The sequence below is a fragment of the Rhizobium sp. 10PS4 genome (assembly GCF_032464805.1).
Taxonomy (GTDB): domain Bacteria; phylum Pseudomonadota; class Alphaproteobacteria; order Rhizobiales; family Rhizobiaceae; genus Rhizobium; species Rhizobium laguerreae.
On record NZ_JAWDIW010000018.1, the window covers coordinates 53,685 to 108,054 of the forward strand.

59 protein-coding genes (1 of these 59 running past the window's edge) are annotated in these 54,370 nt (G+C 62.1%); 34 read left to right on the forward strand and 25 right to left on the reverse strand.

What is annotated here, in order from left to right:
- A protein-coding gene (locus RWJ89_RS29325) for an AraC family transcriptional regulator (protein WP_168285058.1) crosses the window boundary here: on the reverse strand, nt 1-157 show its start. It extends 752 nt beyond the left edge of the window; the window shows 157 of its 909 coding nt (coding positions 1-157); it begins with the start codon at nt 155-157; its stop codon lies off the left edge, out of view.
- Nucleotides 158-333: 176 nt separating this feature from the next.
- Between RWJ89_RS29325 and RWJ89_RS29330 the strand changes: the two genes are divergently transcribed.
- Nucleotides 334-1,104: an SDR family NAD(P)-dependent oxidoreductase gene (locus tag RWJ89_RS29330; protein WP_168285059.1), complete on the forward strand. Its 771-nt coding sequence runs from the start codon at nt 334-336 to the stop codon at nt 1,102-1,104.
- Between the two features lie 22 nt (nt 1,105-1,126).
- On the opposite strand, the gene RWJ89_RS29335 is transcribed toward RWJ89_RS29330, so the two are convergent.
- The gene (locus RWJ89_RS29335) at nt 1,127-1,819 is read right to left on the reverse strand and encodes a helix-turn-helix transcriptional regulator (RefSeq protein ID WP_221983209.1); all 693 of its coding nucleotides are present in this window, start codon (nt 1,817-1,819) and stop codon (nt 1,127-1,129) included.
- Between the two features lie 129 nt (nt 1,820-1,948).
- On the opposite strand from RWJ89_RS29335, the gene RWJ89_RS29340 reads away from it, so the two are divergent.
- The 3 genes from RWJ89_RS29340 to RWJ89_RS29350 all read left to right on the forward strand — a co-directional run bounded on the left by RWJ89_RS29340 (nt 1,949) and on the right by RWJ89_RS29350 (nt 4,264).
- Nucleotides 1,949-2,584 (forward strand): LysE family translocator, encoded by a 636-nt coding sequence (locus tag RWJ89_RS29340; protein ID WP_017959594.1) that lies wholly within the window; start codon nt 1,949-1,951, stop codon nt 2,582-2,584.
- Nucleotides 2,585-2,774: 190 nt separating this feature from the next.
- Nucleotides 2,775-3,215: a c-type cytochrome gene (locus RWJ89_RS29345; RefSeq protein ID WP_017959595.1), complete on the forward strand. Its 441-nt coding sequence runs from the start codon at nt 2,775-2,777 to the stop codon at nt 3,213-3,215.
- A gap of 134 nt (nt 3,216-3,349) precedes the next feature.
- Nucleotides 3,350-4,264, forward strand: a complete 915-nt coding sequence (locus tag RWJ89_RS29350) for a cytochrome c (protein WP_131665886.1) — start codon at nt 3,350-3,352, stop codon at nt 4,262-4,264.
- A 79-nt stretch (nt 4,265-4,343) separates the two neighbouring features.
- Here RWJ89_RS29350 and RWJ89_RS29355 read toward each other — a convergent pair whose 3' ends face one another.
- Together RWJ89_RS29355 and RWJ89_RS29360 are read right to left on the reverse strand one after the other, a co-directional pair.
- Complete coding sequence (locus tag RWJ89_RS29355) at nt 4,344-4,973, reverse strand: glutathione S-transferase family protein (RefSeq protein ID WP_077975986.1); 630 nt, start codon at nt 4,971-4,973, stop codon at nt 4,344-4,346.
- 68 nt (nt 4,974-5,041) lie between these two features.
- On the reverse strand, nt 5,042-5,536 hold the full coding sequence (locus RWJ89_RS29360) for a GNAT family N-acetyltransferase (protein ID WP_131665887.1): 495 nt from the start codon (nt 5,534-5,536) through the stop codon (nt 5,042-5,044).
- Nucleotides 5,537-5,804: 268 nt separating this feature from the next.
- On the opposite strand from RWJ89_RS29360, the gene dmeR reads away from it, so the two are divergent.
- The 3 genes from dmeR (at nt 5,805) to bla (ending at nt 8,257) form a co-directional block, all read left to right on the forward strand.
- Entirely contained in the window at nt 5,805-6,077 is a 273-nt protein-coding gene (dmeR, locus tag RWJ89_RS29365; RefSeq protein ID WP_168285061.1) for a Ni(II)/Co(II)-sensing transcriptional repressor DmeR, read from the forward strand.
- A 148-nt stretch (nt 6,078-6,225) separates the two neighbouring features.
- Nucleotides 6,226-7,209 carry a CDF family Co(II)/Ni(II) efflux transporter DmeF gene (dmeF, locus tag RWJ89_RS29370; RefSeq protein WP_168285062.1) on the forward strand — a complete coding sequence of 328 codons (984 nt, stop codon included), beginning with the start codon at nt 6,226-6,228 and terminating at the stop codon, nt 7,207-7,209.
- A gap of 145 nt (nt 7,210-7,354) precedes the next feature.
- Entirely contained in the window at nt 7,355-8,257 is a 903-nt protein-coding gene (bla, locus tag RWJ89_RS29375) for a class A beta-lactamase (RefSeq protein ID WP_168285063.1), read from the forward strand.
- 243 nt (nt 8,258-8,500) lie between these two features.
- Here the strand turns inward: bla and RWJ89_RS29380 are convergent, their stop codons facing one another.
- From RWJ89_RS29380 to RWJ89_RS29390, 3 genes are all read right to left on the reverse strand, one after another.
- On the reverse strand, nt 8,501-8,965 hold the full coding sequence (locus tag RWJ89_RS29380; protein WP_131665890.1) for an AraC family transcriptional regulator: 465 nt from the start codon (nt 8,963-8,965) through the stop codon (nt 8,501-8,503).
- 71 nt (nt 8,966-9,036) lie between these two features.
- Entirely contained in the window at nt 9,037-11,376 is a 2,340-nt protein-coding gene (locus tag RWJ89_RS29385; protein WP_316031862.1) for a glucose/quinate/shikimate family membrane-bound PQQ-dependent dehydrogenase, read from the reverse strand.
- Nucleotides 11,377-11,574: 198 nt separating this feature from the next.
- Complete coding sequence (locus RWJ89_RS29390) at nt 11,575-13,077, reverse strand: protein adenylyltransferase SelO (RefSeq protein WP_316031863.1); 1,503 nt, start codon at nt 13,075-13,077, stop codon at nt 11,575-11,577.
- A gap of 249 nt (nt 13,078-13,326) precedes the next feature.
- Between RWJ89_RS29390 and RWJ89_RS29395 the strand changes: the two genes are divergently transcribed.
- Entirely contained in the window at nt 13,327-14,781 is a 1,455-nt protein-coding gene (locus RWJ89_RS29395; protein WP_316031864.1) for an MFS transporter, read from the forward strand.
- Nucleotides 14,782-15,083: 302 nt separating this feature from the next.
- Here RWJ89_RS29395 and RWJ89_RS29400 read toward each other — a convergent pair whose 3' ends face one another.
- Nucleotides 15,084-16,031: a homocysteine S-methyltransferase family protein gene (locus RWJ89_RS29400; RefSeq protein WP_168258166.1), complete on the reverse strand. Its 948-nt coding sequence runs from the start codon at nt 16,029-16,031 to the stop codon at nt 15,084-15,086.
- A 218-nt stretch (nt 16,032-16,249) separates the two neighbouring features.
- Between RWJ89_RS29400 and RWJ89_RS29405 the strand changes: the two genes are divergently transcribed.
- The gene (locus RWJ89_RS29405) at nt 16,250-16,879 is read left to right on the forward strand and encodes a TetR/AcrR family transcriptional regulator (protein WP_077976004.1); all 630 of its coding nucleotides are present in this window, start codon (nt 16,250-16,252) and stop codon (nt 16,877-16,879) included.
- A gap of 52 nt (nt 16,880-16,931) precedes the next feature.
- On the opposite strand, the gene RWJ89_RS29410 is transcribed toward RWJ89_RS29405, so the two are convergent.
- Together RWJ89_RS29410 and RWJ89_RS29415 are read right to left on the reverse strand one after the other, a co-directional pair.
- Nucleotides 16,932-17,456 carry a DUF1697 domain-containing protein gene (locus tag RWJ89_RS29410; RefSeq protein ID WP_316031865.1) on the reverse strand — a complete coding sequence of 175 codons (525 nt, stop codon included), beginning with the start codon at nt 17,454-17,456 and terminating at the stop codon, nt 16,932-16,934.
- A 52-nt stretch (nt 17,457-17,508) separates the two neighbouring features.
- A complete protein-coding gene (locus RWJ89_RS29415; RefSeq protein ID WP_168279816.1) occupies nt 17,509-19,617 on the reverse strand; it encodes a S9 family peptidase in 2,109 nt (702 codons plus the stop codon).
- A 251-nt stretch (nt 19,618-19,868) separates the two neighbouring features.
- On the opposite strand from RWJ89_RS29415, the gene RWJ89_RS29420 reads away from it, so the two are divergent.
- Nucleotides 19,869-20,258, forward strand: coding sequence for a DUF930 domain-containing protein (locus RWJ89_RS29420; protein ID WP_168279817.1), 390 nt, complete (start codon nt 19,869-19,871; stop codon nt 20,256-20,258).
- Nucleotides 20,259-20,359: 101 nt separating this feature from the next.
- Nucleotides 20,360-21,199 (forward strand): polysaccharide deacetylase family protein, encoded by an 840-nt coding sequence (locus tag RWJ89_RS29425; protein ID WP_316031866.1) that lies wholly within the window; start codon nt 20,360-20,362, stop codon nt 21,197-21,199.
- 21 nt (nt 21,200-21,220) lie between these two features.
- Here RWJ89_RS29425 and RWJ89_RS29430 read toward each other — a convergent pair whose 3' ends face one another.
- Together RWJ89_RS29430 and RWJ89_RS29435 are read right to left on the reverse strand one after the other, a co-directional pair.
- Nucleotides 21,221-22,513: an NAD(P)/FAD-dependent oxidoreductase gene (locus tag RWJ89_RS29430; RefSeq protein WP_316031867.1), complete on the reverse strand. Its 1,293-nt coding sequence runs from the start codon at nt 22,511-22,513 to the stop codon at nt 21,221-21,223.
- Between the two features lie 18 nt (nt 22,514-22,531).
- Nucleotides 22,532-23,698, reverse strand: coding sequence for an AI-2E family transporter (locus RWJ89_RS29435; protein ID WP_077976010.1), 1,167 nt, complete (start codon nt 23,696-23,698; stop codon nt 22,532-22,534).
- Nucleotides 23,699-23,951: 253 nt separating this feature from the next.
- Between RWJ89_RS29435 and RWJ89_RS29440 the strand changes: the two genes are divergently transcribed.
- Entirely contained in the window at nt 23,952-24,335 is a 384-nt protein-coding gene (locus RWJ89_RS29440) for a hypothetical protein (protein WP_168284833.1), read from the forward strand.
- 10 nt (nt 24,336-24,345) lie between these two features.
- Here RWJ89_RS29440 and RWJ89_RS29445 read toward each other — a convergent pair whose 3' ends face one another.
- Nucleotides 24,346-25,311: a VOC family protein gene (locus RWJ89_RS29445; protein WP_221997384.1), complete on the reverse strand. Its 966-nt coding sequence runs from the start codon at nt 25,309-25,311 to the stop codon at nt 24,346-24,348.
- A gap of 191 nt (nt 25,312-25,502) precedes the next feature.
- Between RWJ89_RS29445 and RWJ89_RS29450 the strand changes: the two genes are divergently transcribed.
- From RWJ89_RS29450 to RWJ89_RS29465, 4 genes are all read left to right on the forward strand, one after another.
- On the forward strand, nt 25,503-25,922 hold the full coding sequence (locus RWJ89_RS29450) for a universal stress protein (protein WP_168284831.1): 420 nt from the start codon (nt 25,503-25,505) through the stop codon (nt 25,920-25,922).
- 188 nt (nt 25,923-26,110) lie between these two features.
- Complete coding sequence (gene trhA / locus RWJ89_RS29455) at nt 26,111-26,779, forward strand: PAQR family membrane homeostasis protein TrhA (RefSeq protein WP_027665105.1); 669 nt, start codon at nt 26,111-26,113, stop codon at nt 26,777-26,779.
- A 66-nt stretch (nt 26,780-26,845) separates the two neighbouring features.
- Nucleotides 26,846-27,397, forward strand: a complete 552-nt coding sequence (locus tag RWJ89_RS29460) for a GNAT family N-acetyltransferase (protein ID WP_168284830.1) — start codon at nt 26,846-26,848, stop codon at nt 27,395-27,397.
- A 151-nt stretch (nt 27,398-27,548) separates the two neighbouring features.
- Complete coding sequence (locus RWJ89_RS29465; protein ID WP_316031868.1) at nt 27,549-28,250, forward strand: pentapeptide repeat-containing protein; 702 nt, start codon at nt 27,549-27,551, stop codon at nt 28,248-28,250.
- Nucleotides 28,251-28,465: 215 nt separating this feature from the next.
- On the opposite strand, the gene RWJ89_RS29470 is transcribed toward RWJ89_RS29465, so the two are convergent.
- Nucleotides 28,466-28,687: a hypothetical protein gene (locus RWJ89_RS29470; RefSeq protein ID WP_168284829.1), complete on the reverse strand. Its 222-nt coding sequence runs from the start codon at nt 28,685-28,687 to the stop codon at nt 28,466-28,468.
- A 209-nt stretch (nt 28,688-28,896) separates the two neighbouring features.
- Here RWJ89_RS29470 and RWJ89_RS29475 point away from each other — a divergent pair, with 209 nt between their 5' ends.
- Nucleotides 28,897-29,373: an Hsp20 family protein gene (locus RWJ89_RS29475; RefSeq protein WP_027665108.1), complete on the forward strand. Its 477-nt coding sequence runs from the start codon at nt 28,897-28,899 to the stop codon at nt 29,371-29,373.
- 41 nt (nt 29,374-29,414) lie between these two features.
- On the forward strand, nt 29,415-29,924 hold the full coding sequence (locus RWJ89_RS29480; protein ID WP_017959621.1) for an Hsp20/alpha crystallin family protein: 510 nt from the start codon (nt 29,415-29,417) through the stop codon (nt 29,922-29,924).
- A gap of 131 nt (nt 29,925-30,055) precedes the next feature.
- Here RWJ89_RS29480 and msrB read toward each other — a convergent pair whose 3' ends face one another.
- The gene (gene msrB, locus RWJ89_RS29485; protein WP_017959622.1) at nt 30,056-30,469 is read right to left on the reverse strand and encodes a peptide-methionine (R)-S-oxide reductase MsrB; all 414 of its coding nucleotides are present in this window, start codon (nt 30,467-30,469) and stop codon (nt 30,056-30,058) included.
- A gap of 189 nt (nt 30,470-30,658) precedes the next feature.
- On the opposite strand from msrB, the gene RWJ89_RS29490 reads away from it, so the two are divergent.
- From RWJ89_RS29490 to RWJ89_RS29530, 9 genes are all read left to right on the forward strand, one after another.
- The gene (locus RWJ89_RS29490; RefSeq protein ID WP_017959623.1) at nt 30,659-30,874 is read left to right on the forward strand and encodes a hypothetical protein; all 216 of its coding nucleotides are present in this window, start codon (nt 30,659-30,661) and stop codon (nt 30,872-30,874) included.
- Nucleotides 30,875-31,106: 232 nt separating this feature from the next.
- Nucleotides 31,107-33,464: a putative monovalent cation/H+ antiporter subunit A gene (locus RWJ89_RS29495; protein ID WP_168258173.1), complete on the forward strand. Its 2,358-nt coding sequence runs from the start codon at nt 31,107-31,109 to the stop codon at nt 33,462-33,464.
- A gap of 4 nt (nt 33,465-33,468) precedes the next feature.
- Nucleotides 33,469-33,888 carry a Na(+)/H(+) antiporter subunit B gene (locus RWJ89_RS29500; protein ID WP_003557795.1) on the forward strand — a complete coding sequence of 140 codons (420 nt, stop codon included), beginning with the start codon at nt 33,469-33,471 and terminating at the stop codon, nt 33,886-33,888.
- Entirely contained in the window at nt 33,888-34,265 is a 378-nt protein-coding gene (locus RWJ89_RS29505; RefSeq protein WP_077976019.1) for a Na+/H+ antiporter subunit C, read from the forward strand. Before RWJ89_RS29500 ends, RWJ89_RS29505 begins: the two co-directional genes overlap by 1 nt.
- 58 nt (nt 34,266-34,323) lie before the next feature.
- Nucleotides 34,324-35,907, forward strand: coding sequence for a Na+/H+ antiporter subunit D (locus RWJ89_RS29510; protein WP_316031869.1), 1,584 nt, complete (start codon nt 34,324-34,326; stop codon nt 35,905-35,907).
- The gene (locus tag RWJ89_RS29515; RefSeq protein ID WP_131641472.1) at nt 35,904-36,377 is read left to right on the forward strand and encodes a Na+/H+ antiporter subunit E; all 474 of its coding nucleotides are present in this window, start codon (nt 35,904-35,906) and stop codon (nt 36,375-36,377) included. Before RWJ89_RS29510 ends, RWJ89_RS29515 begins: the two co-directional genes overlap by 4 nt.
- On the forward strand, nt 36,374-36,727 hold the full coding sequence (locus RWJ89_RS29520; protein WP_131641471.1) for a cation:proton antiporter: 354 nt from the start codon (nt 36,374-36,376) through the stop codon (nt 36,725-36,727). Before RWJ89_RS29515 ends, RWJ89_RS29520 begins: the two co-directional genes overlap by 4 nt.
- Nucleotides 36,724-37,056 (forward strand): monovalent cation/H(+) antiporter subunit G, encoded by a 333-nt coding sequence (gene mnhG / locus RWJ89_RS29525; protein ID WP_020049186.1) that lies wholly within the window; start codon nt 36,724-36,726, stop codon nt 37,054-37,056. The genes RWJ89_RS29520 and mnhG overlap by 4 nt, the downstream gene beginning before the upstream one ends.
- A gap of 440 nt (nt 37,057-37,496) precedes the next feature.
- Nucleotides 37,497-37,928, forward strand: a complete 432-nt coding sequence (locus RWJ89_RS29530) for a MucR family transcriptional regulator (RefSeq protein WP_003557810.1) — start codon at nt 37,497-37,499, stop codon at nt 37,926-37,928.
- Nucleotides 37,929-38,263: 335 nt separating this feature from the next.
- Here RWJ89_RS29530 and RWJ89_RS29535 read toward each other — a convergent pair whose 3' ends face one another.
- Entirely contained in the window at nt 38,264-38,686 is a 423-nt protein-coding gene (locus RWJ89_RS29535) for a SufE family protein (protein WP_017959631.1), read from the reverse strand.
- A gap of 245 nt (nt 38,687-38,931) precedes the next feature.
- The gene (locus RWJ89_RS29540; RefSeq protein WP_077976023.1) at nt 38,932-39,426 is read right to left on the reverse strand and encodes a DUF5330 domain-containing protein; all 495 of its coding nucleotides are present in this window, start codon (nt 39,424-39,426) and stop codon (nt 38,932-38,934) included.
- A gap of 412 nt (nt 39,427-39,838) precedes the next feature.
- Between RWJ89_RS29540 and RWJ89_RS29545 the strand changes: the two genes are divergently transcribed.
- From RWJ89_RS29545 to RWJ89_RS29560, 4 genes are all read left to right on the forward strand, one after another.
- Nucleotides 39,839-41,419: a sensor histidine kinase gene (locus RWJ89_RS29545; protein WP_245500414.1), complete on the forward strand. Its 1,581-nt coding sequence runs from the start codon at nt 39,839-39,841 to the stop codon at nt 41,417-41,419.
- Entirely contained in the window at nt 41,391-42,305 is a 915-nt protein-coding gene (locus tag RWJ89_RS29550) for a peptidoglycan-binding domain-containing protein (RefSeq protein ID WP_077976025.1), read from the forward strand. The genes RWJ89_RS29545 and RWJ89_RS29550 overlap by 29 nt, the downstream gene beginning before the upstream one ends.
- Before the next feature lie 120 nt (nt 42,306-42,425).
- Nucleotides 42,426-43,874 carry a methyl-accepting chemotaxis protein gene (locus RWJ89_RS29555; RefSeq protein WP_168284823.1) on the forward strand — a complete coding sequence of 483 codons (1,449 nt, stop codon included), beginning with the start codon at nt 42,426-42,428 and terminating at the stop codon, nt 43,872-43,874.
- A gap of 62 nt (nt 43,875-43,936) precedes the next feature.
- Nucleotides 43,937-44,281, forward strand: coding sequence for a DUF1491 family protein (locus RWJ89_RS29560; RefSeq protein WP_131665945.1), 345 nt, complete (start codon nt 43,937-43,939; stop codon nt 44,279-44,281).
- A 65-nt stretch (nt 44,282-44,346) separates the two neighbouring features.
- On the opposite strand, the gene RWJ89_RS29565 is transcribed toward RWJ89_RS29560, so the two are convergent.
- Nucleotides 44,347-45,396: a DUF2336 domain-containing protein gene (locus RWJ89_RS29565; RefSeq protein ID WP_168284822.1), complete on the reverse strand. Its 1,050-nt coding sequence runs from the start codon at nt 45,394-45,396 to the stop codon at nt 44,347-44,349.
- Between the two features lie 248 nt (nt 45,397-45,644).
- Nucleotides 45,645-45,851, reverse strand: a complete 207-nt coding sequence (locus RWJ89_RS29570) for a hypothetical protein (protein WP_077976028.1) — start codon at nt 45,849-45,851, stop codon at nt 45,645-45,647.
- Nucleotides 45,852-46,390: 539 nt separating this feature from the next.
- Here RWJ89_RS29570 and RWJ89_RS29575 point away from each other — a divergent pair.
- Nucleotides 46,391-46,558, forward strand: a complete 168-nt coding sequence (locus RWJ89_RS29575; RefSeq protein WP_165503768.1) for a hypothetical protein — start codon at nt 46,391-46,393, stop codon at nt 46,556-46,558.
- Between the two features lie 13 nt (nt 46,559-46,571).
- Here the strand turns inward: RWJ89_RS29575 and RWJ89_RS29580 are convergent, their stop codons facing one another.
- The 3 genes from RWJ89_RS29580 to RWJ89_RS29590 form a co-directional block, all read right to left on the reverse strand.
- A complete protein-coding gene (locus tag RWJ89_RS29580; RefSeq protein ID WP_017963550.1) occupies nt 46,572-47,120 on the reverse strand; it encodes a DUF1254 domain-containing protein in 549 nt (182 codons plus the stop codon).
- Complete coding sequence (locus tag RWJ89_RS29585) at nt 47,113-47,700, reverse strand: DUF1214 domain-containing protein (RefSeq protein WP_316031870.1); 588 nt, start codon at nt 47,698-47,700, stop codon at nt 47,113-47,115. The genes RWJ89_RS29580 and RWJ89_RS29585 overlap by 8 nt, the downstream gene beginning before the upstream one ends.
- A 302-nt stretch (nt 47,701-48,002) precedes the next feature.
- Nucleotides 48,003-50,201: a transglycosylase domain-containing protein gene (locus tag RWJ89_RS29590; RefSeq protein WP_131665911.1), complete on the reverse strand. Its 2,199-nt coding sequence runs from the start codon at nt 50,199-50,201 to the stop codon at nt 48,003-48,005.
- 205 nt (nt 50,202-50,406) lie between these two features.
- Here RWJ89_RS29590 and RWJ89_RS29595 point away from each other — a divergent pair, with 205 nt between their 5' ends.
- Complete coding sequence (locus tag RWJ89_RS29595; RefSeq protein ID WP_131665912.1) at nt 50,407-50,880, forward strand: YcgN family cysteine cluster protein; 474 nt, start codon at nt 50,407-50,409, stop codon at nt 50,878-50,880.
- A 6-nt stretch (nt 50,881-50,886) separates the two neighbouring features.
- On the opposite strand, the gene RWJ89_RS29600 is transcribed toward RWJ89_RS29595, so the two are convergent.
- Nucleotides 50,887-51,447: a TetR family transcriptional regulator gene (locus RWJ89_RS29600; protein WP_168284821.1), complete on the reverse strand. Its 561-nt coding sequence runs from the start codon at nt 51,445-51,447 to the stop codon at nt 50,887-50,889.
- A gap of 118 nt (nt 51,448-51,565) precedes the next feature.
- On the opposite strand from RWJ89_RS29600, the gene RWJ89_RS29605 reads away from it, so the two are divergent.
- Nucleotides 51,566-52,480, forward strand: coding sequence for an SDR family oxidoreductase (locus RWJ89_RS29605; RefSeq protein ID WP_316031871.1), 915 nt, complete (start codon nt 51,566-51,568; stop codon nt 52,478-52,480).
- A 155-nt stretch (nt 52,481-52,635) separates the two neighbouring features.
- On the opposite strand, the gene RWJ89_RS29610 is transcribed toward RWJ89_RS29605, so the two are convergent.
- Together RWJ89_RS29610 and RWJ89_RS29615 are read right to left on the reverse strand one after the other, a co-directional pair.
- A complete protein-coding gene (locus RWJ89_RS29610) occupies nt 52,636-53,673 on the reverse strand; it encodes a fatty acid desaturase (protein ID WP_017959652.1) in 1,038 nt (345 codons plus the stop codon).
- A 302-nt stretch (nt 53,674-53,975) separates the two neighbouring features.
- The gene (locus tag RWJ89_RS29615; protein WP_003546677.1) at nt 53,976-54,119 is read right to left on the reverse strand and encodes a hypothetical protein; all 144 of its coding nucleotides are present in this window, start codon (nt 54,117-54,119) and stop codon (nt 53,976-53,978) included.
- Nucleotides 54,120-54,370: the final 251 nt, after the last annotated feature.

The window sequence follows — 54,370 nt, forward strand, 5'->3', positions numbered from 1 at the left end:
TGATGCAGAGCGCCGGTCGGTAGATCGCCGGTTTCGGCATGGAGAGAGTGCTGGAACGCATCAGGAAAAAACCGTCAATAGCGGTGGCAAAAAGCCCGTCACCTCCGCCATGGGCATCCATGTACCCGTTGAGCGCCTTCTTCAGATCTGCAGACATCCTGGTCTCCAATGAACGCGGGGTCGGTCTGCCGCGCCGGTGAGGGTGATCTTAATCCCTCAGCCCGTCTGGGCAAGGTGTTTGGAGGAATAGGCAAGAAATTGCAGGGTTTCGGCATTCAGCATTCGGGGCTTGCGGCGCATAGATAGGCCATCAAAACATCAGGAGTACCTGACATGCCTAACCAGAATTCAACCTCTAAAGTCGCAATCGTTACCGGCGGAAGCCGCGGCCTGGGCCGCAATACGGTCGTCAATCTGGCAAGGAGCGGCGTCGATGTGATCTTGACCTACAACTCGAACCGCGACGAGGCAGACAAGGTCGTCGCTGAGATCGAGGCGCTGGGCCGCAAGGCCGCCGCACTTCAACTCGATGCCGGCAACGTGGCAGCGTTCGATGCCTTTGTCGAAAGTGTACGCGAAATCCTCAAGGGCTGGGGGCGTGAGCATTTCGACTTTCTCGTCAACAATGCCGGCACCAGCTACCACGCCCCGATTTCGGAGACAACCGAGGCGGAAATGGACAAGCTTTACAACCTGCATTTCAAGGGCGTCTTTTTCCTCACGCAGAAGCTCCTGCCGGTGATCGAGGACGGCGGCCGCATCGTCAACCTCTCCAGCGGTCTTGCCCGCATGGCCATGGTTGGCGCATCGGCCTATGGCTCGATGAAGGGTGCAGTCGAGGTGCTGACGCGCTACATGGGCAAGGAGCTTGGCCCCCGCGGCATTGCCGTCAACACCGTCGCCCCGGGCGCCATCGAGACCGATTTCAGCGGCGGCATGGTGAGGGACAATCCGGAGATCAACCGTGCAGTCGCTTCTATGACCGCACTCGGCCGCGCCGGTGTGCCCGACGATATAGGGCCGATGATCGCCTCCCTGTTGAGCGATGCCAACCGTTGGGTCAATGCCCAGCGCATCGAGGTTTCGGGCGGCATGTCGCTCTGAATAATCGCGATTGGGTGAACAGCTAGACGGCGATCGGTTTCTCCGTCCAACCGCTGGTCCAAAGTTCCCGCAACCGGTCGCCGTCGCCCTTGAAGAAATCCTCAGCTGTTGCGCAGCGCTCCACCCGGTCGCTGCGGAAATTGCGGATCGCCTGGCGCAGTTCGCACCAGGCGACGATATTGGCGGTCTGCGAATAATAGATCAGCGCGACCGGCCGGATCGTCCTCTCGCTCGCGCGGCCGAGTTCGTCGCGGTAACCGAGCATCAGCTTGCGTTCGTCACGGATCGCGCGGCGCACGATCGCAAGGTCGAAGCCTGCCGGCTGCGCAATCGAGCCCCAGGCATAAAGCGCCTTGTTGTCCATCGCCTGGCGCAGCGGCGCCGGCACGGCGCCTGATATCTTCCGGTTGACCCGGCGCGCGGCCTGTTTCAGCTCCTCGTCGGCCGTCCGTTCGAGCAGCGCCAGCGACAGCACGATCGCCTCCATCTCCTCGATCGAGAACATCAGCGGCGGCAGGTCGAAACCCGGCCGCATGATGTAGCCGATACCGCGCCCGCCTTCGATCGGCACCCGCATTGCCTGAAGCGCGGCGATGTCGCGATAGATCGAGCGCACGGTCACTTCGAGCGTCTCCGCCATCGCCGCCGCCGTCATCGGCTTTCTTGCCAGCCTGAGGATCTGAATGATCTCGAAAAGCCTGGAGGCCTTGCGCATTTTACCTCTCCATCCGCCACGCTCCTGACAATACACTGTCAGTTGGGTTTGCGTATAGAGCCGCCTATCGGATTGAAATCAATCAGGGTCTTTCAAAACGACCCGCAGAACCCAAGGGCGGTAACTGACATGAACTACCATGAAAACCTCTGGCTCTTCTTCACCCTTCTCTTCGGCATCATCATCGTGCCGGGCATGGACATGCTCTTCGTGCTCGCCAATTCGCTGACCGGCGGCGTCAAACGCGGGCTGGCGGCGACCGGCGGCATCATGGCCGGCGGCGCGGTGCATTCGGCCTATGGCGCGGCCGGCGTCGGCGTGCTCGTCACCATGCTGCCGCAGTTTTTCAACGTGCTGCTCTTTGCCGGCGTCGCCTACATGATCTGGATCGGCATCTCGCTGATCCGCAGTTCGATCACCGTCGAGGCGGTCGGGCCGGGAACCGCGCGCTCCGGCTGGCGCGCCTTCCGCCAGGGCGCCGTCACCTGTCTGGTCAATCCGAAGGCCTATATTTTCATGTTTGCCGTCTATCCGCAGTTCCTCAGGCCGGAATATGGCCCCATCTGGATGCAGGGGCTGATCATGGGCGCCATGACCGTCGTCACCCAGTTTGCCATCTACGGCACGCTGGCGATGACGGCCGGCCGCAGCCGCGACTTGCTCGTCGCCAACCCTGATGTCACGGCCTTTGTCGGCCGCTTCGCCGGACTGCTGCTGGTTGCGGTCTCCGCCTTCAGCCTCTGGCAGGGGTGGAAAAGCGCTTGAGCGCCACTGCATGTCGCCCGGAAGTGTGCAGCGGTTCCGGGATAACGACGTGCATAAAGCAGAGAACTGCCTATCACATTGTTTTTATGATGATCCGGCAAAACGTGACTGCCCAGAAGCATGGATTTTGTCATGCTGCCGGTGCAGATTGGCCATCGGCCAGCTTGGCCGAGGAAAAAGGGAGAGCAATATGAATTGGAAAGCAGCAGCGGCGGCCGTAGCCATGGCCGGCATGGCCTTCGGTTCGGTGACCGCCGCCGACGGCACCCATGATTCGCGGGTTGCGTTGATGAAGCAGATCGGCGGTTCGGCCGGGGCCTTAGCAGCCATCGCCAAAGGCACCAAGCCGTATGACGCCGAAGCGGTGAAGGCGGCGCTGACGACGATCGCCACAACGGCCAAGGTCTTCCCCGACCAGTTCAAGCCGGGCACGGAGACCGGCGACGAGGCAGCGAGCCCGAAGATTTGGGAAAACATGGACGACTTCAAGGCGCGCGCCGCCAAACTCTCTGCTGATGCCGAAACCGCGCTGGCTCAGCTTCCGGCCGATCCCGCAGCCATTGGTGCGACGATGAACACGCTCGGCGCCAATTGCGCCGGCTGTCACAAGGCCTATCGCCTCGGCAAGTGAGCGATAGGCCGTTTTCATCTGGATACGCGATCCGCGCCAGCCTTGCCGCCGGCGCGGATCGCCTTATTCTCCGCCTGCGCGGACCGGTCGCGGGATCGACTGCAGGGAAATGTTGACAACAGGGGAGGCGGCGCATGGTCCGCAGGTTCATCCGGGTACTGCTCTGTCTGATCGGCGTCGCCGTCCTCGGCGGGGGCGCCTTCTATCTCGTCACCGCACCCGATCCGCTGCCGGAGAGCCATTGGGCGGGTCTCGGCGCGCCCGACCTGGCAAACGGCCAGATGGTTTTCTGGGCGGGCGGCTGCGTCAGCTGTCATGCTGCACCCGGTTCCGAAGGCGATGCCAAGCTGACACTTGCAGGCGGCCTGGCGCTGAAGAGCCCCTTCGGGACCTTCCATGTGCCGAACATCTCACCCGATGAAACGGCCGGTATCGGCGGCTGGACACTTGCTGAGTTCGGCAACGCGATGAAGCGGGGCGTCGGCCCGGGCGGGCAGCATCTCTATCCGTCCTTCCCCTATGGCTCCTATTCCCGCATGAGCGACAAGGACGTCAACGATCTTTTCGCCTTCCTGAAAACCCTGCCGAAGAGCGCAAACGTCGCGCCGCCGCATGACCTGCCATTCCCTTACAACATCCGGCTGGCGCTCGGCGGCTGGAAATTCCTCTATCTCAACGACCAGCCGCGCGTCGCCCTGGCAAAGAGCGACGACAAGATCAAGCGCGGGCAATATCTCGTCGAAGGCCCCGGCCATTGCGGCGAATGCCATACGCCGCGTGATGCGCTCGGCGGCTTCAAGGCGGATCAGTGGCTTGCCGGCGCGCCCAATCCGGAAGGCAAGGGCCGCATACCCGATATCACCCCGGCCTCCGAGAGCATCGGCAGCTGGAGCGAAGCCGATATCGTGAGCTACCTCGAAACCGGCTTCACGCCCGATTTCGATTCCGTCGGCGGCCAGATGGTCGATGTGCAGCAGAACATCGCCCGCCTGGAGGCCTCCGATCGCGAGGCGATCGCCGCCTATCTGAAGGCGGTGCCGGGGCGTTAAAGCATGTCGGGCAAAAATGTGCAGTGGTTTTGCGGGATAAAAGGGCGCTGCATTTTCCGAAAGCCGATCTCGATCCTGCTTACAGGGATGTAGGACCAGGCATGAGATCATAGGGATGGCGCCAGCCGGGCATGTTGCTGATACGATCTTTCCAGGCTGCGATTGCCGGATAGGCGCTGTGATCGATTCCGGTTTCCTCCGGCATGAAGACGTAGCCCGCCAGAGAGAGGTCGGCGATCGTCACCCGGTCGCCGACCATGAAGGCCCGGTGCGCCAGATGTTCGTCAACAATTGCATAGGCAGCTTTAGCCCTCAGTCTTAAAAACTCGACGACGGGTGTCTCGCCGCTCTTCTGCAGGCCATACATGAACCTCAGCGTCGCGTAATAGCTCGTGAATTTATGGTTGTCGAAAAGGATCCAGCGCATGACGTCGCGTCGTTCTTCGGCCGTCTGCGCGCCAAACTGGCCTGTCACCTCTGACAAGTAGTCCAGGATAATACCCGATTGGCTGATCTTCATTTGCCCATGTTCGAGCACAGGCGCTTCGCCCTGTTCGTTGATGGTTTTTCGCCATTCTTCAGTTCGCGTTTCGCCGCCCAGATAATCAACGAAAATGCTTTCCCACTTGATGCCGGCGAGAGCAAAGAAGAGTGCGACCTTGTAACAATTCCCCGAGAGAGCGAAGCAATGGAGTTTGAAGTCAGGCATGAAAAGCTCCTTACAAAAATAAAACTCAAAAGGATTGATCACGCGAATCTGGAAGATCGCGATGCGCTTTAAGTAATCGACTGCAGGTAGCGCATGCCGGTCACCGGACGCGGGATGAAATCCAGCTGTTCGTAGAAGCGGTGCGCCAGCACGTTTCCGGTCGCGGCGCTGACGGAGAGGTAGCCGCAGCCGGCATTGCGGGCGGTCTCGCGCGCCCGGTCGACGAGGAGCTGGCCGGTGCCGTGACCGCGATGGCCGTCGCGCACGAAGAGATGGTGCAGGTCCATGCCGCGCTTGCCTTCCTGCGCCCTGTAGAGCGGTACGAGAATGGCGTAGCCGATCAGCCCTTCGCTGGTCTCGGCGACGAGCGCATTGATCCAGGGCAGGGGCCCGAAGAGGTCGCGCTCCAGCTGCTCCGGCGTAGTGGCAGCCGCATCGCCGTGATGGGCGGCAAGCAGGGCGATCATCTCGCCGAGCTCGGGCAGGTCGCGCGGCTTGGCGGCACGGATGGTCACCACCGATGGGCGCATCAGTGAAATTTCGCTGTCTTCGATTTCGGTCATGGTCTTCGCGTCCTTTGATAGTCTGCCGTCAGGACGCTGCCGATACAACAAAGCCGCCTGACGGCGGCTTGTTGACAATATGATCTTGTCCGGCCGCCCTTTACAGGTACAGCCAAAAATACGAGCGGCTCTGGTGCGCGTTTTCGATCATCGGTCATAGATCGTCGGAAACGCAGCCTTTGTCAATGGGGTTCGGAGCCCCAACATGGCATTGAGCTCCGGCTTCAGTCTTGATAGCATACCCCCCTATACTATATGAGAACCTGTCATGTCCCATACCACACTGCAGAAAAAGAAGCTCGTCGCCCGCGTCAGCCGCCTGAAGGGGCAGATGGAGGCGGTCGAGCGCGCGCTCGAGGCCGAGCGTCCCTGCGGCGAGATCCTGCAACTGCTCGCTTCGATCCGCGGCGCCCTGACCGGGCTGACCGGCGAGGTGCTGGACGATCACCTGCGTGAGCATGTGCTGAATGCCGCTGACGATGCGGCAAGGGCAGAGGCGGTCGAGGAAATATCGGAAGTCTTGAGAACCTATATGCGCTAGAGCAATTCCGGGAAAAGTGTGAAGCGGTTTTCCCCGGCAAAGCGCGAAGCGATTTTGCCGAGAATTGCGTAAAAACAAAACCTTAGAGCGGTTATGCGTTTTCATGAAACGCTGAACCGCTCTAAGCGCGGCGACGAAGGAGCCTGTCATGAGTGCCGGAATCGACAAAGCTGGAATTGATGCCCTGGAACATGATCACGTCTTCCTCGGCACCGATCATGCGCGCAACGAGCGGCGCATCTGGCTGGTGATCGCGCTGACGGCGGTGATGATGGTGTCGGAAATCGCCGCGGGCACCATCTACGGCTCGATGGCGCTCGTCGCCGATGGCTGGCACATGTCGACACATGCCAGCGCACTGCTGATTTCCGCGCTCGCCTATCTCTTCGCCCGCCGGCAGGCGCGCAATCCGCGTTTCACCTTCGGCACAGGCAAGCTCGGCGATCTCGCCGGCTTCGCCAGCGCCATCGTCCTCGCGCTGATCGCCCTGCTGATGGCTTGGGAGAGCCTGCTGCGCCTGTCCAATCCTGTGCCGATCGGCTTTGCCCAGGCAATCGCCGTGGCGGTGATCGGCCTTGCCGTCAATCTGGTGAGCGCCTGGCTGCTGGCCGGCGGCGGCCATGTCGCGCATGGCAATCATGCGCATCACGGGCATGCCCATAGCCATCATCATCACGGACATGGCGACCATGCCCATCACGCAAAGACCGGCGACAACAATATCCGCGCCGCCTATCTGCATGTCATCGCCGATGCCCTGACCTCCGTGCTCGCCATCGCGGCGCTGACGCTCGGTAGTCTCTACGGCTGGCTCTGGCTCGATCCCCTGATGGGCATCGTCGGCGGGCTGGTGATCGCCAATTGGTCCTGGAGCCTGATGAGATCCTCGGGCGGCGTTCTTCTCGACGTCGTTCCCGAAGGCGAGACGCTGCCAGCGGAAATCCGCGGCGCCATCGAGACGGAGGATGACCGGATCACCGATCTGCATGTCTGGCAGGTCGGCCCCGGCCATCATGCCGCGATCGTCGCCGTTCTCACCTCGCAGCCGCGCGACCCGGCTTTCTACAAGGGCAGGCTCTCGGCGCTGGGAGAACTGTCGCATGTGACGGTCGAGGTCACCCGCGCCGCATGATCGGGCGGGCGGAGACGCGCGGCGGACGACAAGATCGCTCGATGGACGATTAACATCGCTCGGCGGACGACAAAGGTCGCCGCGGGGACGAGATGCCGCCGCAATCGCTGCTTAGCTCTGTCCTCCTGATTCGCCGGAGGATTTCATGGATCTCAGTCTGACCCGCCGCATGCTGATCGGCTCGGCATTGTGCCTACCCGTGCTGACGCTTCGAGCCAATGCCGAGGAGGGGGCCAAGGGGAGTGCAGGCGAGGGCGAGGACAATATTGAACATCGCCTTGCCGCTTTGGAAAAACGCACCGGCGGCCGTCTCGGCGTCTCCGTGCTCGATACCGAGACGAGCATCTCCTTCGGCTATCGCGGCAGCGAGGCATTTCCGATGTGCAGCACCTTCAAGGCGCTGGCCGCCGCTTTCGTGCTTGCCCGGACCGACAAGGGCGAGGAGAACCTCGGCCGGCGGGTGAGCTACGGCAGGGACAAGCTCGTCGATTATTCGCCGATCAGCGAAAAACACGCCGGAACCGATGGCATGACCCTTGCCGAACTCTGCGAGGCGGCGGTGACCGTCAGCGACAACACTGCCGGCAATCTGCTGCTCGAAAGTTTCGGCGGTCCGGCGGGGTTGACCGATTGGCTGCGCTCGATCGGTGACGGCACGACGCGTCTCGACCGTACCGAGCCGACGCTGAACGAGGGCAGGAAGAGTGATCCGCGCGACACGACGACACCGGATGCGATGCTCGACACGCTCGGCAATCTGACGCTCGGCTCGGTGCTCACCGAGGCCTCCTCGGACAGGCTGATCGCCTGGCTGGTGGCGAGCACGACAGGCAAGGAACGGCTCAGGGCCGGCCTGCCTGCGGATTGGAAGGTCGGCGACAAGACCGGCACCGGCCCGAATGGATCACTCGGCGATATCGCGGTGATCTGGCCGCCGGATCGCGGCCCGATCGTCGCCGCCGTCTATATCAGCGAGACGACCGTGCCGGTAAAGGAGCTCAACCCGGTCTTTGCCGAAGTCGGCCGCATGATCGTCGAGATGGTGTGAACCAGGAAAATGTGAAGGGCATCATCGACAGCTGTCCGGTTCGCGTCGGAAAACCCCTCCCCAACCCCTCCCCACAAGGGGGAGGGATTAACCTGAGGCGAGATCCTGCCACCAAAATACGCTGCCACACGCTGCACCGTCAGGAATGAAATGCAACGGGCGCCACACGGCAGCCCCTCCCCCTTGTGGGGAGGGGTTGGGGAGGGGTCTTTCTCAAATGCGGGCAATTCGAAATGCTCCAGCTCAAGCAGCCGGTACGTCGTCCACCGTCTCGGTGCCGTCATCCTCGATGCCGGCCATCTCGCGCTTGATCTGGTCGGCGATTTCCTTCTCGATCGCGGCGCGCTGGTCGGCCGGCATGGCGGCCAGATCGGCTTCGGACAGATCGTGCTGCTCGAGGTAGCGGGCCCGGATGTATTCCGCCGGCGTCATGTTTCCCCATTTGGAGAATTCGTCGACCAGGGAATTATGCGCCGCCCTTGCCGCCACTTCTTCCTCGGAAGGCGGGTTGATATAAGGGCCTTCAGCGCTTTGAAGGGCCCACATGGTATTGGCGATCGACGGCGGCGTGCTGCTCGGTTCGAGGCCGGGCGCGGCATTGGAGGCCGTTTTCGTGAAATCCGCCGTCTGCTGATTCTTGGATTTGGCCGGCTGATCGAAAAGGCCGCCGATGCCGTAATAGTTGCGAATATTACTGGAAATTTCCATAAAAACTCTCCCCGAAAAACGGGGAGAGAATGGCGCGGCAAACCTGCGCAGAGCTTGCGGGAAGCTTCACGTCACGGCAACGTATAGGCGATCACATAATCGCCGGGCTTGGTGCCGACCGAGCCGTGGCCGCCGGCGACCATGACGACATATTGCTTGTTGTCATCGGTCGTATAGGTCATTGGCGTCGCCTGGCCGCCGGCCGGAAGCCGCGCCTTCCAGATCTCTCGTCCGTTGGTCACGTCGTAGGCGCGCAGGTAGTTATCGACCGCAGCACCGAGAAAAGCGACGCCGCCCTTGGTCAGCATCGGCCCGCCGATGCCGGGCACGCCGACCTTGAAGGGCAGGGGCAATGGCGTCATGTCGCGCACGGTGCCGTTCTTGTGCATATAGGCGATCTTGCCGGTGCGCAGGTCGACGCCCGCGACATAACCCCATGGCGGCGCCTGGCAGGGGATCTGCAGCAGTCCGAGGAAGGGACCCATGAAGACGCCGTAGGGCGCGCCGTCATTACGGTTCAGCCCCTGTTCGCTGCCCTTCTCGTCCTGGCCTCTCGGCGGAATATCGGCGGCCGGCACCAGCCGCGAGGTGAAGGCGAGATAGGTCGGCATGCCGAACATGATCTGCCGCTCCGGGTCGACCGCCACCGAGCCCCAGTTGAAGGTGCCGAAATTGCCGGGATAGACGATCGTCCCTTTAAGCGAAGGCGGCGTATAGCGGCCCTCATAGTGGTAGCGGTGGAAGTCGATGCGGCAGGCCATCTGATCAAACAGCGACACGCCCCACATGTCCTTTTCCTGGAGAGGCTCGGGCGAGAAGGTGAGGTCCGAGATCGGCTGTGTCGGCGCGGTATGATCGCCCGAGACCGCGCCGCCTGGCGCTGGTATTTCCTTGACCGGGATGATCGGCTCGCCGCTGCGCCGGTCGAGCACATAGATATCGCCCTGCTTGGTCGGGCCGACGAGGGCGGGAACGGTCGTGCCGTCCTGCTTGGTCAGGTCGATCAGCGCCGGCTGGGCCGGGACATCCATGTCCCAGAGATCGTGATGCACCGTCTGGCGCACCCAGCGCAGCTGGCCGGTGGCGATATCGAGCGCGACGATCGAAGACGAGAATTTCTCGACATTCTCGCTGCGATTGATGCCGATCTGGTCGGGCACCTGGTTGCCGAGCGGGATGTAGACCATGCCGAGTGCCTCGTCGACGCTGAAAACCGACCAGCTGTTCGGCGAGTTGGTCGTATAGGTCTGGCCCTCGGTGATCGGCGTCGTCACGTCGGGATTGCCCGAATCCCAGTTCCAGACCAGCGCGCCGGTGTTGATGTCGAAGGCGCGGATGACGCCGGATTGTTCCTCGGTCGAATAATTGTCGTTCACCGCCCCGCCGACGATGATCTTGCCCGCCACCGCGACCGGCGGCGACGTAGAATAATAATAGCCGGCCGGATTGTAGCGCATGCCGGTTTCCAGATGCAGCACGCCCTGGTCGGCAAAGCTGGTGCAGACCTTTCCGTCTGCCGCATCGAGCGCGATCAGCCGGGCATCCGAGGTCGGCAGGTAGACACGCTCGGCGCAGGGCTGGCCGGCGGCGACAGTTGGATCGGCATAATAGGTGACGCCGCGGCAGGTCTGATGCTGCCGGTCGGGGTTCATGCCGGAGTTGGAGTCGTATTTCCATTTCTCCTTGCCGGTCTTGGCGTCGAGCGCGATCGCCCAGTTGTGCGGCGTGCAGAGATAGAGCGTGTCCTTCACCTTGAGCGGCGTCACCTGATAGGTCGTCTCGCCGACATCGTCCGGCCGCTTGACGTCGCCGGTCTGGTATCGCCACGCTTCCTTGAGGGTGGAGACGTTTTCGGCGGTGATCTGGTCCAGTGGCGAGTAGCGCTGGCCGAATGGCGTGCGGCCGTATTGATGCCATTCGCCATCCGGCACGCTGCCGCCGACGGCGGGGTTGGCGGTGACCTGATCCTTCGGCAGGTCGCCGGCAAGATCATGCGGGTCTGTCGTCATCGAATAAAGGGCGACCAGGATGGCGAGAATGACAGGCACGGCGAGCGGCCAGGGGTTCGCGGCATAGGTGATGCCCGTCGGACTGCGCAGGCCGAGCGGCCGGCGGATCCATGGCGTCAGCAGCCAGAGCCCGAGCAGGATAATCATGCCGCCGCGCGGGCCGAGCTGCCACCAGTCGAAGCCGACCTCCCAAATCGCCCAGGCAAGTGCTGCGACGACGAGCACCGCATAGACCCAGAGCGCCACCGCCTTGCGCATCAACAGCAGCCCGGCGGTGATCAGGAACATCAGCCCGGCGAATAGATAGAAGACGCTGCCGCCGAGCGTGACGAGCCAGAGGCCGCCGCCGCCGAGTGTGAGTCCGATGATGATGAAGAAGATGGAGGTGACGATGATCGCCATAAGGCAGTCTCCCGCTGAGGTTAGCCGGGCTGAGGGATCGGCGGAAAAGTCCCGCCGATCAGCCAGATAGCGCGAAGCAGATGCCTTTCAACGGCCACAATTGCCGCAGGGTGCGGATGCGTCGAACGGGGCGCTGGGCCGAATGGAAGCGGATCGCTGTGGCGCAGCTGCCCGCACCGAAATCGATCGAAGCGCCCGTCACGTTCCGCAGAAGGTAGCAAGCACCCGTTCGCTGGGCTTCGGCGGTTCCCTATAGGCGGCAAAGCCCGGCTGGTCCTCATAGGGTTTCGAAAGCACGCTCAGCAGCGCCTCGAACAGCGAAAAATCGCCGTTCTCGACGGCAGCTTCGATCGCCTGTTCGACCCGGTGATTGCGCGGAATGAAGGCCGGATTGACGCGGCGCATGGCGACGGCGCGCTCCGCCGCCGTCTGCGGATCGCGTGACAGCCTCTCGCGCCACTGCGCAAGCCAGGCGCCGCCGGCATCCGGCTCGCGGAAACCCACTGCAAATTCAGGCTCTGCGGCGTCATCGCCGGCAAGATCCGACAGCCGCCGGAAGGTCAGGGTGAAATCGGCACCCTGCGCCTGCATCAGCGTCAGCAGCGCCTGCACCAGGTCGAGATCGCCGTCCTCTTCGCCGGCAAGGCCGATCTTTTCGCGCATGCCGGCCAGCCAATGCGCCTGGAACCGTTTGCCGTAACTCTTTATCACGACATTCGCCTTGTCGACCGCGCTGTCAGGCTCGGCGTCGATCAGCGGCAGCAGCGTTTCGCCGAGCCTTGCGAGGTTCCATTGGCCGATGGCGGGCTGGTTGGCATAGGCGTAACGCCCGTGCTGGTCGATCGACGAAAAGACGGTCGCCGGATCGTAAGCGTCCATAAAGGCGCAGGGGCCGAAATCGATCGTCTCGCCGGAGACGGTCATATTATCGGTGTTCATCACGCCATGGATGAAGCCGACATGCAGCCAGCGGGCAATCAGCGCCGCCTGGCGGTCTGAGACCGCTTCGAACAGCGCGAGATAGGGGTTCTCGGCCTCTTTCAATGCCGGATAGTGCCGGTCGATCACATAATCGGCCAGAGCCCGCACGCCGTCGGTGTCGCCCCTGGCCGCGAAGTACTGGAAGGTGCCGACGCGGATATGGCTGGCCGCGACGCGGGTGAAGACCGCGCCAGGCAGCACCTCTTCGCGATAGACCGGCTCGCCTGTCGTCACCGCCGCCAGCGCCCGTGTGGCCGGAATGCCGAGCGCAAACATCGCCTCGCTGATGATATATTCCCGCAAAACCGGCCCGACTGCCGCCCGCCCGTCGCCGCGGCGCGAAAACGGTGTCGGTCCTGCGCCCTTCAGCTGGATGTCGTAGCGCTTGCCGCTGCGGTCAACGACCTCGCCGAGCAGGATCGCCCGCCCGTCGCCGAGCTGCGGCGAGAAGCCGCCGAACTGATGCCCGGCATAGGCCATCGCCAGCGGTTCGGCCCCTTCGGGAACGAGATTGCCGGAGAAGATCGCCGCGCCATCGCGGCGCAAGGCCTCGACGTCGAGCCCGAGTTCGGCAGCGAGCGGCTCGTTGAGCTTGATCAGCCAGGGCTCCGCCACCGCGGTCGGCGCTTGCGCCGCAAAGAAGCGTGGGGGCAAGCCGACATAGCTGTTGTCGAACGGAAAGGCCGCACCGGGCCGGTTTTTCTGCAGGGCGGAGGTCATGGTTCATAGGTAGGGCTAGGATGCCTGCCGCACAAGCCGGGGTATGAAGACCTTCACGAAGAACAGACCCGTGCAAGGAATTGTGATCTGCCTTTACCTCTCGTCAAAGCAGCTTTGCCATAAACGACATAGCGCCGCGATGATCGCGGGCGTATAGCAAATCGTCTCCCCTTGGCTTTGCGCCATGTCATCCCCCGCGGCCTTGCTGCCTTGTGTGCTCCGCCGCGCCACCGCGAGTGATCCCGGACGATGTCGGATCAGATTTACCAAGCGCCGATGGTTCGGCGCGCCGCGCCCAATTTCCGGGTGATCGCAATGATTGTCGCGAGTGCGATGCTGATGGAAAACATCGATGCGACCGTGCTTGCGACCGCGCTGCCCACTATGGCACGCGATTTCGGCGTCGGCGCTCCGGCCATGTCGATCGCCCTGACCTCCTATCTCCTGAGCCTTGCGATCTTCATTCCGGCAAGCGGCCGGATGGCCGACAGTTTCGGCTCCCGCACCGTTTTCCGCTCGGCCATCGCCGTTTTCGTCGTCGGCTCCATCCTCTGCGCCCTGGCGCCGACGCTGTCCTTCCTGGTGCTGGCGCGGCTGCTGCAGGGTATCGGCGGCGCGATGATGATGCCGGTCGGGCGCCTGGTGCTGATGCGCAGCGTCGACCGCAAGGATATGGTCAGCGCCATGTCCTGGCTGCTCGTGCCGGCGCTGATCGGCCCGATCGTCGGCCCGCCGCTCGGCGGCTTCATCGTCACCTATCTCGACTGGCGCTGGATCTTTTATATCAACGTGCCGATCGGCGTCATCGGCATGATCTTCGTGTCGATCTACATCGAAGAGGTGAAGGGTAAGGCAAGTGGTCCCTTCGATACGATCGGCTTCATTCTCTCCGGTATCGCGCTTGGCTCGCTGCTCTTCGGCTTCGAAATGTCGAGCCATGAAGGCGAGGGCGCGTTTTCGATCTTCCTGATCGCCATCGGCCTGCTTTTCGGCATCGGCTATCTCAGACATGCCCGCAAGCATCCGTCGCCGATCATGGATTTCTCGCTGATGAAGGTGCCGAGCTTCGGCACATCAGTCATTGCCGGTTCGCTGACCCGCATCACGCAAGGGGCGCAGCCCTTCCTGCTGCCGCTGCTCTTCCAGATCGGCTTCGGCCTGTCTGCGGCGGCGGCCGGCCAGATCATCATCGCGACCGCGCTTGGCGCTCTCGCCATGAAGCCGATGGCGAAGTTTGTCTTCCGCCGGCTGGGCTTCCGCAGGAGCCTCATCCTCAACGGCATCCTCGGTACGATCGGCTATGGCCTCTGTGCCGCCTTCCGGCCGGACTGGCCGATGCCGCTGATCTTCGTCGTCCTGGTGCTCAGCGCCTTCTTCCTGTCGTTCCAGTTCACCGCCTATAACACCATTGCCTATGACGAGATCAGCAAGGAGCGGATGAGCTCGGCCACCAGCTTCTACACCACCTTCCAGCAGCTCATGCTGTCGCTCGGCATCTGCATCGGCGCCTTGGCGCTGCACGGCTCCATGGCCTTGTCGGGCACTGAGACGCCGGCCCTCGGCGATTTCTCCGCCGCTTTCATCGTCGTCACCATCATCTCGATCACTGCCACCTTCTGGAACCTGCGCTTCTCGCCGACCGCCGGCGAGGAGATCACCGGCTACAAGGCCAAACAGACGAAAGGCGCCGTCGCCAAAGGCTGACGTCGGCTTTGTGCCGTCGATCGGCAAAGAGCTGGTGGCACCCACCGTCATTTCTCTCTCTGAGCTTTGTGCCGTGCCAGCCCCCCCTCTGCCCTGCCGGGCATCTCCCCCACAGGTGGGGAGATCACAAGTGGCTTGAACTTCCTGCCCATCTACCGTCTCGCCGTGCTGGATGCTCATTGTTTGGGGAAGCCAGTGCACCCAGCCAATCTCCCCACCTGTGGGGGAGATGCCCGGCAGGGCAGAGGGGGGCACACAAGGCATACCCTAGCCGGATACAACGTCTCCTCCCTCTCAGGTCGTCATGCCGCTTGCGGCAGGCATGCCTCGCAGATCGCCGCGACATGGCGGTGGTCGGTGCCGCAGCAGCCGCCGAGCACACTGAGCGCTGGCATGCGGTCGATGAGCTTGCGGTAGCGGCGGCCGAGATCTTCGGGATCGCCGGCATCCAGCGTCTCGCTATTGTCGAGCTGCTCATGGCTCATGGTCGAGGCATTGGCGCGGATGCCGGATATACGTTTCACCCAGGCGCTTCCGTGATCGAGCGCCGTTTCGAAATGCGTCGGGTGGGCGCAATTGATCATGTAATAGGCCGGCGCCCCGCCGGTCATCGCATCGGTCGTCTCGATGGCCTCCTGAAGGCTGCGGCCCGTCACCAACCGGCCATCCGTCTCCAGCGTGAAGGAGATGGCCGAGGGCATGCCGAGCGCCTGTGCCGCCCGCGCCACCCCGATCGCCTCGTCGATATTGGTCAGCGTGAAGGCGCTCACCATGTCGGCTTCCGTGCCGGCGAAAGCCCCGATCTGGAAAGCGTGGTAGTCTTCCGCTTCGGCGGCATCCATGATGCCCGCCTTGTAGCCGTCGCCGCGCGGGCCGATGGCGCCGCTGATGACGACCGGCTGCTCCGGCCGCTCATAGTCGCTGCGCAAGCCGACGAGCAGGTCGACGGCTTCCTCGTTGACTGCTTTCAGGGCTTCGGTGGTATAGCCGAGCTTCTGCCCCCAGTCCGGATTGGCCCGCCATGTGGCGGTGTCGAGCACGAAGCCCGTGCCGTGCCGCCGGGCGACATCGAGATAACGGCGATAGTAATTCCGCATCCGCTGCCGCCCGTCTTCGGAAGCCAGCAATATGAAGGCAGCGAAATGCGGAAGTTCTATCCCTTCCTGGAAGATCATCGTCGTTTCCATGCCGCCATCGGTAATGAATGTGCCGCCTTTGAGCTGCGGCAACCCGTTTCTGTACTTTGCCATTGTTGAAGCCTCTCCCTCGCGACACCCGATTGGCTGCCGTCGATGAATGATGTTCTGGCGCTTAATTGGCTGCCAAACTAGGCGACTTGCGGTATACTCCAAGCGGTTTTGGGTTTTGCCGATTGAATTCAATCGCTTGCTTCGACCGATCTTGCCGGGGGCGGAGGCAGATCTGATCATGCAACACTGAAAACTGTACCGCCGGTACAGGAGGGGACATGCGAAAGGGCGAGGAAACGCGGACGCGCATCCTCGATGTGGCGGAAGCGGCAGTCTTGCAGAAGGGTTTCGGCGGCACTTCCATCGAGGAGCTGATCGCCGAGACCGGCATCACCAAGAGCGGCTTCTTCTATCACTTCAGGGACAAGAACGAGCTCGCCAAGGCGCTGCTCAACCGCTACATCGATAATGACGAGCGCATCTATGATGAGATCTTCGGCCGCGCGCGCGATCTGACCGGCGATCCGCTGCAATCCTTCCTGCTCGGCCTGAAGCTGCTTTCCGAATTGCTCTCCGACCTGCCGAACGGACATCCCGGCTGCCTGGTGGCGACCGTCTGCTATTACGAGCGGCTGTTCGACCGGGAGATCCAAGAGACCAACCGGAATGCGGTGCTTGCCTGGCGGCGGCGCTTCGGCCGCATGCTCCGCGAGATCATGGAAGTCTATCCGCCGCGCGAACCCGTCGACGTCGACCAGCTCGCCGACATGGTGTCCTCCGTCCTGGAAGGCGGCATCGTTTTGTCGAAGACGCTGAAGGAGCCGAACACGCTGGCCGAGCAGGTGCTGATGCTCCGCACCTTCGTGAAAATGCTCTTCCTGCCGGTAGTGGAAATGCCGAGGGCCTAAAGCAACTCCAGCAAAAGTGCGAAACGGCTTTGCTGGAATTGCGCTGACATCCTCAGTCCCCGTCCTCCAACGCCGCCGCCATCTCCGCGAGCTTGCGTACGGTGTTGAGATTGCGCGACGTTCCGGGTTTCAGCGCCGGCAGCTTCAGCTTCGAGCGGCCGGAACCATTGGGATAGTGTACATAGATTTCCCTGCCGGCGAGCTTGGCCTCCTCGCCGTCGGGCGCCACCATCTTTTCCAGCGCATCGCCGGGCGGCTTTTCGGGCAGGAAGTACACGAGCAGGAAGTTCGGCTTGGCATCGGGAAAGGGTGCGTCGTCGACTACGCCGTCGAGTTCCTTGCGGCTGCGCACCATCACGCCTGGCCGCTTTCCGAGCTTCTTGCCGATTGCCTCGTCGAGCCGCTCCTCCACCGCCTTTTCCGCTTCATCCGCGCGGAAAAGCACGTTGCCGCTCTGGATGTAGGTCTTGACGTCGGAAAAGCCCAGGTCTTCGCAGATCGCCTTCAGTTCGGCCATCGGCAGCGAGCCGGTGCCGCCGACATTCACTGCGCGAAGGAGGGCGATATAGACGGGCATTTCTCTCTCCCTTGACCTTTTGTCACGCAGCACGCCCCACGCCGTCTAACCTTCACATCTTCTCCGCCACCTTGATCGCAAACGCATACTCGAACGCGATCTCTTCCAGCCGCTGGAAGCGGCCGGAGGCACCGCCGTGGCCGGCGTCCATGTTGGTCTTGAGCAGGATCGGCGCATCTCCGGTCGTCTTGTCGCGCAGCTTCGCCACCCATTTGGCAGGCTCCCAATAGGTGACGCGCGGGTCCGTCAGGCCGCCGAGCGCCAGGATCGGCGGGTAGGCTTTCGCGTCGACATTGTCATAGGGCGAGTAGGATGCGATTTGCTCGTATTCTTCCTTGCTGTCGATCGGGTTGCCCCATTCCGGCCATTCCGGCGGGGTGAGCGGCAGAGTGTCGTCGAGCATGGTGTTGAGCACGTCGACGAAGGGGACGGCGGCGATGAGGCCGGCGAACTTCTCCGGCGCCATGTTGGCAACCGCACCCATCAGCATACCGCCGGCCGATCCGCCCTCGGCGATGATCTTCGCGTAAGAGGTGAACTTCTGTTGATTCAGATAATCGGCCGCTGCGACGAAGTCCTTGAAGGTATTCGTCTTCTTGTCCATCTTGCCGTCTTCGTACCAGGAAAATCCCTTGTCCTTGCCGCCGCGGATATGGGCAATCGCATAGACGAAGCCGCGGTCGGCGAGCGACAGGCAATTGGTGTTGAATCCGGCCGGAATGGTGATGCCGTAGGCGCCATAGCCGTAGAGCAGGCAGGGGGCGCTGCCGTCGAGTGGGGTATCTTTGCGATAGAGAAGGGTGACCGGCACCTTCTCGCCGTCCCATGCCGGGGCAAAGACGCGGCGGGTGATGTAGTCGTCGGGATTGTGGCCGGACGGCACTTCCTGCGTCTTCAACAGCGTGCGCTCTCGCGTCACCATGTTGTAGTCGTAGAGCTGCGACGGCGTCGTCATAGAGGAATAGGAGAAGCGGATGATATCCGTGTCATATTCCGCCGCACCCTGCAGCCCCAGCGAATAGGCTTCCTCGGCAAAGGCGATCGCATGTTCCTCGCCGGTCGCCCGATCGCGGATCATGATCTGCGGCAGGCCGTCCTTGCGCTCCAGCCACAGGAGGTGGCGGGCATAGGCCATGTGGCTGATGATGAGCGTGCCGGGCTTATGCGGCACGACCTCGCGCCAGTTTTCCTTGCCGGGCTTATCAACCGGCGCTTCCATGATCTTGAAATCCTTGGCGTCGCCGTCATTCGTCAGGATGTAGAAGACGTCGCCGCCCTCGGTCAGCGAATATTCGATGCCTTCCTCGCGCGCCGCCACCAGCTTCGGCTCGGCCGTCAGATCCGCGGTCGACAGCAGGCGGTATTCGCTGGTCTCGTGGTCGTGAATGTCGATATAGATGAAATCGTCAAGCAGTGAGCCGCCGACGCCCATGAAGAAGCCGGCATCCGCTTCCTCATAGACCAGCCGGTCTTCCGACTGCGGCTGGCCGAGAATGTGGTGGAACACCTTCGAGGGCCGATGATTCTCGTCGAGCGCCGAATAGAAGAAGCTCTTGCCATCGGGCGCCCAGACGCCGCCGCCGCCGGTATTTTCGATCCGGTCGGTAAGGTCTTGCCCGGTCTGGAGGTCGCGCACCTGCAGCGTGAAGAATTCCGAACCCTTGTCGTCGTAACCCCAGATGCCGCGGCTGTGGTCGCTCGAATGGTCGAGGCCGGCGAGGCGGAAATAGGCCTTGCCTGATGCCTCCTTGTCGCCGTCGAGCAGCACCGCGCGGATCGTCTCGTCAGCGACGTTGCCGTCGCGGGCGATGCGGAAAAAGCGCGGCTGTTCGCCGCCGGTGACGTAGAAGGTGCCGTAGGCATAGGCCCCGTCTTTCATCGGCACCGAGCTGTCGTCTTCCTTGATGCGGCCGCGCATTTCGGCAAACAGCACCTTCTGAAGCGGCTTGGTGTCCTCCATCGCCGCGTTCATATAGGCGTTTTCGGCTTCGAGATGGCGGCGGATCTCAGGGTCGAGGATCGATGGATCCTTGAACATCGCCTGCCAGTTGTCGGCGCGCAGCCAGGCATAGTCGTCCGTGCGGGTGATGCCGTGGCGCGTATTGGAGATCGGCTTCTTCGGTGCGGCAGGCGGGGTCGGCAGGCTCTTGAAAGCGGACAAGGATTGGCTCCGGGTCGGAATGACGGGTTGGCAAGAGATAGAGGTGCACTGGTCCCGGATCAAGCGGCAAGGCTGCGCCAAGGGTAGAGGTGCCCTTCCACAGACAAGGAGGACACCCAAGCCACCTTGCCTTGATGTCACCACAATATTTAAGAAAGTCCGCTATCTCAGTGAATTTGCACGTGCCAGGCTCCCGGCAAGCTGTCGGGGGTAGGGCAAAAATTGCAGAACAGTAAGGGATTTTTTCCGCAATGCCGAAACGTCTGGTCCTGTTTCTATCCCTCGCAAGCCTTGCTGCCCCCGCCTTTGCCGTCGATCCCGCCATCAAGAAGCAGCTGGAAAAACTCGATCCCTCGACCCGTCTGGAACAGAGCTGCGACACCGAGGCGATGAGCCGCATCAATAAGGACAGCACCGGCTTCAAGCCCGACAAGGTGATCGCCTACACCTTCAAGGAGCCGATCCCCGGCGATAATTCGCTGGAGGCGCCGGGTGCCGTCTTCCGCAGCAAGGGCGACTGGTACCATCTGTCCTACAATTGCATCACCGGTCCGCAGCATATCAACGTGCGCGAGCTCAATTACGAGATCGGCGAGAAGGTGCCGCGCGAGAAGTGGAACAAGTATTATCTCTATGATTGATACGGCCTGTCCGTCCAAGCGGCTGCGGTGACATCCGGCCGCATGGCGCCGGGGGAGGGCCGCCGCTAAAGTCGGCGGTTCGAATCATAGAAACCCAATATATGAACCGCATCCTGCTCGTTTCGGCGTTCCTTCTGGTCAGCATCTCCGCTGCATTCGCGGACGAAATCCGGTCAGCGCTACCCGCTTCGGCCGTAGTCAGTACGGTTCCGGCTGCAGTCAGTCCGGTCCCGGCTGTAATCAGTCCGGCCCCGAAGGCGCCGTCTCTAAAACTCGTCGAGCCGCATCTGCATATCGCCCGTTCCAATATCGCGGGCCATGCCCGCATTGCGCTGACCTTCGATGCCTGCATGGGCCAGGCGGACGAGCGCATCCTTTCGACTCTGGTACGCGAACGCATCCCGGCAACGATCTTCGTCACCGCCCGCTGGCTGAAGCGCAATCCAGCAGCACTTGCCGTGTTCCTGCAAAACCCCGATCTCTTCGAACTCGAAAACCACGGTCAGAACCATATTCCGACCGTCGACAGGCCGACGTTGATCTATGGCATCGCGTCCGCCGGCTCGCCGCAGGCGGTGCGGCAGGAAGTCGAAGGCGGTGCCGCCGCCATGGTCGCAGCCGGCATCCCGGCGCCGCGCTGGTTCCGCGGCTCGACCGCCGAATATGATCTTTCCGCCATCGGTGAGATCCGTGCCATGGGCTATCACATCGCCGGTTATTCGGTGAATGGCGACGGCGGCTCGCTGCTCGGGGCTGGCATCACCGAAAAGCGCATCGCCTCAGCCAAGGACGGCGACGTCGTCATCTCCCACATCAACCAGCCGACCCATGCGGCCGGCGAAGGGGTAGCCAAGGCACTGGTCGATCTCAAGGTCAAGGGTACACAATTCGTCCGCCTCGGGGATGTCGAGGACACTGGTGACGACAAGACGACGGAGTAACGGCCAGAAGCGCTTTTTCGTTTAACGCAGCGCTATCTCCGGCGGTCGAAAGCGCTCATGCAGCGTTCTGGAACCCGGTCCGTCGCGGTCGAGCGCGAAATCCTCGAACCAGTCGCGATGCATGCCTGCGAGCATGGCGCCGATCATCTGCGCGGCGAGATAGGAAAATGTAATGCCGTTGCCGCCGTAGCCATAGGCAGCGAACACATGCGGTATCTCCGGCACCGGGCCGATCAGCGGCAGACCGTCGGCCGTCTCGCCGAAAGTGCCGCACCAGGCGTGTTCCACCCGCGCATCCGCCTTCGGCCACAGCCGCTTCATCTTCTCCTGGATTGCCTTGGTCTTGGCCGGCAGCTTCCGATCCCGTACCTCGGCATCGATGGTCTCGTCGTCCTCGCCGCCGGCGACGATGCGATTGTCCGCCGTCGTGCGCATGTAGAGATAGGGATGGCTGTCCTCCCAGATCAGCGCCCTGTCGCGCCAGAAATTTGCCGGGTCTTGCAGCACGGTGGCGAACGCCCAGCTAGAACTCGAGCGGTGCAGCTTCGGCATCTCGAGACCCGGCATCGAATAGCCGGTCGCCAGCACGACATGCCGCGCCTCGATGACGTGGCCTCCATCGGTCACTGCCGTGACATGATCGCCTTCGCTGTGAAGCGTGGTCACGGAAGCGTTGACCAGCAGCGCGCCGCGCCGCACCGCCATCTCGATCAAGGCCCAGGTCAGAAGCAGCGGATCGGCCTCCGCCGAACCCGGCGAATAGATCGCACCATCCCGGTCGAGCTCGAACTGTGTGAAGAGATCGGGATGTTCGAGATAGACGCCGGGCAGGCCGGCCCGGCGGCGAAGCTGGCGCTCCTCCCTGAGGTTGCGCGCGCCTTCGCAGTTGGCGGCGAGATAGAGTGTGTTGCGCGGCCGGAAGCCGCAGGCGATGCCGTTTGCGGCGATGAGCTTGGAAAGGCCGGCGACCGCAGCACCACTGCGGCGGTAGATGCCGGCCGCGCGCTCGAAGCCGTAATAATCCTCGAGTTCGCTGAGCGTGCTGTCGATTTCCCATTGCAGCATCGCCGTACTCGCCGCGGTGCTGCCAAAGCCGGGCTCCTCCCGGTCGATGACCGCAACGGAAAAACCGCGCGCCGTCAAATGTTCGGCAACCAGGGCACCGGTGATGCCGCCGCCGACTACCGCGACGTCGGTGGAAAAGCTCTGCTCGATCGGCCGCCATTCCGGCCGTATGCCGCTCTTCCCCCAGAGAGAACGGCCGCTCACCATCTGGTCGTGATCGGATTCGGTAAGATCGAGATCAGATGCCACGGACGTTCCCCCGGTTGATCATTTCGGCAATTGCGGCTGCGGCTTTTCCTCGATCAGCAGTTCGTCGATGACAGTCATGACGATCAGCGAGAGCGGCAGCGCCAGCATGGCGCCGACGGCGCCCCACATCCATGTCCAGAACAGGATGGCGATGAAGACGACGAAGGGATTGATTTCCAGCCGCCGTCCCATCACTGCGGGGAAGATCAGGTTCTCCATGAGGAGATGCACTGTGAAGAAGGCTGCGGCCGGCATTAGGCCGATGAGGATGCCATCATGAGTCAGGATGCCGGCGATGGCGACAGCAAGCGTCATCAGCGTGATGCCGAGATAAGGGATGAAGCTCGACAGGAAGGCAAAGAAGCCCCAGAGCACCGGGGCCGACAGCCCGCCGGCATAGGCGATGACGGTCATGACGACGCCGAGCCCGACATAGATCAGCGAGGCCGTTGCGAAATAAAATCCGAGTACCTGCTCGACGGCATTGATGACGCGGATGGCCGCCAGGCGCTGCGTGCGGGTGCGGAAGGTCATGATGATCGTCTTGCGCAGGTTGACCCGACCAGCGAGGAAAAACAGCAGCGCCGCAAAGAAGATCAGTCCCTGCACCAGCGCCGGCGTCAGGCTACTTGTCACCACGTGCAGCACGTTGCCAGTGTTTTCCAGCAGCGCACCGATCGACATCGACCCGCTTTCGAATGTCGCCGGCGTGATATGCAGCCATGTGATGCGCTCCAGATAAGGCATGATGCGGTTGATGGTTCGCTCGGCGAAGGCGGGGCCTTCATTGGCAAGCGTCATTAGCGGGTCGGCGAGTGAGTTGATCAACAGGAAGATCACCAGCGCCACGCTGCTTGAAAGGATGAAGGCATTGGCTAGCCGCGGCACGCCCATCTTGCTGAGCTTTTCCGCCGCCATGCCGAGGATCATGCCGACGACGACCGCAAGCGTGATTGGAATGAGGATCAGCGACATCAGGTAGACGGCGGCAAGGAAGAGAATGCCGAAGATGCCGATAATTGCCCAGGCCATGCTGACATCGAGCCCGTCCTTTTCCAGCCGGTGCAGCGGGGGCGGTGGCAACTCTTCCGCCGCCTCCTTCAGCGACTGTGCCCAGGCGCTGGTGTGGCGCTCGCCGATGGCGATCTTCTTTGCTTGTTTGCGGATGCCATTGGCGATGCCCATGCGGTGAGGTCCCCGAAGCCCCAATGCTTCGTGACGGAAACGCGCCGATGCGGTTCCGGTTCCGTGAGGGCGCGATGGCGTCGCGGCTGCGCAACCCGTTGTTGAGGCGAGCAGACCTTCCGGCGGCTTGGCGAGCGTGAATTCGCCAGCGAAAAGGCGCCGCCACCGTCATCGGCAACAGCGTAGAATTTGAGCTGTCCCGCCGGAACAACGTCACAGTCGCAGGCGTTCGACCCGAGAAGGAGTGAAGGCCATGATTGAAGATCCCGATCAGACAAAAGCCGTCAAGACCTATACGGCCGATCCACCTTATGCAGACGAGGCGACGCTGACGGCTGCCGAACAGCGCCGGTGGTGGAGTCGGACGGTCATCTGGGCCGGAGCGGCAGTCCTCATCATTGCTGGCGTGAGTGTCGCGATTTGGCCCAATCCCAGCAACAACGACCCGACGACAACGGCCTCGACGAAGCCGGATCCGATCAATGCGCAACCATCCGGCCCCGGCACCTTCAACGACGATCCTGCCTCCGGCCCAGCAAGGCCTCCGGAAGCTGTGGACCGTTCACTATCGCCGAGCGGAAATGGTGGTGGGCCGACGCAGGTGACGACACCATCGGGGGCCGAAAAGGTCCGATAGCGTCTTCGGATCAAGCCGACAGCGTTAGGCCGATGCCCCACGGATCTTTCAGGAAGACGCCGCCGTCGCGCTTCTCGCTTTTGATCTCGAGATAATCCAGTTTGGAGACCGCCACCTCAAGCGTGGCCTTGTCGTTGAAACGGACCGTGTAGTCCGAAAGCCCGGTCATGTTGCCGGCGCGTGCCGTGGCGCCGCGGCTGTTCCAGATATTGGCGCCGAGATGGTGGTGGTAGCCGCCGCTCGCAAAGAAGCTCGCGCCCGGATAGCGCGCCATCAGCTTGAGGCCGAGGACGTCGCGGTAGAAGGCGTCGGCCTGCGGGATGTCGCCGACCTGCAGATGCAGGTGGCCGATCGCCGTCCCCGCAGCCATGCCGTCCCAGCGCTCATCAGGCGCGCTGTTGTAGAGCGCCTGCAGGTCGAGGCGCATCGTCGCCATCTCCACCATGCCGTCCTCATGGAATTTCCATTGTTCGTGCGGCCGGTCGGCATAGATCTCGATGCCGTTGCCTTCGGGATCGGAAAGATAGATCGCCTCGCTGACGAGATGGTCCGAGGCGCCGTCGAGCGCGACGTTATTCTGTGCCGCATGGCGCAGCCAGCGTGCGAGCTCCGTCCGGTCCGGCATCAGGAAGGCGGTGTGGAAAAGGCCGGCGGCATTGCGCGGCGCGATGGTCGCATTCTTTGCGGTCGTCAGCGTTAGCAAGGGCAGGTCGCCGACACCCAGCACTTCGCCGCTCGCCGTCTTCTCGATCACCTTCAGGCCGAGCATCGATTGGTAGAAGCCGGAAACCAGACCGAGGTCGGTCACGACCAGATGCGACCGGTCGATATAGGCGGGCCGTGTCAGCGCATAGGAAGTATCGGTCGTCATGGCTTGTTCTCCTGCCTCTGAATTGGCCCGTAGGATAGAAGGCGTACCGGCGGTGGCGGCAAACATGCCGCCCGTGGCAAGCCCGAGGAAGTTTCGCCGGTTCATTCGCCGCTGATCTCCCCTCGGCCGCCGTACTTGATCCCTATATGGCGCATTCCAATTGTTCACAGAAGACCCGTTTTTGAGGATGAAGCGTTGAGCAGATGTTGACGATGACTTGCGCCCACTTGATTGCGATCAATGCGCCCATATCTCCATTAGAGGAAAACGTTATATCTCAGTCATGGAGGGAAGCCATGTACAGGAAGATCATCGTAGCGATCGCGCTCGGCGGCATCGACAAGGGAGAAAAAATCCTTCGCAAGGCCGCGTCTCTGCTCGACGCAGGCGGCGAGATCATCGCGCTCAATGTCGTCGAGGATGTGCCGAGTTATGTCGCGATCGAACTGCCGGCCAATATGGTCGAGGACGTCATGAGGGATAGCCGCGGGCAGCTGGAAGCGCTGCTCGCCGCAGCCGGTGTTGCGGCAACTGTCGAGATCCGCAACGGCCCGCCCGCCAAAGCGATCATCTCGGCCGCCGAAAGCCACGGCGCCGACCTGATTATCGTCGCCTCGCACGTTCCCGACTTTTCCAACTACTTCATCGGCGCCACCGCCGACCGGGTCGTGCGCCATGCCAAATGCTCGGTGCTGGTCGACCGGCAGAAGGTCTGATTCTTGCGCAACTGCATTTTCTCAGTTGCGCGCCAGCCGCGATAGGCCTTTCCGCTCGCTGTCGAAGGCAGGGCGGGGTGCCCTGCTGCCTGTCACGAAGATTTACTACCTATGCGCTTTGCCGCAGTTGCGCGCCCGTCCGTTCGATGCGACGATTGCAATCGGAGTATGAAACGGATTGGGCGCGCATGGGCGAGTTCAACGGCATTCGCTGGGCTTATGATAGATACGAACTGATCGCCGACGGTATCGTTCATGGCGTCGGTCTCGTGCTGGCCCTGATCGGTGCTACCGTGCTGATCTTCTACGCCACGGTCTGGAGCTCCTACGGCGCGCTCGCTGCCGCCTGGATCTATGGCGTCGGGCTGGTGCTGACGCTTGCCATTTCCTTTTCCTACAACGCCTGGCCGGTCTCGCGCACGAAGTGGTATCTGCGCCGCTTCGATCATTCGGCGATCTTCCTCCTGATCGCCGCCACTTATACGCCCTTCCTCGAACGTGGCGCCGACGATCCGCTGCTCTTGTTCATGCTGGTCGCGATCTGGCTGTTTGCCGCTGTCGGCATTCTCCTGAAATGCGTCTTTCCCGGGCGTTTCGACCGTCTTGCCATCCTGCTTTATCTCGCCATGGGGTGGAGCGGCGTGCTGGTGGCCGAGCCCGTCGCCTCGCGCATTCCAGCCGCGTCGATGCTGCTGATCGTCATCGGCGGCGTCATCTATTCGCTCGGCGTCATCTTCCATGTCTGGGAGAAGCTGCGCTTCCAGAACGCCATTTGGCACGGCTTCGTCGTCACCGCCGCGGCGGTGCATTATTCGGCCGTCTTCACCTGTTTCAGCCTGTCGGCGCCGGGCCTCTGAACGACGACCGTGCCCGAAGCCGTTGCTAGTGCGCATCCGCCGTTTACATCTTTGCAGGCGGGGCGTATGCCCGCCTTCGCAAATAATATGAACCCGAGCATCATGACAGACGCTATCCTCCTCCGCGACGCCACCGAAGCAGATCTTTCCGCCATCCGCGATATCTACAATCACGCCGTCGAGCACACGACGGCGATCTGGAACGATACGCTGGTCGATCTCGAAAACCGGCTGGAATGGTTCAGGGCGCGCAAGGCGCGCGGCTTTCCCGTCATCGTCGCCGAAATGTCGGGCAAGGTCGCAGGCTATGCCTCCTATGGCGACTGGCGGCCTTTCGACGGCTACCGCCACACGGTCGAGCATTCCGTCTATGTCGACAAGGATTGCCGCGGTGCGGGCATCGGCTGGCGCCTGATGCGGGAACTGATCGCGCGGGCTGCGGCCGGCAATATCCATGTGATGATTGCCGGTATCGAGGCTGAGAACGCAGCCTCGATCAGGCTGCACGAAAAGCTCGGCTTCCGCATCGCCGGCAGATTTTCCGAGGTCGGCACCAAATTCGGCCGCTGGCTGGACCTCACCTGCATGGAACTTCGCCTGCCCGGCAAGGCGGATTGATCCACCTGCCAGGAAAAGCCGGACCGCAATCCATTGTGAACGGCGCGCGCCATCTTTTTATTGTAGTCTGAGCTGTGTAAGAAAATGGAAGGCTGCTTCGCGAAAGGCGGCCAGAAAGCGTCATGTAAGCGTGATGGGGGTGAACTGTTCAATGGCAATGCACGGATCGTCGCTCGGTCTCCTTGCCCTCGTCCTTCTGGCATTTCCGCCAATTGCCGCACGGGCCGCCGATTGCAGCAGTCTGGCCGAGCCGAAGCTCGACTGGCAGGAATGCACCAAGAAAAACCTAATGCTGCAGGGCAGTGATCTCGAAGGCGCCAATCTCGTCGGCACCGATTTTTCGCTGACCGATCTCGCCGGCGCCAACGTCAAATCCGCCAATCTGGAGAAAGCGACGCTGGTGCGCGCCTCTCTCGAGGGCGCACACGCCGAGGGCGCCAATTTCGCCAAGATCGAGGCCTACCGATCCAGCTTCACCAATGTCGCCGCCGAGGGCGCGTCCTTTGCTGGCGCCGAGCTGCAGCGCGCCAATTTCGCCGGCGCCCAGCTCTCCGGCGCGAGCTTCGAAAAGGCTGAACTCGGCCGCGCCGATTTCGACAAGGCGGTGCTGACGGGGGTGAAATTCTCTTTCGCCAATCTCTCCCGCGCCGATCTCTCCAAGGCCACCTTCGAAGGCCCGGCGACCTTCGAGCGCGCCTTCATGTTCCTGACCCGCATCGAAGGCCTCGACCTCTCGGGCGCCGCCGGGCTCGAACAGGCGCAGATCGACCTTGCCTGCGGCGATGCCTCGACCAAGCTGCCGGCAGGCCTTTCGGCACCCTCCACTTGGCCATGCCCTGCCGATCACGATTGATTGGGGCTTTCGCGCGATACAAGCGGTTGGTGAGGCCCTATGGGCAACAATGGCTGGCGGGCACGCAACGATTGGCTGGGGACTGTAGGATTCGATTTAGTGCAATCGCAACTCGCCATTCGCCGGTCGGGGTCGATGTGATGGATCGCCACGGCAATGTTCAGGTGCTCACGATAGCATGACGGATCGGTGGGGAGGCGGGTCATCCGCCTTTCCTATTCCGGTTCCTCTTCATCCGAACTCAGCAGATCAACAAGCGCAGCAACCCTGCCTGTTGGCGGAGGCCGGCCTTCACCCATCAAGGCTTCGTCGTTGCTTGCCCACGCAAATGCCTCGGCGAGTTCAGCCTGGGTGGCGCCTGTCGCGATGACCTCGGCCACGAGCGTTTCATCGGCGGGCCCGAGGACGGCGATGACGTCCTTTGAAGTCATTGTCATAACCATTTCTCCTCTCTCAAGCTCAGCCCAGATATGGTGGTGCCTTCGAAGAAAGCAATTTTTCGCTGAGAAATTCTCTCCTCTTGAAACGGTAAACTGCTGAATTATATCAGTATTGTCGATCGCCGAGCAGGGATCGACAGGTCCAGGAGACGCCTGTCGCTCTTGGCGTCTCCTGTATCCATGTTGCTTGTAAGGAGGATATGGCTATGAGGACAAACCTCGATTTCTCTCCCCTGATCCGGTCGAGCGTTGGCTTCGAGCGGATGTTGAACGCACTCGAGGCTGCAAGCCGCGCCGAAACAATCGACAACTGGCCGCCTTACGATATCGTCAAAACCGGCGAGGACGAATACCGCATCGCCATGGCGGTGGCGGGCTTCTCGCAGGACGAACTGGCGATCATCCAAGAGCAGAACATGCTCGTCGTCTCAGGGCAGAAGGCGAACGGCGAAGATGTTCAATACCTGCATCGCGGCATTGCTGGTCGAAGCTTCCAGCGTCGGTTCGAATTGGCCGACCACGTCAAGGTCGTGGATGCCGGCCTCGTCAACGGTCTGCTGACTATCGATCTCAAGCGTGAAATTCCTGAAGAGATGAAGCCGCGCCAGATCGAGATCGGAACTGGGAATGCAATGCCGAAGGCCGAGACCAAGCAGATCGAGGCCGAGACGCAGGCAGCCTGAGCCGTCAGGAATGCCTGAAAACCACCAGAAAGGAGTAAGCCATGAGTGTTCGTGATTTGATTCCTTGGGGCCGCAACAACGGCCACCAAGTTCCGAGTCTCCTCCGCGAGGACGACCATGATCCTTTCCTGTCGCTCCATCGCGAGGTCAACCGGCTGTTCGACGATGCTTTCCGCAGCTTCGGCTCTGGCCTGCCGTCACTGCGGGGCGCCAGCGGTTTCGGTGCCGGCTGGCCGAGCGTCGAGATCTCCGACACCGATAAGGATATCAAGGTGACGGCCGAAGTCCCCGGCCTTGAGGAAAAGGACATCGAGGTCATTCTCGATGACGGCGTTCTGACGCTGAAGGGTGAAAAGCGTTCGGAGACGGAAGACAAGGAGAAGCAGTTCTCGGAGCGCTACTATGGCCGCTTCGAGCGACGCATACCGCTCGGCACCGAGGTCAAGGAAGATCAGGTCGACGCCACCTTCAAGAACGGCGTCCTGACCGTCACCTTGCCCAAAACCGAAAAGGCGCAGTCACAGGTCAGGCGCATCGCCATCAGAAGCTGATCGAAACGGGGGCGGCGGCCGACCACCTGGCGGCCGCCGCTACCATGTCGTCCATGGTGGCACGGAAATTTCCGTCGCGCTTAGTCTCCTCATGGCCGCGGGATCGGCAGATGCCGATCGCAGGTTCAGGCCTATTTCCCAGGCTCGAACACCATGGAGTGGCCGTTGATGCAGTAGCGCAGGCCGGTCGGCGGTGGGCCGTCCGGAAAAACGTGGCCGAGATGGGCGTCGCAGCTGCCGCAGCGGATTTCGGTGCGCACCATGCCGTGGGTCGTGTCGCGATGCTCGATCACCGCTTCGGGCGACACCGCTTCGAAATAGCTCGGCCAGCCGCAGCCGGCATCGAATTTCGTGTCGGAGCGGAAAAGTGGCGCGTTGCAGCCGACGCAGCGGTAAAGCCCTGTCTCGAACGAATCCCAGTAGGGGCCGGTGAAGGCGCGTTCGGTGCCGTGCTGGCGCGTGATGCGGTATTGCTCGGGGGTGAGCTGCTCTTTCCATTCGGCGTCGGTCTTGTGGATCTTGGCGGTGGTCGCAGTTTCGGACATGAGGTGCTCCTATCGCCGAGGGGCGGGTTCCGTTTCGCGAGAAAATGTGGTGCGCCGCGTTCACTTCATCAAGTCTCCCGCGGCGCGCCATGAGATTGGCCGCATACCCAATTGGGGGAAGAGGCTTGCTTTTACATCCGTTAGGGGTTTTCTGTTAGGGTTAATGTTGCGTGCATTGGAGAATCACTGGTGTTTGAGGCAGCAATCGTCCTGCTCTACGGCCTTGTGGCTGTGGCAGCCATGGCGGTCACACTTTTGGAAGGCTGGGCCAACCATGACGGCTTGACGCTTCATCGTCTCGCCGGGCTCCTCGCTTGCCTGCTCTGGCCGCTGACGCTTCTGGTCTTCATCCTGCACGGTTGTATCGCCCGGCTGCTGACCCGTCTTTCTCGATCGACGGCCTGATCGGCTTCGAACATCGCGTGCTTCGCAGGACGGGCCGAAATCGCTTGAGACACTGCCTCGTTTCGCCTAAGTCAGAAGACAGGCCGGTTTTCGCCGGCTTTTTGTCCGTTGCCTTTACAGCGCCGCGCGTCTTGTCAGATGCGCAAAAGATGCTGTAGCACTTTGAATTGCTGCATGATTTCATCGTTGGATCGATCCCGATCCAAGGAAATATCTTGGTAGAGGAGGAGACATGGCCGATGTCACGGCTTTGACATTTCTGGCCCTGTGTCTGCCACTCGCCGGTGCTCTTGTCGCTCCTTTCGTCATCCGCATCTTCGGCGCCAGTGGTGCTTGGCTCCTGGCGATCGCTCCCTTGCTCGCCTTCCTGCATTTCCTGCGGTTCATTCCTCAGATCGCGCGAGGCGAGGTCGTCACCGGCGGCTATTCCTGGGTGCCGAGCTATCATCTCTCCTTCTCCTGGTTCCTCGACGGCCTGTCGCTGGCTTTCGCGCTGCTGATCACCGGCATCGGCACCCTGATCGTGCTTTATGCCGGCGGCTATCTCAAAGGACACAAGGATCAGGGCCGCTTCTTCTCCTTCATCTTTCTGTTCATGGGCGCGATGCTCGGGGTCGTCGTTTCCGATAGTTTCCTGATGCTCTTCGTCTTCTGGGAACTGACATCGATCACGTCCTTCCTGCTGATCGGTTTCGATCACGAGCGTGCGGCGGCTCGCCGCGCCGCCCTGCAGGCGCTTGTTGTGACCGGCGGGGGAGGGCTCTGCCTGTTGGCCGGCCTGCTGCTGCTCTGGAACATCTCTGGGGTCACCGAGATGTCGCGGCTCATCGGCGCCGGCGATATCGTGCGCGAAAGCCCGTTCTATCTGGCTGCCCTCATCCTGGTCCTGGGCGGCGCCTTCACCAAGTCGGCGCAGTTTCCCTTTCATTTCTGGCTGCCGAACGCCATGGAAGCGCCGACGCCGGTTTCGGCCTACCTGCATTCGGCGACGATGGTGAAGGCAGGCGTCTATCTGCTGATGCGGCTCAACCCCGTCATGGGGGCAACGCCTGCCTGGGAAATCCTTCTGCCCTTCTTTGGCGGGCTGACGTTGGTGGTCGGCACCGCGCTCGCCATCCGCCAGACCGACCTGAAGCTCAAGCTCGCCTATACCACCGTCTCCTCGCTCGGCCTGCTTGTCATGCTGATCGGCTTCGGCTCGGACCATGCAGTCGAGGCGGCAGCACTTTATCTGGTGGCGCATTCCCTCTTCAAAGGCGCGCTCTTCATGGTCGCCGGCATCATCGATCATGAGGCCGGCACGCGCGATATCACCAGGCTCAGCGGCCTGATGCGGGCGATGCCGCTGACATGGATCATCGCGCTTGCGGCGGCCTTCTCCATGGCCGGCCTGCCGCCCTTCTTCGGCTTCCTCGCCAAGGAAGAGATCTACACGGCGCTGATCGGCGGCAATGTCCGCGCGGTAACCTTTACGTCGATCGCTGTCTTCGGCAATGCGCTGATGTTCGCAGTCGCTTTCGCGGTGGCGCTGAAACCCTTTCTCGGCCGGCCGGTGGAGACACCGAAACCGCCGCACGAAGCACCGGTTCTGCTCTGGCTCGGTCCGGCCGTTCTTGCTGTCCTCGGCCTGCTCGCTGCGATCTTTTCAACCTTCACGCATACCGTCCTGTCCTCGCCGATCGCGTCGGCCATCCGCCAGACACCTGCCGACATCGACATTTCGCTGACGCCGCATCTCGGCCTGCCCTTGGCGCTCTCCGCCCTGACCGTGCTGCTGGGCATCGGCGTCTACTGGCAGCTCGATCGCGCCCGTTTCCTGATGGCCGTCTTCCTGCGTTCGATCGGCCATGGCCCGGACCATGGCTTTGATGTCGCCATTTCGGGCCTTGTACGCTTCTCTAGCCGCGTCATACGTGTCCTGCAGCCGGGACGGCTCGAAATCTATGTCACCTGCACCTTCCTCTGCGTCGCCGCCATCCTCCTCATTCCCCTAGTCGTCTATGGCGAACTGCCGCGCTTTCCCGCTTGGCCGGCCGATGTGAGACTCTATGAATGGGCGGTTTTCCTGATCGCCGCCTTCGGCCTTGCCGCCGTGCTCGTCGCCCGCGATCGGCTGACGGCGATCGTCTCGCTCGGCATCCAGGGTTTCGCCGTCGCCATCATCTTCCTGCTGTTCGGCGCGCCGGATCTGTCCTTCACCCAGTTCATGGTCGAAACCCTTTCGGTAGTGATCCTTGCCCTGGTCATGACCAGGCTTCGCCTTTCTCCCGCCGATCATCGGCCGCTCGGCGGCCGGCTGTTCGACGGTGCGCTGGCGCTTGTCTGCGGCCTTGGCTTCACGCTTCTGCTGATGCGGGCGACGCAGGCGCCGTTCAACGACGCGCTGACGGCCTTCTTCAACGCCTATTCCAAATCGATCGCCCACGGCGCCAATGTCGTCAACGTCATCATCGTCGATTTCCGCGGCACCGACACGCTCGGCGAAATCGCCGTCGTTGCGGTCACCGGCCTTGCCATCCTGGCGCTGATCCGCATTCGCGCCGGCAGCGAGCGTAAGCTTGCCGCCAATGATCCCACGGCGGAGGGCTGATCGCGTGAACACCCTCATTTTCCGCACCGTCGCCCCGTTTCTCACCGCGCTGATGCTGCTTTTTTCCGTCTTCGTGCTGCTGCGCGGCCATAACGAGCCGGGCGGCGGCTTCATCGGCGGGCTGATCGCCGCCTCGGGACTGGCGATCTACGGCATTGCCCGCGGCGTTGGCGCCGTTCGCCGGGCACTGTTTTTCCATCCGCTGTCGATAGCCGGCTTCGGCCTGCTCCTGTCCACCGCGGCCGGTCTCCTCTCCATCTTGTTTGCCGTTCCCTTCATGACCGGCCTCTGGATCTATCCGACGCTTTTCGGCGCCGAGGTTCCGCTGTCGAGCGTCATGCTCTTCGATATCGGCGTCTATCTTGTCGTGCTCGGCGCCATCACCTCGATCGCGTTGGCATTGGAAGAAAAGGAGGTGGAATGATGGAGCCGCTTCTGGCGATCCTCGTTGGCCTGTTCTTCGCCGCCGCCATCTATCTGATGCTGTCGAAATTCTCCATCCGGATCATGCTCGGCATCGCCATCCTCGGCAACGCCGTCAATCTGCTGCTCTTTACCGGCGGCCGGCTGACGCGCGAGGTGCCGCCGATCATCCCGGTGGGTCTCGACAGCTTGCCCGCAGGCACGGCCAACCCGCTGCCGCAGGCCCTCATCCTGACCGCGATCGTCATCTCCTTCTCCTTCCTCGCCTTCCTGCTGGTGCTGACCTACCGCGCCTATCAGGACCTCGGCACCGACAACACCAGCGACATGCGCGCCGCCGAGCCCGACGACCGGCCGCTGCCGCCATTGGAGTATTGAGGATGTTGGTGCGGATGCTGACCCAAGCCCTCTCTCGCGCTAGCGGAGGCGCCATCTGATGGCCGCCCCCACCGCCACCGTCGATCTCTCCGCCGCCCTGATCACTGCTCCGGTGCCGATCGGTCATTGGCTTGCCATCCTGCCGGTCGCCCATTGCATCACGTTCGGTGCCGTCCTGCTGATGCTGCGCGGCTATCCCCGTCTGCAGGCCTGGCTGGCCATTCCGGGCCTAGCGGCGCTGGCGCTGATCGATGCGGCCCTGCTCGCCAAGGTCGCGGCCGACGGGCCGCTGACCATGGTCATGGGCCGTTGGCTGCCGCCCTTCGGCATCGCCTTCACCGTCGATCTCTTCGGTGCGCTGATGGCCTTCACCGCGGCCCTTGCCGCGCTCGCCGGCGGCATCTATGCGCTGGTCGATATCGGCGAAAGCGGCCGGCGATACGGCTTCTTCCCGCTGCTCATGCTACTGATGGCCGGCGTCACCGGCGCCTTTCTCACCGGCGATATTTTCAATCTCTATGTCTGGTTCGAGGTGCTGCTGATCTCCTCCTTCGGGCTGATCATTCTTGGTTCCGAACGTGAGCAGATCGACGGCGCGCTGAAATATGCGGTGCTCAATCTGATTGCCACGACCCTGTTCCTGGTCGGCGTCGGCATCCTCTATGCCGCCTTCGGCACGCTCAATATGGCCGATATCGCCGCAAAAGCTGGGGATTTACGCGGCACGGCGCCGCTGATGACGCTGGCAAGCCTCTTCCTGCTCGCCTTCGGCATGAAGGCGGCAGCCTTCCCGGTCAATTTCTGGTTGCCCGCCGCCTACCATACGCCGCGCATCGTGGTCTCCGCGCTGTTTGCCGGCCTGCTCACCAAGGTCGGCATCTACGCGCTGATCCGGGTGATGGTCATGCTGTTGCCGATGGAGCGCCAGGAATTGAGCCTGGTGATCGCGCTCGCCGCCGCCGCGACCATTGTCGTCGGCGCTCTCGGCGCGCTTGCCGAAAACGATATCCGCAGGCTGTTCGGCTATGTTGTCATATCGGGCATCGGAAACATGCTGGCGGGCGTCGCACTCGGCGGCCTTGGCGGCATCAGCGGCGCTGTCTTCTATGCGCTCCATTCGATGGTGCTGATGACGGCGCTTTATCTTGCCGCCGGCGAGATCGCCCGGCGCGGCGGCAGCTTTTCGCTGTCGGCCCTCGGCGGGCTCTACAGGCAAAGCGGCGGCTTCACCGCGCTCTCCCTCGCGCTCTTCCTTGCCGCCTGCGGCCTGCCGCCCTTTTCCGGCTTCTGGCCGAAAGTCATTCTCGTCAAGGCCTCGCTCGATCTCGGTGCCTGGTGGCTGGCGGCCTCGATCCTCGTTGGCGGTTTTCTGACGACGATTGCCTTCGGCCGTCTCTTCCTGCTCGCCTATTGGCGCCCGGCGCCGATAGCCCCGACGCCGATAGCATTGTCGTCGACAACCCTGAGGTCTCCCCGTGCCAGGTGGCACACGGGTCTGCCGCTCGCGGCACTGACAGCGCTGGTCGTCGGTTTTGGCATCCTGCCGGAACAGTTGCTGGCGCTGTCGCAATCGGCCGCTGCCGGCCTGGCCGATCCCCAGGCCTATCTTCATTCGGTCTTCCCGGAAGGGCGCGCGCCGTGATCTTCTTCCTCTTCAACCTGTTGCTTGCCATTGCCTGGATCGCCGTTACCGGCAGCGGCACGCTGCACAATCTCGTCCTCGGCTTGCTGCTTGGGGCCTTGGCGCTGGTCATCATCCGTGAATCCTTCGGCGGCAAGGGACATATCCCCCGCGTCCTCCCGGTGCTCTCGCTCGCCGCTCTGTTCCTGAAGGAATTGTCGCTGTCGGCCTGGAAGGTCACGGTCACCGTCCTCTCGCCCGATATGAAGCTGAAGCCCGGCATCTTCGCCTTCCCGCTGACGGTGACAAGCGATTTCGAGATCACTTTGCTCGCAAACCTCATCACGCTGACACCCGGCACGCTTTCGGTCGACGTCTCGCCCGATCGCCGCACGCTCTTTGTGCACGCGCTCGATTGTTCCGATCCCGAGACGACCAAGCGTGATATCGCCAACGGTTTCGAACGCAAGATCATGGAGGCCTTCCGGTGATCACACCTGCCGCCATCGTCGCGGTCGCATCCTCGGCCGCACTCGTCATCCTCGGCCTGGCGCTGATTCTGACCGTCTGGCGCGTCGTTGCCGGCCCGACATTGCCGGATCGGATCCTCGCCCTCGACATGCTGACCGGCATCGCCATCGGCTTCATCGCCGTCATCGCGGTCAAGACCGGTTTTTCGCTCTATATCGATATCGCCATTTCGCTCGGCCTCGTCGGTTTCCTGGCGACCGTCGCCTTCGCCCGATTCGTGCTGTCGCGCGGCAACATCAAATCGAAGCCGCCCGCCGCTACGGCAAATAGCAACACGCAGAAGCGCCGGGCAGGGGGAAAGAAGCGATGATCGATTATATCGTGGCTGCCGTCACCGCCCTGCTTTTGATCGTCGGTGCGCTCTTTGCGCTTGCGGCGGCGATCGGCCTGGTCCGGCTGCCCGATCTCTATACACGCATGCATTCGGCCTCGAAGGCGGGGACCGTCGGCTCCGGGCTGTTGCTCCTTGCCGCCGGTCTCTATTCAGAGGACCCGGCGATTCTCGCCCGCGCCCTTGCCGGTTTCGTCTTCTTCCTGCTGACGGCGCCGGTGTCTGCCCACCTGCTTGCCAGAGCTGCCCATCGTTCGGGATATGATCTCGGTGCACTCTCGGTCCGTGACGATATCAGGGATCGTTGAGCCTATGCTGTTCGGCGACTTTACCAGATTTATGCAAAACTTATGCACAGGAAGCTGTGAGTAAAGCTTGCCGAAGAGACCCTCAATTCTTCATCTGTCATTTTTTCTCAAGAAAAACGACAAATAATAATTGGCCTTTCGACCAAACGATGGTATTTGAAAATGCAAGTAGAGTTCTGATTGTGGATTGCAATCGTACTGCTTCCAAGTCCCTCAGTTTTGATTTTTAATGTCTAAACTGAGGCCATCGCCTGGGGCATGACGTAGTGGTTTCCAGTCAGGCAGTATAAGAACAGGTTACGCTCTTCGGAATCTAGGGGTGGATTTCGCGTTTTTCGAAACAGAAGGTCGCTTCCTGTGCTTTTGCTGTTCGCTTCTACGAGGCGGGTCTTTGGCGTGTCAGTCAAAGACCGTTTGAGCATGCTAACAGGAGAAAGAATATGACGGATATAGCGACCGGCAATGCGCCGGAGCTGCTTGTGGAACTGACAGCCGACATCGTCGCGGCCTATGTCAGCAACCATGTTGTACCGGTCAGCGACCTGGCCAATCTGATTTCCGACGTGCATTCGGCACTGAGCAACACGTCCGTACCGCAGCCTGCTGCGGCGATCGTCGAAAAACAGAAGCCTGCAGTTTCTGTCCGCAAGTCCGTACAGGACGAGCAGATCACGTGTTTGGAATGCGGCGGCAACTTCAAGTCCCTGAAGCGTCACCTGATGACGCATCACAGCCTCTCGCCGGAAGAATACCGCGAGAAGTGGGATCTGCCGACCGATTACCCGATGGTAGCGCCCGCTTATGCCGAAGCGCGTTCGCGCCTGGCAAAGGAAATGGGCCTCGGGCAGCGCCGCAAGCGCGGCCGCGGCTGAGCTTTTTCTAAAGCATCGACGACAAAAAGCCGGGTCTTGTGCCCGGCTTTTTGTGTGCTTTTTCAAGACGAAGAAATACTCATTCCGATATTTAGAGCCTTTCCGGGTTAGATTGAAGCATTCTGTTGGCTCAAACGGAGTCGGCTGGTCGACCGGCCGGCCCGTTTCGGCCGGACGCCACGACAGCGTAAGCGGTCCCGTCTTATGCTTTGCCGACGGGCTTAGAATGTTTTCCTATACTATGAGTAAGTGTTAATATACTCGATTGCAGAGCCGGCACCGCCCCACTCGCCCGTACTGTCGCTTTCAAAACAGGCCAGCAGCCACGAGCACGGTCAAGCCGCAGCGCGGACTCTCGCCTCTTCGCGGATCCTGTTCACCATCGACCGCAGTCCGTTCGAACGCTGCGATGACAGGTTCTCCACCAGGCCGATCTTCGAGAATATCTCGAAGGCATCGAGCCCGGCGATCTCGGAGGCCGTCTTGCCGGAATAGGTGGCAAGCACGATGGCGACGAGGCCGCGCACGATATGGGCGTCGGAATCACCCTCGAAGCTCATGACGGGATTGTCGGGATCGCCTGCCGTATGGCTCACCAGCCACACCTGGCTGGCGCAACCCATCACCTTATTCTCGGAGGTACGCTTTTCCTCCGCCAAGTCGGGCAGCGCCTTGCCGAGTTCGATGACATAGCGGTAGCGGTCTTCCCAATCGTCCAGGAAGGCGAAGTCGTCGATGATCTGGTCGAGGGATGCCATGGTAGCCTTTCACTATTAAAGCAGTTCCAGCAAAAGTGCGCAGCGGTTTTGCGTCCGGAATGCGTCAGGAAGTGCTCTAAGACTGCATATAGGTGAAAGACCGGCAGATTTGAACCGTTAAAAAGAAACGCCGTGAGGGATGAGCATCCTCACGGCGCAGCAACATGCTGAATTAAACAGGGCAGGCACGTCAGGCATGGGGCATCTCCGCGTCATGCGGACCACCGATGCAAGCTGGTTAAGGGTCAGGTCGCCGGTTTCGGCGTCGGCAGCGGAATGGCGCCGGTCACCACCGCCTCAGGGGAGGCATCGTCCTCGACCGGCGGACGGTAAGGCATCGGCTGGTTGAGCGCGGCCTTTGCCTCGCGCACCTTTTCCTGAATGGCAGGCGTGGTGAGGGAAGGCATGTTGAGCGCCACCGGCATCTGCGGTTCGGCAAGCTTTGCGGTTGCCGGCGCCTCATCCTTGAATTGGCTGTCGAGCAGTTGGTAGGCGACGTGGGCTCCCTCGCGGGCCCGGTAGCCGAGTGCGGTGAGGGTCTCGGTGCCCTTGGCGCAGACCTCGGGCTTCTCCGAGCACATGCCGGTCAAATAGTCGTAGGCGCCGCTTGCCGCCGTGAACGCGTCGGAAAGCTGCAATTGCGGGCCGTTGGCGAGCTTGTCGGAACTCTCCGTGCTGAAGACGGAAAGAAGCACGAGCACGAGGCCAAACCAGAAGGATCCTTTGATCAGAAACCACATTGTCGTTGCCCATCCTGTTTTCCCGTCCGGTTCTTGTTGCCGAATCAGGCCGGTTGTCCGGTGTGTTTTCACCCTACCGCCAAGTTGCGAATGCCGCTTTTCGAAACTCACGCGCATTTGCGGCAAATTTAGTTCAAATTTTAGCGAACGGTATTTGACCCGTATTTTAGTCGAATGCGACCGATCGCCGTTAAGCATCAGGGCAGCACCTGCTTGCAATTGCAGGACTTTTGCCGGCTCGCCTTGCCACAGGAGTTAACGCAATGCTGAAATATGAGGAAAATCCGTCGCTTACCCCCTATTAACCACAAAAGGCAAAGAGCCTTCCAGATGCGCCAAAACGAGAATTTCGGCCGTTTCAGGCTGTGAACAGCGCTTTTGCCTTATCCTTTCTTTAAGTCGCCAAGGCCTATTGTCCGGATCGATAGACAGCCTTTCGGGCGGGTATTGCGTGCGTGTATTGAGTAACATTGGCGGCTGGATGACGGCCCTCGTAGACCGGGCAGCGACAAGCTGGCTCTCCCGGACGGGCGGCGGCGAGGCCGTGCGCCAACGCGAGCTCGCGATCCTGCGCCGCCTCGTGCTGCTCTCGTCGGCTGCTCTCGTTGCAGCTCCTATCGGCCTTTCGGCAGTCACCAGTCCGGCCGTGGCGCTGCCGGCCGGTGTCGCCATGGTCTGCGCCGCCTTTCTTTTTTCCGCCGTCGGCAGCATCGCGCTCGCCCGTCAGGGTTCGTCCGCCGGTATCGCCACGCAGTCGGCCGAGGATTTTTTCCTTGCCGCCACACCGGGCCTCGTCTTCTTCCTCGACCCGCATGGCAGTGTGGCGACCGTCGGCGGCCGCGACCGGCGCGACTTCCTCGCCTGGATGCGCGATCCCAAGGGCAGGGGCTTCCTCGAGCAGGTGCATGTCTCCGATCGCATTCTTTTCCTGCAGGCGCTCGATGGCCTGCGCCGGGGCGAGGATGCTCAGAGCGTCGATCTGCGCCTCGACCGGCCCTCGGTCTCGCGCGATCAGCGCCAGTTTGCCTATCTGAGAATGGACATGACGGCCCGGCGCGATGCCGACGGCGAACTTGCCGCCATCATTGCCCAGCTGCGCGATGTCTCCGTCGAGCAACAGCTGCGTGACGAAGCCCAGAACCGCGCGGCCGATGCCGAATCCGCAAATGATGCCAAATCGCGCTTCCTCGCCGCCGTCAGCCATGAGCTGCGCACGCCGCTGAACGCCATTCTCGGTTTTTCCGACATCCTGATCGGCGAATATTTCGGCAAGTTTGAAAACGACCGCCAGCGCGAATATGTCGGCCTGGTCCGCGAATCCGGCGCGCATCTCTTGTCCGTCGTCAACACCATGCTCGATATGAGCAAGATCGAAGCCGGCCGCTACGAGCTGATCCTCGAAGCCTTCGACATATCAAGCTCCGTCAAATCCTGCGAATCGATGCTGGCATTGCAGGCGAAGACCAAGGGCCTCACCCTGACGAGCCGTATCCAGCGCGGCCTCGGCGAGGTCGTCGCCGATCAGCGGGCCATCCAGCAGATCCTCATCAATCTCGTCGGCAATGCCATAAAGTTCACCGAGGCCGGCGGCGTGGTCTCGGTCGATGCGGCAGCGCGCGACGGCATCCTCAAGCTGACGGTCAGCGACACCGGCATCGGCATCCCGGCCGACAAGCTGGCATTGCTCGGCCAGCCCTTCGTCCAGATCCAGAACGACTATACCCGACAGTTCGAAGGCTCCGGCCTCGGTCTCTCCCTGGTCAAGGGCTTGGTGGCGCTGCATGGCGGGTATTTCGCCATCGCCAGCCAGCCGGGCGAAGGCACGATCATTACCATTGAGATCGCAATGGACGGCTCGGGTGCCCAGCACGCCGAAGACGCCGGCCATGGCGCGACTGTCGAGTTTCCGCCGCGGCTGAAGGGCGCGGTCAACACAGGTGCAGAATTAGAAGAGGGGCGTTTCGATGGCCGCGCGCAAGCGAAAATCGCCTAAGGGGAAGCGCCAGCAGCCGGGCCTTCTGATGTCAGGCGCCGCCGCCCTCGGCGGGCTCGGCCTGCAGGGCGCCTCCGTGCTCGGCGGCGTCATCGGCCGCAATCCGTCGGTCGCCGGCGGCACGATCACCTTCGCCGTCATCTTCTCCTTCGTCGCCGCCAATGCGCTCTGGTATCAGCCGGGCCTGCATCCGCATCCGATCTTCCGCACCCGCGATCCGCAGTCCCCAACCGTGCTCGGCGCCCGCCGTCCGGCCGAGGAGCAACAGGGTGATGTCACCACCTTCCGGATCGAACGGCCGCAGGATACCGCCGCCACCAACGCGACACCGGCGCCTGCCGCACCCGGCCAGCAGCCGAGCCAACTCGTCATGGACATCCAGCAGCAGCTGGTGCGCCGCGGCCTCTATAACGGCATACCCGACGGCATCATCGGCCCCCGCACCAGTGCGGCCATTCTCTTCTTCGAGGAAACCGTCGGCATGACCCAGACCGGCGATCCGACGCCGGAGGTGCTCGTGGCGCTGAAGACCGATGCTGCCGGCCCCTCGACCGTACCCGCCGAAAAGCCACCCGAGGATGTCAGCTCGAAGGCGGCGGCGGAAGACCCGGTGGCAGCGGCGATCCGCAGCGCCGAGAAGACCGTCAAAACCGTTCCATCGGCGGCAAAGCAGGTTCCATCAAGCCAAATCACCAATGTCGACCTGGTGTTGAAGATCCAGAAGGGTCTTTCCAACATGGCCTATGCCAATGTCGGCGTCGACGGCGTCGCCGGCGAGCAGACCCGCGCGGCCATCCGCCATTTTCAGAAGCACTACAACCTGCCCGAAGACGGCGAGCCGAACCAGGCGGTACTGAAGAAACTCAAGGAAATCGGCGCGATCTAGCCGTTATTATGCCGCACGGTTGGCTTCCTTCTACAACCTAAGTCTAAGGTTCTGCCGCTGTTTGCAGCTTATTAACCATGTTGCCTGAAGCTTTTCTGATTGGGACGGGGAGCATCGGTCATGCATGCGCTGAAGGCGATAGACGATCTGGCTGGAGAACCGGCGGTCGAAGCGGGAGGGCCTGATCGCGAGGCGCTGCGCCACATCCTGCTGCGTCTTGCCGAAGAAGCTTCCACCCTTGGCATCGATCTTGTCGATATCGCCGGCGCCATCCAGGACATGGCGGGAATGTCGGCCCGGCATGCCTCCGCCTTCGATCATGTCACCCGCACCGCGCTTTCGATTGCAGAGACCAACCGCTCGGTCGCCGTGTCGCTGCGCGAGACCGACCGCACCGCGGCCGAGGCCCGCCACATGCTGAAAGAATCGGCTGACCGCCTGACGGGCTCCGTCGCCGAGATCGGCCACATGGTGCAGTCCTCCAACGAGATCGGCGCTGAGATTGCCGGCTTCTCCAAGTCGCTTGCCGATGTCGACAATATTGCCGAGGAGATCAGCACCATCGCCCGCCAGACCAACCTGCTGGCGCTGAACGCCGCGATCGAGGCGGCGCGCGCCGGCGATGCGGGCAAGGGTTTTGCGGTCGTCGCCACCGAGGTCCGGGCGCTTTCGCTGCAGACCTCGAAGGCGACCGGCTCCATCCAGCAGACGCTGGACGAACTGCGCGTGAAGATCGACCGGCTGTCGGCCGCCGGCAGCGATGCGCGCGACAGTGCAGCCGGCGTGCGTGACAAGTCGGAGGCGATGCGCGGCGCCTTCGAAAGCATGGAACATGTCATCACCCGCATCCTCGACAGTTCGACTGTCATGGCCAACACCACCGAGGCGGTCGATCAGCAATGCGCCGGTTTCGTCGAGAAACTCGGCGAGATGTCGGCCGAGGTCGCCGGCTCGAATGTCAGGCTGCAGCAGGCGGCAAAACGCGTCGACAGCGTCGTCGGCCTCTCGGAAACCCTGATCCAGCTGACGGCGAGCGCCGGCGTCAAGACCGCCGACAGCCGTTGGATCGAGGAAGCGCAGTCGGTGGCAAGGCAGATTTCCGGCGCCTTCGAGCGCGCCGTCATCGAGGGTCAGATCGGGCTCGATGCGCTCTTCGACCGACGCTATCGGCCGATACCAGGCTCCGATCCGGCGCAGATGATGGCGGCCTTCACCGAGCTCACCGACCGCCTGCTGCCGCCGATCCAGGAGCCCGTCACAGCTTTGGACGAGCGCATCGCCTTCTGCGCGGCGATCGACGAGAACGGCTATCTGCCGACCCACAACCGAAAATTCTCGCAAGCCCAGCGGTCTGGCGACAGCGTCTGGAACACCGCCAATTGCCGCAATCGCCGCATCTTCGCCGATCGCGTCGGTCTTGCCGCCGGCCGCAGCACCGCGCCCTTCCTCGTCCAGACCTACAGGCGCGACATGGGCGGCGGCAATTTCGTGATGATGAAGGATATCTCCGCTCCGATCACAGTGCGCGGACGGCATTGGGGCGGATTGCGGCTGGCGGTCAAGGTCTGACCCCTGAGGTCAAACTCTGGCCCCGCATTGCCGCCACCGGCGCGCCGGTCTATACCGCGCCGATGAGATTACGCGCCGACATCTTCGTTTCAGCCCTCCTGCGCCGCGTCTTCACCAGCGGCGATTTCGCCGCCGTGGAGAAGAAGGGCGCCGAGGAAGCCGGGGCGATCTTTATCCGCCAGCACTTCCGCAACGGCCTGGAAACGCTCTACGCGCCCGCGCCGCAGACCGCCTTCGACGAAGGTCAGGCCGGCGACCGTCTGTTCGAGGTCCGCCTGTCGCGCAGCGATCCGGAAGCGGTGCGGGCGATGCTGGAGCGCGAACGTAAATTCGACCCCGATCTCTGGATCGTTGAGCTGGAGGCGGAGGAACTGGGGGACATGATCCCGCTTGCGAAGGGCGGCTGAGCCAAGGCGCTCGTCAGTTCCTAATTTCAAACAGCTCACCATGCGGTGAGGTTAGTCATTCCAGCTCAGCGAGATCGCCGCCCCATGACGCGCATGTCGCGCTGCGGCGGCGCTTGGCGGATGAAGCGGTGGTTGGGCGTTTCCTGAGGTGCGGGCACATTGGGTACGTCGTGCCTATAGGTGTAGCGATCGGCACGCCGCCAGGCTTCGACGCGTTCGTGGCATTCTTCCGGGTCGAGCGCATCGAGCACCATCCAGCCGCGCGTGACGTTGTGCTGCTGTTCGGCAAGGTGCGGATAGAGCCTTTCGAGCACGAAGACGGCATCGAGAAAGCCCATGCCGAGGCTCGTCAGCGTCGTGGCGAGCTGCTGGCCGGAAAGATCGAGCATGATGCGCTCGGCAAGCCAGCGGCTGGCGGAAAGCGCATCGGCAAGTGCGGTCGCGAAATGCGTCGCCTCACGCGAGCGGGCAAAGCGCACCAGCAGCGCCTCCTGAATGTCGGTGAGCGTGCGCAGACCGAGCCTGTCCTCGTCGGCACGGCCGAGATGGCCGGCAAGCCCGAGGATACGCTCGCGCAATGCCTCTTCATTGGCAACCCGCTGTTCCTCCAGCGCATCTGCCTCGTTGGTCTCGGTAGGCGCCGGCGAAAGCGGCACCGCCGGCGATTCCATGACCGGCGCCGATGTGGTCGTCGACCGCGGCTGGCTCTGGCGCAGCGCCACCAAAGCATCGATGACCTTCGGCGAGAGTGAATCGCGGCTGACGATCGCCTTGACATGCGCTGCACCCTGCATGCGTGCGATGGTGATCAGCGTATCGTCGGCGACGGCCTTTGAGGCGGCAAGAAAAGGGGCTGCGATCTCGATCGGCTGGTTGCCGATGAACAGCGCCACTGCGGCCGGCATGTTCTCGCATTGGGATAGCGCCGCGACCGCTTGGCGCTTGGCCTCGTCGGAGGAGGCCTGGAATAGCGGCATGAAAAGCTCGGCGAATTGGCGCAGTTCGGACCGTGTCGGATGAGACAGGTTCTCGAAACTGCTGACAGTCGCCATCAATACCACGTCCTTTTTCCTGACGGCCAAGGGGCCTTCTAGGTCTCGAAACCGGTCACGCACAAAAACACCCCGAAAACGCAGAATAAGGGGACCAAGGGCCGATATGCGCTGGCGGAACGCATGTCAGGCCATACGGTTATGAACAAATCCTACACCGGTACGGTTAATGCATGCTGAAGATTTTATTAATATGCAACAGAAATATACACGCCTAACGTGTCGCGGCATTGTCAGCCGGCAATATAAAAATGGGTGGTTTGGAAGGCGCGTTGAGACGATCGCGCATCGCTGCCGAGATAGAGGAAAAATCAGGCGATCCTGTGATCGCGCAGCGCGTGCAGCAGCTTTTCGCGGCTGTCGTAACCGGCCTGATAAAGGTCGAGTGCAGCGGATGCCGCGAATTGCGCGTCGACGCTTTTGATGTCGATGCGCCGTTCTGCGCACCAGGCATCAAGCGCACTGCGCAGCACGTCGAGATCTTCAGGCGAGAAAGATGAATTCACCAGCAAAGACACCGCTTGCCCTCCGCATTCCGGCAAGAACGTGGAAATCCCGATCGATCGGAAGCCGGAAACGTGTGATCGACATGAGCGAACATACGCGCATCTGTGCGCCTCGCAATTAATATTTTCATGATGTTTTTTTGCAACATCGCCCTTTTTCCCGGCCGGCGGATTGCAGCGCCGATGTCAACTATATGAATTGTTTCTAATTTTATCCGTTGATCTCCAGCCGGCCGTTTGCGCAGGCGGGGTGAAACCAAATCAACTCTTCGAGCGTTAAAGGGGAAGTAACGTGAACTGTGTTCGGCATCGGCCGAGTATTAGTAAACTGTTAACTGTCATCTGTCTCAATTCGGATAGGAACGACGCGATTTGAGTATTTGGATCGTTGAAACTCCGCATCACGGTATTTCAATCAGGTGCCGTGGGAAAGGCGCGAATGCCCTCGGTCCGGTCATCCCGGCACTGCAGGACGCGCCGGCCCGCACATTGGCGGGCAGGGTGAAATCCATCGCAACTTCATCCGTCTCGGGCAGTGCATGGAGACGAGAATGGCAATAGTAATTGCATTGGCGGATCGGCGGCCGCGGGCGCCGCGGCGCCCGGACAAGGAGCCCCGCGAAGCCAAGATCCTTTGGTTCACCGGCGTCCGCTACGAGCGGTTGGCCGAGAGCCCGAAACATCGTCCGGCGCCCGCGCCGCGCGTCAACAAGAAGTAACCGCTCTTCAACCTCAGCGAGCGGCGAATTGCTCGCAGCCGGCTTCCGTCAGGAAGTTGCGCGCAGCCTCATCGAAGCTCGCCTGCGGCGCCAGCGTCCGCAGCACGGCATAGCCGTCCGGCCGTGCCATTTCCACCAGGATCGCCTGCTGCAGCTCCTGCGGCAAGTTCTTGCGCAGGTCTGTCAGCTGGATCGGACTGCCGGCCAGCACATCGAGCGCGCCGCCGACCGATGTCCTGTCGTTCATGCTGAAGACCTCGTTGGAGGCGCTGTCATAGATCGCGATCGACCAGAAGGGCACATTGCCCTTGGCGGTGAAATGTACCGGCGCATCCTCGACGTCGAAGGAGCAGACGGCGGTGCGCAGGAAGGGGTCGCCATTGGCAAGGCCAGCCTCGTCATATTGGTCGCCGAGCAGGTAGAAATTATTGAGGTCGCCCTCTGCCTCCACGCGGGTCGCCGCATCCCTGCCGGTGAAATGCGGCAGCGACAGGATGATGACGAGATGCAGCAGGGCTGCGCCGAAAAGGCCGGTCAGGACGGCGAAAAATATCCTAAGCATTGCCGCATCCGGTCTTGGTGAGCTTCGGCATAGCGAGGTCGATCACGCCGGAACTGCCGGCTGTCGGTGTGTCGAACAGCGTGAGCACCAGCCGGAAGGTGCCGGCCTCTGGCAATGCCAGCCAGTTGCCCGGCTGCGCGACGGCGGAGATCTCAACCGAGAAACTGCCGTCTTGATTGCGCAGCACCGTCCAGGAATTGAGCGCTGAGGGATGCCCGGTCTTCACCGCTGCCGGATTGCCGCCATTGTCGGCGGTAAAGAGCGTCCAGAGCCGGGCAGGCGGCGTCTGCCCGCTGATGCGGTAGCGGCAATTGGCATTCAGCCGCGCGCCCTCGTCGTCGACGCTCGCCGTGAAGGTCAGGCCCTCGGCGCTGCCATAGAGCAGCTTGCCGGCGCGCGCCCGGTGCGACTTGGCGTAAGGATCGGCCTCGACTGTCTGCAACGCCGGAAAGGCCTCCCAGGCACCGAGCTTGATCGCCCCGAAACCCTGTGTCGCGTCCAGCGCATAAAGCGAAATCATGATCCCGCCGCCGAAGGCGACGATCAGCGTGATCGCGATAAAGAGGGGGAATCGAAACACGTCATGACCTTGGAAACCATATCGGATGAAAGGGTTACCACTGATTCTGGCAGGGTGGAATGCCGCGCCGTGACATAGGCGCCGATTGATCCACGTTATGCAAAGTGCGGCAACAGGGCTGTCCGGTTTGCGCGAATGGCTGCCCCTCACCCTAACCCTCTCCCCGTAAACGGGGCGAGGGGACGTGCCCTACGAGAGGTGTGCGGGGAACGGAGAGGTGGCGACATGGTCCCTTCGCCCCGTTTACGGGGAGAAGGTGGCGGCAGCCGGATGAGGGGCAGTCCGGCAATCTCCTGGGCCAACTACTCCGCGCTCGCCACCTTCGCCGGCGCGAGCGGGGCGGCATCCTTCAGCTTCTCGCCGAGCTTCTTGAGGATGCCAGTCGATTGAACCGAGAGCATGCGCGGCCGGATGAGCTGCGGCAATCCGTCCTGCGGCTTGGCGGCGGCAGTCTTGGCGAGGTCCTTTTCCGAGGGCAGCGGGTTTTCGACGCCGGGGATGGCGCGCAGCGTGACGCCCTGATGGGCGTAGTCCATGGCGCGCTTGAAGGTCATCGCCGGCAGCGAGCCGCCGGTCATCTCGTTGGTCGAGGTGTAGTCGTCATTGCCGAACCAGACGGCGCAGGTGTAGTTGCCGGTGAAGCCGACGAACCAGGCGTCGCGATAGGCCTGGGTCGTGCCGGTCTTGCCGGCCGTCAGGATGCCGTTGTCGAGGGCCGCCTTGCGCGCCGTGCCGACATAGGGAACGCGCGACAGCATCTGGTTCATATAGGCGTCGGCCTGTTCGGAGAGCACACGCTTCGGCGCCGGCTCGTCGCGGTCGAAATCGTAAAGCACGTCGCCGTCGTAATCGAGGATCTGGGTGATGCCGTGGCGGCGCGACTGGTAGCCGCCGGCCGGGAAGGTGGCATAGGCGGTCGCCTGGTCGAGCACCGTCACCTCGGAGGTGCCGATCGGAATGGTGACGTCGTCGCGGATCGGCGTTTCGACGCCGAGGTTCTTCGCCATCGCCCGGATCGGCTGAATACCGAGTTTTTCCTTGGCGAGCCGCACCGGCACGGTGTTGATCGACTGGGCGATCGCGGTCTCAAGCGTGATGCGGCCGGCATAGCGGTTTGCGTAATTATGCGGGCTCCAGTTGCCCCAGTAGATCGGCGCATCGACGATCGTCGTCTGCGGCGTCATGCCGCTCTCCATCGCCACTGCATAAGTGTAGACCTTGAAGGACGAGCCTGGCTGGCGCAGCGCCCTGCTGGCGCGGTTGAACTGGCTCTCGCCGTAATCCCGGCCGCCGACCATGGCGCGCACGGCGCCGCCGTTTTCGATCATCACCATCGCGCCCTGCTTGGCGTGATAGGCCTCGCCATATTCGCGCAGCGACGTCTCGACCGAATCCTCCGCCGCCTGCTGGATGCCCATGTCGATCGTCGTGCGCACGATCAGCGAATGCTGGTGGAAGCGCGACGAAAGCCGCTGGACCTCGTCGAAAGCCCAATCGAGGAAGAAATCGGGCGATTCCACCTCGTTGCGGTCGACGACGGTAGCTGGATTGCGCCTGGCGGCGATCACCTGGCCCTCGGTCATCAGCCCGCTTTGGACAAGATTGGTCAGCACTTCGTTGGCGCGGGCACGCGCCGCCGGCAGGTTGACATGCGGCGCGTATTTCGCCGGCGCCTTGAACAGGCCGGCAAGCATGGCGGATTCGGCGAGGTTCACATCGGTGATGTTCTTGCCGAAATAGAACTGCGCCGCCGCCGCTGCGCCAAAAGTGCCGCCGCCCATATAGGCGCGGTCGAGATAGGTGGAGAGGATTTCCTTCTTGGAAAGGTTCGCCTCGAGCCAAAGCGCCAGGAACGCCTCGGTGACCTTGCGGTCGATCGAGCGTTCGTTCGACAGGAACAGGTTCTTGGCGAGCTGCTGCGTCAGCGTCGAGCCGCCTTGGACGACTTCGCCGGCGCGCGCATTCTCGCTCATGGCGCGGAAGAGGCCGATGAAATCGATGCCGAAATGGTCGAAGAATCGCCGGTCTTCGGTGGCGAGCACCGATTTGATCAGCGAATCCGGCAGCTCGTCGATCGGCACGGAATTCTGGTGGATGACGCCGCGATGGCCGATGACATTGCCGTAGCGGTCGGTAAAGGTGACGGCGAAATCGCCCCGGTTGCGCCAGTCTTCCTTGGTCGCCTCGAAGGCGGGCTGGGCAAGCAGCAGCATCAACACCGAGCCGGCCGCTCCGAGCGTCAGTCCTTCGCCGGCAAGTTCGAAGACCATGCGCTTCCAGCCGCGCACGCGGAAACGGCGGAAGAAGATGGTAATGTCTTCCCAGATCTCGGCGGCGCGGAAGCCGGCGTTCCAGACGGTAGAATCGATCCAGGAATCGATGCGCAGCAGAATGTGACGGCTCTTCGCCGGCCGCTTTTCCGCCGTCTCGTTCGCCGCTTTTCCGGGCCTTTTTTCTGGCCCGTTTTCTGGCCCATTTCCTGGGTTGTCCGGATCCTGCACGTCCTGTATTCCCGCCTGATCTCGCTTCGGTCATATCCGACAAAAAGCGCGATGCCCGTATATGGCCGCAAACCTCTCCGATACGAGGAGAGAATTCTCCGAGTACCAGGAGTATACTGAAGGATTGATTGATTTTGCGGCTGATAACAAGAGAGATGCATCAGGGTCACGCGAATTTGCGGGTCGCTGTTGCAAGAAACGAACGATGAACGATCTGCCCTTCTGGAAGAACAAGACGCTTGCCGAAATGACCGTCGCCGAGTGGGAAAGCCTCTGCGACGGCTGCGGCCTCTGTTGTCTCAATAAAATCGAGGAATGGGATAGCGGCGATATCTATTTCACCTCGGTCAGCTGCAAGCTGCTCGACGGCGAAAGCTGTCGCTGCTCCAGCTATGAGAACCGCTGGGATTTCGTGCCGGACTGCGTGCAGCTGACGAAGGAGAATGTGCCCGATATCGCCTGGCTGCCGCCCACCTGCGGCTACCGGCTGGTCAATGAAGGCCGCGACCTCTACTGGTGGCATCCGCTCGTCTCCGGCGACCCGGAGACCGTCCATGCAGCCGGCATTTCCGCGAGAGGCCGCGCGATCAACGAAAATGAGATCGATCTCGACGACCTCGAAGATTACGTCGTCGATTGGCCGCTGACCGTGGGCGAGGAGAAGGACGAAGAAGCGTAGGCGGGCTCAGGATTTAAGCGCGGCGAGGAAGCGCCGAAGCTCCGTCTCCACATAGGCGGCCACCGGCCCCTCGGCGCCAAAACCCCACCAGATGAGCGAACCCTGCCATTGCGACAGCATCAGCCGGGCGATCGTCTCCGGCGCCTTCGCCGATCCGAAACATTGCGCGATTGCCGCCGTCAGTGCCGTTCCCCAGGCCGCACCCCGGGCGCGCAGCACCGGATCGCGGAAATCCTCGCGAAGCACCAGCAGTCCCTCGCCATAGGCAGCGGCATTGTCGCCGTAATCCTGCGACAGACCGACGAGCAGCACGACGGCGCCGTCCGGCGTTTTCGGCACGGTCTCGGCAAGCCGCGCCGTTTCCGAATCCAGCCTGTCCCAGGCATAAAGCAGCGCTGCGCGCAGCATCGCCGCTTTCGTGGCGAAACGCTGCACCAGCGTCGAACCGGAAAGTCCGCTGGCTTTCGCCACCGCCGCAAAGGTCGCTGCATCCGGCCCCTCGGCATGAATCAGCGCCAGCACCATGGCGAGAAGCTGTTCGTCGGACAGTGTGCGGCGGCGCGGCATGAAATTCCTCTTGCATTCAGGTCGTATATAAACGATCATTCGTTTATAAACAAGCGGCGCTGGCTAATACTTGGCGCTTCATTACGGCATGAGGCGTTCTAGCGTGGAGGATGGAGAAGTGACAGCGAACTTGCGGGAGAAAGTGGCCTTGGTGGCGGGTGCTACGCGTGGCGCCGGCCGCGGCGTCGCGGTGGAACTCGGCGCCGCCGGCGCCACCGTCTACGTGACCGGGCGCACGACGCGCGCTCAGCAATCCGAGTATGCCAGGCCGGAGACGATCGAAGAGACGGCCGAACTGGTAACCGCCGCAGGCGGTAAGGGTATCGCCGTGCAGGTGGACCATCTCGTCAAGCAACAGGTCGAGGCGCTGGTCGCCCGCATCCGCGAGGAGGCCGGCCGACTCGATATTCTCGTCAACGACATCTGGGGCTGCGAGAAACTGTTCGAATGGGACAAGGCCGTCTGGGAGCATTCGCTGGATAAGGGCCTGCGCATGCTGCAGCTCGGCATCGAGACGCATCTGATCACCGCACATTACGCCCTGCCGCTGATGATCGAGCGGCCCGGCGGGCTGCTGGTGGAGATGACCGACGGCACGGCCGAATACAATGCCACCCATTACCGGCTGTCGCCCTTTTACGACCTCGTCAAGACAGGCGTCACCCGCATGGCCTGGGCGCATGCGCAAGATCTGGCGAAACACGGCGCCACCGCCGTTTCGATCACGCCCGGCTGGCTGCGTTCGGAAATGATGCTGGATGCTTATGGTGTTCGCGAGGAGAACTGGAGCGAGGCGACGAAAGTACAGCCGCATTTCGCCATTTCCGAAACCCCGCGCTTCGTCGGCCGGGCCGTTGCGGCCATCGCCGCCGATCCCGACCGCGCCCGCTGGAACGGCCAGTCGCTGTCGAGCGGCGGAGTGGCCAAGACCTATGGCTTCGACGATATCGACGGTTCGCGGCCGGATTGCTGGCGCTACATGGTGGAAGTGCAGGAGCCGGGCGGACCGGCGGATGTGACAGGCTATCGCTAGAGCATGATGCCGAAAAGTGTGAGCGGTTTTCGGACGACAACATGCTCTAACTGTTTAATTTAGAACAGGATGATTTTACTGGAGCAATTCCAGGAACAAAAGGTTAGAGCGGCTCTGCGCTTCCGTGAAAGCTAAACCGCTCTAACGCCCCGTTATCATGCTGTGGCAAGCCGCGCCGCCTCGCGAAACGAGACCAGTCGCTTCGTCTGCTCGTCCCACAGCACCAGCTTGACGCAGCGCAGGCTTTCCATGAGCGTGATGCGGCCCAGATCGGCAAGCTCAGGATGATCTCGCAGCACCTCCGGCAGCCGGTAGTAAGGCACCCGGCTCGACAGATGATGCACGTGGTGGATGCCGATATTGCCGGTGATCCACCGCAGCACTGGCGGCAGGTCGTAATGCGAGGCGCCGTGCAGGGCCGCATGCTGGAACTGCCAGTCCGGCTCCTTCGACCAATGTGTTTCCTCGAATTGATGCTGCACGTAGAACAACCAAACGCCGGCAGCACCTGCCAGAAGCACGGTCGGCAGATGCACCAGTAAAAAGGGGACGATCCCGACCGCCCAGATCAGCAGCGCGGCGACCACCGCGATGGCAAGATTGGTCGCCATGGTCGAGATCCAGGGCAGGGCGCCGGAGCGCATCATGCCGAAAGGCAGGCGCTGCTTGAAGAGGAACAGCCATGCCGGTCCGATCCCGAACATCACGATCGGGTGCCGGTAGAGCCGGTAGCCAAGCCGGCCCCAGCGCGACAGCGCGTTATATTCGGCGATCGTCAGCGTTTCGATATCGCCAACGCCGCGCTCGTCCAGGTTTCCGGCCGAGGCGTGGTGTTCCGCATGCGCCCGGCGCCAGTAGTCGTAGGGCGTCAGCGTCAGGATGCCGATCGTGCGTCCAACCCAGTCGTCGACGCGGCGACGAGCGAAAAACGAGCCGTGGCCGCAATCATGCTGGATCATGAACAGCCGGAGCAGGAAAGCAGCGGCGGGAAGGATGAGGATCAGGCCGGGCCAGAAACTGTAATGAACCGCTGCCCAAGCGGCAGCCCAGAACAGCGCGAAGGGGACGACTGTGACGGCAAGCTCGAAGGCGCTGCGTCCGGCCCGCGGCTGGCGATATCCGGCAAGGATCTTCAGCCAGCGCTTTTCTGCGAAAAGTGCGGATCGCTCCGGGTTGTCGTCGGGCTCTCCCAAAGGGGCCACTTGGATTTCCTCGCACTCGCTGCGGCGCGCAGATTCGATCATAGAGTGACGCCGTGAAAGGCGGCGATCGCCGAAAAGCCGAGTGCAATCACCACGGCCGAGCGAATGAGGAAGAGCGGATAGTCGAAGTTGTACATTGTATTAAGAGTTGTCATGGTTGCAGCAATTCCTGTTTTTCCGAAAACATGTCAATGGGTGATGGTGTCGCGCCGGAGCGCGGCGCGTCCGACAAGACGCGCTATCACTGGCGCTGTTATGCGCACGGGGGCGGAGCGGGGGCTCGATAAGAGGTTCTATTTCTTTGGAGCACTGCCCTGCGGGGCAGTTTTGGTCGCCGTCTTCATCTGATTGGCGAATGTGCTTTCCACCTTCGCTGCCTGCTTGTCCTTCTTCGGCTTCCGGACCTCGCGATTGCTTCTTACTTGTCCTTTTGCCATCGATAAAATCTCCCTTTAGATCGAAATTGAAAGCCGCAGCCTGCGTGGTATTCGCCCCGCTTGTCGGTCGCGATCGGAGATCGCGGGATCGTCATGAGGGGCAACCCGACAACACCGGGCCGCAGGGATGGAATGAAAATGATGCCTGCTGAAACCGCATCGCAGTCTGGAGGCGGATGACCGGAGAGGTCACCGAAAGCCAAACCCGACGTTGAGACGGGACGTCACCATGCTTTCGCGATCGGGAAAAT

What these genes read in the sequence shown, in the direction of transcription:
- RWJ89_RS29510 (WP_316031869.1), top strand. Translation starts at nt 34,324, where the DNA reads ATGGCCGCCCCCACCGCCACCGTCGATCTCTCCGCCGCCCTGATCACT.
- RWJ89_RS29465 (WP_316031868.1), top strand. Translation starts at nt 27,549, where the DNA reads ATGGCAATGCACGGATCGTCGCTCGGTCTCCTTGCCCTCGTCCTTCTG.
- RWJ89_RS29440 (WP_168284833.1), top strand. Translation starts at nt 23,952, where the DNA reads ATGATTGAAGATCCCGATCAGACAAAAGCCGTCAAGACCTATACGGCC.
- RWJ89_RS29450 (WP_168284831.1), top strand. Translation starts at nt 25,503, where the DNA reads ATGTACAGGAAGATCATCGTAGCGATCGCGCTCGGCGGCATCGACAAG.
- RWJ89_RS29385 (WP_316031862.1), bottom strand. Translation starts at nt 11,376, where the DNA reads ATGGCGATCATCGTCACCTCCATCTTCTTCATCATCATCGGACTCACA.
- RWJ89_RS29445 (WP_221997384.1), bottom strand. Translation starts at nt 25,311, where the DNA reads ATGAACCGGCGAAACTTCCTCGGGCTTGCCACGGGCGGCATGTTTGCC.
- RWJ89_RS29560 (WP_131665945.1), top strand. Translation starts at nt 43,937, where the DNA reads ATGAGATTACGCGCCGACATCTTCGTTTCAGCCCTCCTGCGCCGCGTC.
- RWJ89_RS29335 (WP_221983209.1), bottom strand. Translation starts at nt 1,819, where the DNA reads ATGCGCAAGGCCTCCAGGCTTTTCGAGATCATTCAGATCCTCAGGCTG.
- dmeR (WP_168285061.1), top strand. Translation starts at nt 5,805, where the DNA reads ATGTCCCATACCACACTGCAGAAAAAGAAGCTCGTCGCCCGCGTCAGC.
- RWJ89_RS29475 (WP_027665108.1), top strand. Translation starts at nt 28,897, where the DNA reads ATGAGGACAAACCTCGATTTCTCTCCCCTGATCCGGTCGAGCGTTGGC.
- bla (WP_168285063.1), top strand. Translation starts at nt 7,355, where the DNA reads ATGGATCTCAGTCTGACCCGCCGCATGCTGATCGGCTCGGCATTGTGC.
- RWJ89_RS29555 (WP_168284823.1), top strand. Translation starts at nt 42,426, where the DNA reads ATGCATGCGCTGAAGGCGATAGACGATCTGGCTGGAGAACCGGCGGTC.
- RWJ89_RS29420 (WP_168279817.1), top strand. Translation starts at nt 19,869, where the DNA reads ATGCCGAAACGTCTGGTCCTGTTTCTATCCCTCGCAAGCCTTGCTGCC.
- RWJ89_RS29540 (WP_077976023.1), bottom strand. Translation starts at nt 39,426, where the DNA reads ATGTGGTTTCTGATCAAAGGATCCTTCTGGTTTGGCCTCGTGCTCGTG.
- RWJ89_RS29530 (WP_003557810.1), top strand. Translation starts at nt 37,497, where the DNA reads ATGACGGATATAGCGACCGGCAATGCGCCGGAGCTGCTTGTGGAACTG.
- dmeF (WP_168285062.1), top strand. Translation starts at nt 6,226, where the DNA reads ATGAGTGCCGGAATCGACAAAGCTGGAATTGATGCCCTGGAACATGAT.
- RWJ89_RS29355 (WP_077975986.1), bottom strand. Translation starts at nt 4,973, where the DNA reads ATGCCTGACTTCAAACTCCATTGCTTCGCTCTCTCGGGGAATTGTTAC.
- RWJ89_RS29480 (WP_017959621.1), top strand. Translation starts at nt 29,415, where the DNA reads ATGAGTGTTCGTGATTTGATTCCTTGGGGCCGCAACAACGGCCACCAA.
- RWJ89_RS29615 (WP_003546677.1), bottom strand. Translation starts at nt 54,119, where the DNA reads ATGGCAAAAGGACAAGTAAGAAGCAATCGCGAGGTCCGGAAGCCGAAG.
- RWJ89_RS29505 (WP_077976019.1), top strand. Translation starts at nt 33,888, where the DNA reads ATGGAGCCGCTTCTGGCGATCCTCGTTGGCCTGTTCTTCGCCGCCGCC.
- msrB (WP_017959622.1), bottom strand. Translation starts at nt 30,469, where the DNA reads ATGTCCGAAACTGCGACCACCGCCAAGATCCACAAGACCGACGCCGAA.
- RWJ89_RS29600 (WP_168284821.1), bottom strand. Translation starts at nt 51,447, where the DNA reads ATGCCGCGCCGCCGCACACTGTCCGACGAACAGCTTCTCGCCATGGTG.
- trhA (WP_027665105.1), top strand. Translation starts at nt 26,111, where the DNA reads ATGGGCGAGTTCAACGGCATTCGCTGGGCTTATGATAGATACGAACTG.
- RWJ89_RS29470 (WP_168284829.1), bottom strand. Translation starts at nt 28,687, where the DNA reads ATGACAATGACTTCAAAGGACGTCATCGCCGTCCTCGGGCCCGCCGAT.
- RWJ89_RS29360 (WP_131665887.1), bottom strand. Translation starts at nt 5,536, where the DNA reads ATGACCGAAATCGAAGACAGCGAAATTTCACTGATGCGCCCATCGGTG.
- RWJ89_RS29400 (WP_168258166.1), bottom strand. Translation starts at nt 16,031, where the DNA reads ATGGCAAAGTACAGAAACGGGTTGCCGCAGCTCAAAGGCGGCACATTC.
- RWJ89_RS29345 (WP_017959595.1), top strand. Translation starts at nt 2,775, where the DNA reads ATGAATTGGAAAGCAGCAGCGGCGGCCGTAGCCATGGCCGGCATGGCC.
- RWJ89_RS29380 (WP_131665890.1), bottom strand. Translation starts at nt 8,965, where the DNA reads ATGGAAATTTCCAGTAATATTCGCAACTATTACGGCATCGGCGGCCTT.
- RWJ89_RS29575 (WP_165503768.1), top strand. Translation starts at nt 46,391, where the DNA reads ATGGCAATAGTAATTGCATTGGCGGATCGGCGGCCGCGGGCGCCGCGG.
- RWJ89_RS29535 (WP_017959631.1), bottom strand. Translation starts at nt 38,686, where the DNA reads ATGGCATCCCTCGACCAGATCATCGACGACTTCGCCTTCCTGGACGAT.
- RWJ89_RS29350 (WP_131665886.1), top strand. Translation starts at nt 3,350, where the DNA reads ATGGTCCGCAGGTTCATCCGGGTACTGCTCTGTCTGATCGGCGTCGCC.
- RWJ89_RS29435 (WP_077976010.1), bottom strand. Translation starts at nt 23,698, where the DNA reads ATGGGCATCGCCAATGGCATCCGCAAACAAGCAAAGAAGATCGCCATC.
- RWJ89_RS29580 (WP_017963550.1), bottom strand. Translation starts at nt 47,120, where the DNA reads ATGCTTAGGATATTTTTCGCCGTCCTGACCGGCCTTTTCGGCGCAGCC.
- RWJ89_RS29330 (WP_168285059.1), top strand. Translation starts at nt 334, where the DNA reads ATGCCTAACCAGAATTCAACCTCTAAAGTCGCAATCGTTACCGGCGGA.
- RWJ89_RS29495 (WP_168258173.1), top strand. Translation starts at nt 31,107, where the DNA reads ATGGCCGATGTCACGGCTTTGACATTTCTGGCCCTGTGTCTGCCACTC.
- RWJ89_RS29595 (WP_131665912.1), top strand. Translation starts at nt 50,407, where the DNA reads ATGAACGATCTGCCCTTCTGGAAGAACAAGACGCTTGCCGAAATGACC.
- RWJ89_RS29460 (WP_168284830.1), top strand. Translation starts at nt 26,846, where the DNA reads ATGCCCGCCTTCGCAAATAATATGAACCCGAGCATCATGACAGACGCT.
- RWJ89_RS29410 (WP_316031865.1), bottom strand. Translation starts at nt 17,456, where the DNA reads ATGCCCGTCTATATCGCCCTCCTTCGCGCAGTGAATGTCGGCGGCACC.
- RWJ89_RS29425 (WP_316031866.1), top strand. Translation starts at nt 20,360, where the DNA reads ATGAACCGCATCCTGCTCGTTTCGGCGTTCCTTCTGGTCAGCATCTCC.
- RWJ89_RS29340 (WP_017959594.1), top strand. Translation starts at nt 1,949, where the DNA reads ATGAACTACCATGAAAACCTCTGGCTCTTCTTCACCCTTCTCTTCGGC.
- RWJ89_RS29390 (WP_316031863.1), bottom strand. Translation starts at nt 13,077, where the DNA reads ATGACCTCCGCCCTGCAGAAAAACCGGCCCGGTGCGGCCTTTCCGTTC.
- RWJ89_RS29550 (WP_077976025.1), top strand. Translation starts at nt 41,391, where the DNA reads ATGGCCGCGCGCAAGCGAAAATCGCCTAAGGGGAAGCGCCAGCAGCCG.
- mnhG (WP_020049186.1), top strand. Translation starts at nt 36,724, where the DNA reads ATGATCGATTATATCGTGGCTGCCGTCACCGCCCTGCTTTTGATCGTC.
- RWJ89_RS29395 (WP_316031864.1), top strand. Translation starts at nt 13,327, where the DNA reads ATGTCGGATCAGATTTACCAAGCGCCGATGGTTCGGCGCGCCGCGCCC.
- RWJ89_RS29405 (WP_077976004.1), top strand. Translation starts at nt 16,250, where the DNA reads ATGCGAAAGGGCGAGGAAACGCGGACGCGCATCCTCGATGTGGCGGAA.